The sequence below is a fragment of the Streptococcus sp. A25 genome (genome assembly GCF_043674095.1).
In the GTDB taxonomy this organism is placed as follows: Bacteria; Bacillota; Bacilli; order Lactobacillales; family Streptococcaceae; genus Streptococcus; species Streptococcus suis_V.
The window spans coordinates 1-53,767 of sequence record NZ_JBIMJO010000012.1; the positions used below are offsets into that span (position 1 = coordinate 1).

At 45.8% G+C, this 53,767-nt stretch carries 66 protein-coding genes (1 of these 66 cut by a window edge); 51 read left to right on the plus strand and 15 right to left on the minus strand.

The genetic code is table 11. From position 1 onward, the window contains the following. Positions 1–100: 100 nt before the first annotated feature. On the minus strand, positions 101–409 hold the full coding sequence (locus ACHBID_RS06455; RefSeq protein WP_105110199.1) for a DUF1827 family protein: 309 nt from the start codon (positions 407–409) through the stop codon (positions 101–103). 62 nt (positions 410–471) lie between these two features. After that, complete coding sequence (locus ACHBID_RS06460) at positions 472–927, minus strand: NUDIX hydrolase (protein ID WP_105123497.1); 456 nt, start codon at positions 925–927, stop codon at positions 472–474. Between the two features lie 156 nt (positions 928–1,083). Between ACHBID_RS06460 and ACHBID_RS06465 the strand changes: the two genes are divergently transcribed. Beyond that, positions 1,084–2,082: an MBL fold metallo-hydrolase gene (locus ACHBID_RS06465; protein WP_105110197.1), complete on the plus strand. Its 999-nt coding sequence runs from the start codon at positions 1,084–1,086 to the stop codon at positions 2,080–2,082. 169 nt (positions 2,083–2,251) lie between these two features. Here the strand turns inward: ACHBID_RS06465 and ACHBID_RS06470 are convergent, their stop codons facing one another. Next, positions 2,252–4,504 (minus strand): ATP-dependent Clp protease ATP-binding subunit, encoded by a 2,253-nt coding sequence (locus tag ACHBID_RS06470; protein ID WP_105160867.1) that lies wholly within the window; start codon positions 4,502–4,504, stop codon positions 2,252–2,254. A 223-nt stretch (positions 4,505–4,727) separates the two neighbouring features. Between ACHBID_RS06470 and ACHBID_RS06475 the strand changes: the two genes are divergently transcribed. The 4 genes from ACHBID_RS06475 to ACHBID_RS06490 all read left to right on the plus strand — a co-directional run bounded on the left by ACHBID_RS06475 (position 4,728) and on the right by ACHBID_RS06490 (position 7,462). Beyond that, entirely contained in the window at positions 4,728–4,958 is a 231-nt protein-coding gene (locus tag ACHBID_RS06475) for a DUF1797 family protein (protein ID WP_105123499.1), read from the plus strand. Between the two features lie 127 nt (positions 4,959–5,085). Then, entirely contained in the window at positions 5,086–5,766 is a 681-nt protein-coding gene (locus ACHBID_RS06480; RefSeq protein ID WP_105110194.1) for an amino acid ABC transporter permease, read from the plus strand. Position 5,767: 1 nt separating this feature from the next. Further along, complete coding sequence (locus tag ACHBID_RS06485) at positions 5,768–6,502, plus strand: amino acid ABC transporter ATP-binding protein (RefSeq protein WP_105110193.1); 735 nt, start codon at positions 5,768–5,770, stop codon at positions 6,500–6,502. 114 nt (positions 6,503–6,616) lie between these two features. Then, the gene (locus tag ACHBID_RS06490; RefSeq protein WP_394731908.1) at positions 6,617–7,462 is read left to right on the plus strand and encodes a bifunctional methylenetetrahydrofolate dehydrogenase/methenyltetrahydrofolate cyclohydrolase; all 846 of its coding nucleotides are present in this window, start codon (positions 6,617–6,619) and stop codon (positions 7,460–7,462) included. A 408-nt stretch (positions 7,463–7,870) separates the two neighbouring features. Here the strand turns inward: ACHBID_RS06490 and ACHBID_RS06495 are convergent, their stop codons facing one another. Next, on the minus strand, positions 7,871–8,794 hold the full coding sequence (locus tag ACHBID_RS06495; protein WP_394731907.1) for a neutral zinc metallopeptidase: 924 nt from the start codon (positions 8,792–8,794) through the stop codon (positions 7,871–7,873). 144 nt (positions 8,795–8,938) lie between these two features. On the opposite strand from ACHBID_RS06495, the gene xseA reads away from it, so the two are divergent. The 11 genes from xseA to ACHBID_RS06550 all read left to right on the plus strand — a co-directional run bounded on the left by xseA (position 8,939) and on the right by ACHBID_RS06550 (position 17,530). Then, the gene (xseA, locus tag ACHBID_RS06500) at positions 8,939–10,282 is read left to right on the plus strand and encodes an exodeoxyribonuclease VII large subunit (RefSeq protein ID WP_394731906.1); all 1,344 of its coding nucleotides are present in this window, start codon (positions 8,939–8,941) and stop codon (positions 10,280–10,282) included. Then, positions 10,257–10,472 (plus strand): exodeoxyribonuclease VII small subunit, encoded by a 216-nt coding sequence (locus ACHBID_RS06505; protein WP_105123503.1) that lies wholly within the window; start codon positions 10,257–10,259, stop codon positions 10,470–10,472. Before xseA ends, ACHBID_RS06505 begins: the two co-directional genes overlap by 26 nt. A gap of 2 nt (positions 10,473–10,474) precedes the next feature. Beyond that, positions 10,475–11,347: a polyprenyl synthetase family protein gene (locus ACHBID_RS06510; RefSeq protein WP_105123504.1), complete on the plus strand. Its 873-nt coding sequence runs from the start codon at positions 10,475–10,477 to the stop codon at positions 11,345–11,347. Next, positions 11,340–12,161 (plus strand): TlyA family rRNA (cytidine-2'-O)-methyltransferase, encoded by an 822-nt coding sequence (locus tag ACHBID_RS06515; protein WP_172009233.1) that lies wholly within the window; start codon positions 11,340–11,342, stop codon positions 12,159–12,161. Before ACHBID_RS06510 ends, ACHBID_RS06515 begins: the two co-directional genes overlap by 8 nt. Next, positions 12,154–12,579 carry an arginine repressor gene (locus ACHBID_RS06520; protein WP_105111911.1) on the plus strand — a complete coding sequence of 142 codons (426 nt, stop codon included), beginning with the start codon at positions 12,154–12,156 and terminating at the stop codon, positions 12,577–12,579. The genes ACHBID_RS06515 and ACHBID_RS06520 overlap by 8 nt, the downstream gene beginning before the upstream one ends. Before the next feature lie 3 nt (positions 12,580–12,582). Next, positions 12,583–14,244 carry a DNA repair protein RecN gene (gene recN / locus ACHBID_RS06525; protein ID WP_105111912.1) on the plus strand — a complete coding sequence of 554 codons (1,662 nt, stop codon included), beginning with the start codon at positions 12,583–12,585 and terminating at the stop codon, positions 14,242–14,244. 155 nt (positions 14,245–14,399) lie between these two features. After that, positions 14,400–14,783, plus strand: coding sequence for a hypothetical protein (locus tag ACHBID_RS06530; RefSeq protein WP_105160873.1), 384 nt, complete (start codon positions 14,400–14,402; stop codon positions 14,781–14,783). 152 nt (positions 14,784–14,935) lie between these two features. Beyond that, positions 14,936–15,769: a DegV family protein gene (locus ACHBID_RS06535; protein WP_394719189.1), complete on the plus strand. Its 834-nt coding sequence runs from the start codon at positions 14,936–14,938 to the stop codon at positions 15,767–15,769. After that, entirely contained in the window at positions 15,762–16,592 is an 831-nt protein-coding gene (locus ACHBID_RS06540) for an SGNH/GDSL hydrolase family protein (RefSeq protein WP_394731905.1), read from the plus strand. The genes ACHBID_RS06535 and ACHBID_RS06540 overlap by 8 nt, the downstream gene beginning before the upstream one ends. Beyond that, on the plus strand, positions 16,570–17,169 hold the full coding sequence (locus ACHBID_RS06545; RefSeq protein ID WP_394731904.1) for a YpmS family protein: 600 nt from the start codon (positions 16,570–16,572) through the stop codon (positions 17,167–17,169). The genes ACHBID_RS06540 and ACHBID_RS06545 overlap by 23 nt, the downstream gene beginning before the upstream one ends. Positions 17,170–17,254: 85 nt before the next feature. Continuing rightward, positions 17,255–17,530 carry an HU family DNA-binding protein gene (locus tag ACHBID_RS06550; RefSeq protein WP_105106668.1) on the plus strand — a complete coding sequence of 92 codons (276 nt, stop codon included), beginning with the start codon at positions 17,255–17,257 and terminating at the stop codon, positions 17,528–17,530. Between the two features lie 481 nt (positions 17,531–18,011). Here ACHBID_RS06550 and yidC read toward each other — a convergent pair whose 3' ends face one another. Continuing rightward, positions 18,012–18,923: a membrane protein insertase YidC gene (gene yidC, locus ACHBID_RS06555; RefSeq protein ID WP_105160875.1), complete on the minus strand. Its 912-nt coding sequence runs from the start codon at positions 18,921–18,923 to the stop codon at positions 18,012–18,014. A gap of 99 nt (positions 18,924–19,022) precedes the next feature. Continuing rightward, on the minus strand, positions 19,023–19,304 hold the full coding sequence (locus ACHBID_RS06560; protein ID WP_105136845.1) for an acylphosphatase: 282 nt from the start codon (positions 19,302–19,304) through the stop codon (positions 19,023–19,025). A gap of 70 nt (positions 19,305–19,374) precedes the next feature. Here ACHBID_RS06560 and ACHBID_RS06565 point away from each other — a divergent pair, with 70 nt between their 5' ends. From ACHBID_RS06565 to ACHBID_RS06645, 17 genes are all read left to right on the plus strand, one after another. Continuing rightward, entirely contained in the window at positions 19,375–20,115 is a 741-nt protein-coding gene (locus ACHBID_RS06565; protein WP_394719196.1) for a TrmH family RNA methyltransferase, read from the plus strand. A 46-nt stretch (positions 20,116–20,161) separates the two neighbouring features. Further along, positions 20,162–20,644, plus strand: coding sequence for an HD domain-containing protein (locus ACHBID_RS06570; RefSeq protein WP_394731903.1), 483 nt, complete (start codon positions 20,162–20,164; stop codon positions 20,642–20,644). A gap of 15 nt (positions 20,645–20,659) precedes the next feature. Next, positions 20,660–21,361, plus strand: coding sequence for a Bax inhibitor-1/YccA family protein (locus ACHBID_RS06575; RefSeq protein WP_394731902.1), 702 nt, complete (start codon positions 20,660–20,662; stop codon positions 21,359–21,361). Positions 21,362–21,446: 85 nt separating this feature from the next. Further along, a complete protein-coding gene (locus tag ACHBID_RS06580) occupies positions 21,447–22,694 on the plus strand; it encodes a diaminopimelate decarboxylase (protein WP_172022141.1) in 1,248 nt (415 codons plus the stop codon). A gap of 71 nt (positions 22,695–22,765) precedes the next feature. After that, positions 22,766–23,011 (plus strand): YneF family protein, encoded by a 246-nt coding sequence (locus ACHBID_RS06585; protein ID WP_394719201.1) that lies wholly within the window; start codon positions 22,766–22,768, stop codon positions 23,009–23,011. A gap of 65 nt (positions 23,012–23,076) precedes the next feature. Then, the gene (gene racE, locus ACHBID_RS06590; protein ID WP_105111923.1) at positions 23,077–23,871 is read left to right on the plus strand and encodes a glutamate racemase; all 795 of its coding nucleotides are present in this window, start codon (positions 23,077–23,079) and stop codon (positions 23,869–23,871) included. Beyond that, positions 23,868–24,875 carry a nucleoside-triphosphate diphosphatase gene (locus ACHBID_RS06595; protein ID WP_394719204.1) on the plus strand — a complete coding sequence of 336 codons (1,008 nt, stop codon included), beginning with the start codon at positions 23,868–23,870 and terminating at the stop codon, positions 24,873–24,875. The genes racE and ACHBID_RS06595 overlap by 4 nt, the downstream gene beginning before the upstream one ends. Next, positions 24,848–25,375: a metallophosphoesterase gene (locus ACHBID_RS06600; protein WP_394731901.1), complete on the plus strand. Its 528-nt coding sequence runs from the start codon at positions 24,848–24,850 to the stop codon at positions 25,373–25,375. The genes ACHBID_RS06595 and ACHBID_RS06600 overlap by 28 nt, the downstream gene beginning before the upstream one ends. Then, positions 25,372–25,830 (plus strand): cyclic-di-AMP-binding protein CbpB, encoded by a 459-nt coding sequence (cbpB, locus tag ACHBID_RS06605; protein WP_105111926.1) that lies wholly within the window; start codon positions 25,372–25,374, stop codon positions 25,828–25,830. The genes ACHBID_RS06600 and cbpB overlap by 4 nt, the downstream gene beginning before the upstream one ends. After that, complete coding sequence (gene xerD / locus ACHBID_RS06610) at positions 25,827–26,558, plus strand: site-specific tyrosine recombinase XerD (RefSeq protein WP_394731900.1); 732 nt, start codon at positions 25,827–25,829, stop codon at positions 26,556–26,558. The genes cbpB and xerD overlap by 4 nt, the downstream gene beginning before the upstream one ends. After that, positions 26,558–27,277, plus strand: a complete 720-nt coding sequence (locus tag ACHBID_RS06615; protein WP_394731899.1) for a segregation/condensation protein A — start codon at positions 26,558–26,560, stop codon at positions 27,275–27,277. The genes xerD and ACHBID_RS06615 overlap by 1 nt, the downstream gene beginning before the upstream one ends. Beyond that, positions 27,261–27,830: an SMC-Scp complex subunit ScpB gene (gene scpB / locus ACHBID_RS06620; RefSeq protein ID WP_105111929.1), complete on the plus strand. Its 570-nt coding sequence runs from the start codon at positions 27,261–27,263 to the stop codon at positions 27,828–27,830. The genes ACHBID_RS06615 and scpB overlap by 17 nt, the downstream gene beginning before the upstream one ends. Further along, positions 27,820–28,554 (plus strand): pseudouridine synthase, encoded by a 735-nt coding sequence (locus ACHBID_RS06625; RefSeq protein WP_125266087.1) that lies wholly within the window; start codon positions 27,820–27,822, stop codon positions 28,552–28,554. The genes scpB and ACHBID_RS06625 overlap by 11 nt, the downstream gene beginning before the upstream one ends. Then, positions 28,551–28,787 carry a membrane protein insertion efficiency factor YidD gene (gene yidD / locus ACHBID_RS06630; RefSeq protein ID WP_105111931.1) on the plus strand — a complete coding sequence of 79 codons (237 nt, stop codon included), beginning with the start codon at positions 28,551–28,553 and terminating at the stop codon, positions 28,785–28,787. Before ACHBID_RS06625 ends, yidD begins: the two co-directional genes overlap by 4 nt. Positions 28,788–28,997: 210 nt before the next feature. Then, positions 28,998–29,540 (plus strand): tRNA (cytidine(34)-2'-O)-methyltransferase, encoded by a 543-nt coding sequence (locus ACHBID_RS06635; RefSeq protein ID WP_172062535.1) that lies wholly within the window; start codon positions 28,998–29,000, stop codon positions 29,538–29,540. Between the two features lie 455 nt (positions 29,541–29,995). Beyond that, a complete protein-coding gene (locus tag ACHBID_RS06640) occupies positions 29,996–30,553 on the plus strand; it encodes an ECF transporter S component (RefSeq protein ID WP_105160613.1) in 558 nt (185 codons plus the stop codon). 23 nt (positions 30,554–30,576) lie between these two features. Next, entirely contained in the window at positions 30,577–31,230 is a 654-nt protein-coding gene (locus ACHBID_RS06645; RefSeq protein WP_105160612.1) for a phosphatase PAP2 family protein, read from the plus strand. Between the two features lie 43 nt (positions 31,231–31,273). On the opposite strand, the gene ACHBID_RS06650 is transcribed toward ACHBID_RS06645, so the two are convergent. From ACHBID_RS06650 to ACHBID_RS06665, 4 genes are all read right to left on the minus strand, one after another. Next, on the minus strand, positions 31,274–33,094 hold the full coding sequence (locus ACHBID_RS06650; RefSeq protein ID WP_105160611.1) for an acyltransferase family protein: 1,821 nt from the start codon (positions 33,092–33,094) through the stop codon (positions 31,274–31,276). After that, positions 33,084–33,500 (minus strand): hypothetical protein, encoded by a 417-nt coding sequence (locus ACHBID_RS06655; protein ID WP_105136862.1) that lies wholly within the window; start codon positions 33,498–33,500, stop codon positions 33,084–33,086. Before ACHBID_RS06655 ends, ACHBID_RS06650 begins: the two co-directional genes overlap by 11 nt. Before the next feature lie 84 nt (positions 33,501–33,584). Beyond that, entirely contained in the window at positions 33,585–34,004 is a 420-nt protein-coding gene (locus tag ACHBID_RS06660) for a low molecular weight protein-tyrosine-phosphatase (RefSeq protein ID WP_105160610.1), read from the minus strand. A gap of 51 nt (positions 34,005–34,055) precedes the next feature. Then, complete coding sequence (locus tag ACHBID_RS06665; RefSeq protein ID WP_105160609.1) at positions 34,056–34,289, minus strand: CsbD family protein; 234 nt, start codon at positions 34,287–34,289, stop codon at positions 34,056–34,058. Positions 34,290–34,492: 203 nt separating this feature from the next. Here ACHBID_RS06665 and ACHBID_RS06670 point away from each other — a divergent pair, with 203 nt between their 5' ends. The 15 genes from ACHBID_RS06670 (at position 34,493) to ACHBID_RS06740 (ending at position 45,896) form a co-directional block, all read left to right on the plus strand. After that, positions 34,493–35,014 carry a Dps family protein gene (locus tag ACHBID_RS06670; protein WP_105160608.1) on the plus strand — a complete coding sequence of 174 codons (522 nt, stop codon included), beginning with the start codon at positions 34,493–34,495 and terminating at the stop codon, positions 35,012–35,014. 288 nt (positions 35,015–35,302) lie between these two features. Beyond that, positions 35,303–36,181, plus strand: a complete 879-nt coding sequence (locus tag ACHBID_RS06675) for an ABC transporter ATP-binding protein (protein ID WP_394731898.1) — start codon at positions 35,303–35,305, stop codon at positions 36,179–36,181. Beyond that, the gene (locus ACHBID_RS06680; RefSeq protein ID WP_394731897.1) at positions 36,178–36,909 is read left to right on the plus strand and encodes an ABC transporter permease; all 732 of its coding nucleotides are present in this window, start codon (positions 36,178–36,180) and stop codon (positions 36,907–36,909) included. Before ACHBID_RS06675 ends, ACHBID_RS06680 begins: the two co-directional genes overlap by 4 nt. A gap of 8 nt (positions 36,910–36,917) precedes the next feature. After that, positions 36,918–38,012: a sensor histidine kinase gene (locus ACHBID_RS06685; protein ID WP_394731896.1), complete on the plus strand. Its 1,095-nt coding sequence runs from the start codon at positions 36,918–36,920 to the stop codon at positions 38,010–38,012. After that, positions 38,009–38,608, plus strand: a complete 600-nt coding sequence (locus ACHBID_RS06690; RefSeq protein WP_105160604.1) for a response regulator transcription factor — start codon at positions 38,009–38,011, stop codon at positions 38,606–38,608. The genes ACHBID_RS06685 and ACHBID_RS06690 overlap by 4 nt, the downstream gene beginning before the upstream one ends. A 117-nt stretch (positions 38,609–38,725) precedes the next feature. Beyond that, on the plus strand, positions 38,726–38,941 hold the full coding sequence (locus ACHBID_RS06695) for a YqgQ family protein (protein WP_105110460.1): 216 nt from the start codon (positions 38,726–38,728) through the stop codon (positions 38,939–38,941). Then, entirely contained in the window at positions 38,942–39,328 is a 387-nt protein-coding gene (locus ACHBID_RS06700) for a rhodanese-like domain-containing protein (protein ID WP_105123528.1), read from the plus strand. It abuts the gene before it with no gap. A gap of 47 nt (positions 39,329–39,375) precedes the next feature. Beyond that, positions 39,376–40,008 (plus strand): hypothetical protein, encoded by a 633-nt coding sequence (locus ACHBID_RS06705; RefSeq protein ID WP_105160603.1) that lies wholly within the window; start codon positions 39,376–39,378, stop codon positions 40,006–40,008. Between the two features lie 670 nt (positions 40,009–40,678). Then, positions 40,679–41,017 (plus strand): MFS transporter, encoded by a 339-nt coding sequence (locus ACHBID_RS06710; protein WP_105110457.1) that lies wholly within the window; start codon positions 40,679–40,681, stop codon positions 41,015–41,017. 386 nt (positions 41,018–41,403) lie between these two features. Continuing rightward, positions 41,404–41,943: a 16S rRNA (guanine(966)-N(2))-methyltransferase RsmD gene (gene rsmD / locus ACHBID_RS06715; protein WP_105123531.1), complete on the plus strand. Its 540-nt coding sequence runs from the start codon at positions 41,404–41,406 to the stop codon at positions 41,941–41,943. Then, entirely contained in the window at positions 41,933–42,421 is a 489-nt protein-coding gene (gene coaD / locus ACHBID_RS06720; RefSeq protein WP_105160600.1) for a pantetheine-phosphate adenylyltransferase, read from the plus strand. The genes rsmD and coaD overlap by 11 nt, the downstream gene beginning before the upstream one ends. Continuing rightward, positions 42,408–43,445, plus strand: coding sequence for a SepM family pheromone-processing serine protease (locus ACHBID_RS06725; protein ID WP_105160599.1), 1,038 nt, complete (start codon positions 42,408–42,410; stop codon positions 43,443–43,445). Before coaD ends, ACHBID_RS06725 begins: the two co-directional genes overlap by 14 nt. A 143-nt stretch (positions 43,446–43,588) precedes the next feature. Then, positions 43,589–44,260: a YutD family protein gene (locus ACHBID_RS06730; RefSeq protein ID WP_105123533.1), complete on the plus strand. Its 672-nt coding sequence runs from the start codon at positions 43,589–43,591 to the stop codon at positions 44,258–44,260. Between the two features lie 8 nt (positions 44,261–44,268). Further along, a complete protein-coding gene (gene rlmN / locus ACHBID_RS06735) occupies positions 44,269–45,381 on the plus strand; it encodes a 23S rRNA (adenine(2503)-C(2))-methyltransferase RlmN (protein WP_105123534.1) in 1,113 nt (370 codons plus the stop codon). Next, positions 45,378–45,896 carry a VanZ family protein gene (locus ACHBID_RS06740; protein WP_105160598.1) on the plus strand — a complete coding sequence of 173 codons (519 nt, stop codon included), beginning with the start codon at positions 45,378–45,380 and terminating at the stop codon, positions 45,894–45,896. Before rlmN ends, ACHBID_RS06740 begins: the two co-directional genes overlap by 4 nt. A gap of 228 nt (positions 45,897–46,124) precedes the next feature. On the opposite strand, the gene nadE is transcribed toward ACHBID_RS06740, so the two are convergent. From nadE to ACHBID_RS06760, 4 genes are read right to left on the minus strand one after another with little or no spacing between them, the layout of a single operon-like run. Then, the gene (nadE, locus tag ACHBID_RS06745) at positions 46,125–46,949 is read right to left on the minus strand and encodes an ammonia-dependent NAD(+) synthetase (RefSeq protein ID WP_105160597.1); all 825 of its coding nucleotides are present in this window, start codon (positions 46,947–46,949) and stop codon (positions 46,125–46,127) included. Positions 46,950–46,960: 11 nt separating this feature from the next. After that, the gene (locus ACHBID_RS06750) at positions 46,961–48,421 is read right to left on the minus strand and encodes a nicotinate phosphoribosyltransferase (RefSeq protein ID WP_105160596.1); all 1,461 of its coding nucleotides are present in this window, start codon (positions 48,419–48,421) and stop codon (positions 46,961–46,963) included. Positions 48,422–48,480: 59 nt separating this feature from the next. Then, positions 48,481–49,125 (minus strand): A24 family peptidase, encoded by a 645-nt coding sequence (locus tag ACHBID_RS06755; protein ID WP_105160595.1) that lies wholly within the window; start codon positions 49,123–49,125, stop codon positions 48,481–48,483. 52 nt (positions 49,126–49,177) lie between these two features. After that, a complete protein-coding gene (locus ACHBID_RS06760; protein WP_105160594.1) occupies positions 49,178–49,996 on the minus strand; it encodes a cation diffusion facilitator family transporter in 819 nt (272 codons plus the stop codon). Between the two features lie 121 nt (positions 49,997–50,117). Here ACHBID_RS06760 and ACHBID_RS06765 point away from each other — a divergent pair, with 121 nt between their 5' ends. The 3 genes from ACHBID_RS06765 to ACHBID_RS06775 are packed head-to-tail and all read left to right on the plus strand — an operon-like array spanning position 50,118 to position 53,226. Beyond that, positions 50,118–50,636: a TetR/AcrR family transcriptional regulator gene (locus ACHBID_RS06765; protein WP_024378110.1), complete on the plus strand. Its 519-nt coding sequence runs from the start codon at positions 50,118–50,120 to the stop codon at positions 50,634–50,636. A gap of 9 nt (positions 50,637–50,645) precedes the next feature. Beyond that, positions 50,646–51,188 (plus strand): class I SAM-dependent methyltransferase, encoded by a 543-nt coding sequence (locus ACHBID_RS06770; RefSeq protein ID WP_105160593.1) that lies wholly within the window; start codon positions 50,646–50,648, stop codon positions 51,186–51,188. 37 nt (positions 51,189–51,225) lie between these two features. Further along, positions 51,226–53,226 (plus strand): sodium:proton antiporter, encoded by a 2,001-nt coding sequence (locus ACHBID_RS06775; RefSeq protein WP_105160592.1) that lies wholly within the window; start codon positions 51,226–51,228, stop codon positions 53,224–53,226. A gap of 57 nt (positions 53,227–53,283) precedes the next feature. Here ACHBID_RS06775 and ACHBID_RS06780 read toward each other — a convergent pair whose 3' ends face one another. Beyond that, on the minus strand, positions 53,284–53,767 hold the 3' portion of the coding sequence (locus ACHBID_RS06780; RefSeq protein WP_105110443.1) for an ABC transporter ATP-binding protein. The gene runs 299 nt beyond the window's last position; the window shows 484 of its 783 coding nt (coding positions 300–783); its start codon lies beyond the right edge, outside the window; it ends in the stop codon at positions 53,284–53,286.

Sequence of the window (53,767 nt, forward strand, 5' to 3'; positions counted from 1 at the left end):
GGGCTAGCCCAGACAGCTTAACCTCTGGATCTCTAGTTATCAATGAACTTGTTGCACTTGACTTGACAATGTGCGAAAAAAAAGAAACCGTTCTGGTTTCTTAGATTTCGCTGACGATTGGGAAGGACATCTCAATCAATTTATCTGTGTGGATTGTGCGGATGGCTGCTTTGTTTATCTTCCGTTCATCAATCTTGCGATGAAGGAAAAAATCACGGATTTTTTCAATTTCTGACTGTTGGACAGAGCGGTATTTATTGCTGATGAGGAGTTCGTAGTGGCGGGGAGCCTGAGTGAAGATAACATCAGTATTTCCCGCAGAATAAGTCTCTACCAAAAATGCATCCGTATTGGCAAGTTGATTTTGAACCAACTGGCTATGGCTATTGGTTGTATTTATAATTTTCATGCAAAACCTCCTCTAACTCTATGGCTTCATTATAGCACTATCAGCAAGATTTGACTAGTCTTTTATAGTGTTTTTTGATCTAAAATCCATTGTTGCACGCCCCATTTATGGCTACCTCGTTTTAATTTTTCAAGGGCTTCTTGGATGGGAAACCAGGCAAGATGATTAAAATCTTCTAGTGGTTGTCCGATTTGATGATAGCTTTTAACCTGGTAGATGTAGGCAGGGTTGTGGAAGTGAGTATCTCGATGGCTGGAATAAAAATATTCATCCGCCTGACCATAATAATGCCCAATTTCAGCTGTAAATCCCAGTTCTTCCATCAATTCTCTTTCCAGGGCAATGAGCTGGTTTTCGCCTTTTTCAATTTCTCCACCCGGTAAAAACCAGGCGCCATTTGGTGCTTGAACCAGGATAATCTTATCATTTTCTTCATTTGGAATAACAGCATAGACTCCCTGGCGTAATTGATAGTCGACTCCTGCTTGTTTTTCTCCAAATACTGCAATCTGTTCCATATTTTCCTCGCTTAATGTTTAAGAGCTTGAATTGTTAACATTATACCATTTTTTCATTATTTTTCCTTATGGAAGATGTTATCAAGTGTAATAATTTCAAGGCTCTATAATGTGCTATACTTAGATTATGGAAAACGATTACAAAAGGAGGGGCTCATGAAGGAAATCTATCCAAATATTTATACTTTTCCCATTGTATTGCCCAATAGTCCATTGAGAGAAATCCATGTTTACGTGATAAAAAGTCCGGAAAGGTCGGTCTTGATTGACACGGGCTACAATCATCCAGAATCTTTTGAAGCTATGTTAGCAGGATTGGCTGAATTAGGATTGGAAATGAAGGATGTTGACCTGGTTTTGACCCATCTCCATGCAGATCACACAGGGCTAGCGACAAGGTTTTATCAGGCTGGCGCTAAAATTTATGCTGGTCGTGTGGATGGGATTTTGATGAATGAGATGGCAACGGGTCCTTATTGGGACAGGATGAATGATTATCGTCAGCTATATGGTATCTCCAGGGATGAGATGGCTGTGGAGGACAACCCTGGTTTCAAGTTTCATCTACCTAGTCAGGTCCCTTTTGATATCCTTGAGATTGGCAAGTATTTCAAGGTTGGAGGCTTTAAATTTGAAATTATAAATCTCCAAGGCCATACACCAGGGCACATCGGTTTATTGGACCGTCAGAAACAGCTCTTAATTGGCGGAGATACGGTTCTGGATCCGATTACTCCTAATATTACCTTTTGGGGATGGGATTATCCCAATATCCTAGGAACCTATCTAGCAACCCTGGATAAATTAAGACGAACACCGCTGCGTTTAATCTTGCCTGGCCATCGTAAGCCTATTGAAAATCATTTGGAGCGGATTGGAGTTTTAGAAACCCATCATTTTGAACGTTTACAGGAAATTTTAGATAGCATTTCGGAGGGTGAAAAGGTCACTGTCAGGGATGTATCGGCACGGATTAGTTGGCGCATTAAGGCTGATAGTTGGGAGGCCTTTCCAAAGGCTCAGAAATGGTTTGCTAGCGGTGAGACCATGGCCCACCTAGATTATTTGGTGCATACGGAACATCTAACTATGACTATAGAAGATGGCGTTGCACAGTTTGTCAAATTGCGTTCCAACATCACTCCTGTTGATTGATTTCTTCATCAGTTATAGGGCGGGCAAGGATGATTGGTTGCAAATAGGCGCTCTTGCGATCATCTCGATGTTCGCGATGATTTAGTTTTTTCTCTTTCAAAAACAGAACCTGTTCGTTTGAAACAGGCTCTGTTTTCTTTTTATAGATGAAACTAGACTGAGTATCCCTTTAGACTTCTTTGACTTTGGCGACGGTTTGCGCCTTAATCTGAATGTCTCCCTTGCTGGACATGACAGCGCGGAGATTTTTCTCCGTTGGATTTTCCAGATAGAAGTCCGTGATAGCATCTTCAATCTGGTCTTGAATGGTTCGTCGGAGCGGACGGGCACCCATTTTTGGATCATAGCCCAGGTCGACCAATTTTTCCTTGACCTTGTCTGTCACATGGAGGCTGATGCCGTTGGCAAACAAGCGCTTGTTGACATCTTCCAGCATGAGGCTGACAATTTCAAGCAGATTATCCTTACTAAGCGGCTGGAATTCGATGATACCGTCGAAACGGTTCATAAATTCTGGGCTGAAGAAGTTACCAAGCTGACCGAGGACTGATTGAGCCCGCCCTTCCATAGCAGCACCGAAACCGACAGAGGCCTCAACCTTACCAGTACCGGCATTGGAGGTCATGATAATGATAGTATCTTTGAAGGAAACAGTCCGACCTTGCCCGTCTGTCAAGCGACCGTCATCCAGGACCTGCAAGAACATGTGCATGACATCTGGATGGGCCTTTTCTACCTCATCCAGGAGAATGAGCGAGTAGGGATTGCGGCGCACTTTCTCAGTTAATTGCCCGGCCTCTTCATAGCCGACATAGCCTGGAGGTGCACCGACCAATTTGGCAACGGCGTGTTTTTCCATGTACTCAGACATATCAAAGCGAATCATACTGTCAGCTGAGCCGAAGAGCTCGATGGCCAGCTGTTTAGAAAGCTCGGTCTTACCGACACCTGTTGGACCAACGAAAAGGAAGGAACCGATTGGACGGTTGGGCGCACCCAATCCGACGCGATTGCGACGAATGGCCTTGGCAATCTTATCCACGGCATCGTCTTGGCCAATCACATGAGCCTTGAGGTCGCTAGCTAGGTTGATGAGTTGAGATTGTTCTTTCTCCTTCAAATCGCCGACAGGAATATTGGTTTTCTGCTCGATAATGGCCTCGATTTCCTTCTCAGTAATGAGTGGAATGTCCTCTTCACTGATAGTCGCCTGCTGCATTTCCTTGTATTTGGCAATCTGGTCGCGGAAGTAAGCAGCTTTTTCGTAGTCTTCATCACGAGTAGCCTGGGCTTTGCGATTTTCAGCATCGATCAGGCGTTGGTCAATCTCTTTCGGATCAATGAAATTGAGAGTCAGGTTCATCTTGGAACCCGCCTCATCCAAGAGGTCAATGGCCTTGTCAGGCAGGAATCGGTCCTGGATGTAGCGGTTGGAAAGGACAGCTGCAGCTTCAATAGCCTGATCTGAATACTTAACGTGGTGGTAGTCCTGGTACTTAGCCTGGATGCCCTTGAGAATGGTAATGGTCTCTTCGACGCTTGGCTCCTCAACCTTGACAGGTTGCATGCGGCGTTCCAAGGCGGCGTCCTTCTCGATAATACGATATTCATTGAGGGTGGTTGCTCCGACCAGTTGCATTTCGCCACGGGCAAGAGCTGGTTTGAGAATGTTGCCGGCATCCATGTTGCCGTCGCCAGCAGAACCTGCTCCGACAATTTCATGGATTTCGTCGATAAAGAGGATGACTTCCTTACGGTTGCGAATTTCCTCCATTAGTTTTTGCATGCGTTCTTCAAATTGTCCACGGATACCTGTTCCTTGCACTAAGCTAACAACGTCTAGGCGGATAACTTCCTTATTTTGGAGTTTATGTGGGACATCTCCGTCTACGATTTTCTGGGCCAGACCTTCGACAACGGCCGTTTTACCAACACCGGGCTCACCGATGAGGACGGGGTTGTTCTTGGTCCGGCGGTTGAGAATCTCAATTACGCGAGTGATTTCTTGGTCGCGTCCGATAACCGGGTCAATATCTCCACGGCGAGCAATCTCGGTCACGTTAATACCAAATTCTTCCAAGAGGCCGTTTGGCTGTTGCGGTGCTTGCGGGATACCTCCGCCAGGCTGATTGGAGCGGCCGCCGCCTCGGTTCCCTCCTCCAGACTGGGTCGGAGGTGTCTGGTTGCGGTCACGTCCAGCTGGTGTGTTGTCAGGGTATCCTCCCAAATGATTGAAAAATTCACTGAAGGGATCCATGTTGTTAGGGTTGAAGTCGCCTAGGCCACGGAGAATGGCGTTGTTGGGGTCAGTCTTCATGATTTGGTAGCAGTTGTGGCAGAGGTCGACCTGCTGTTGTTTGCCGTTGAGGTTGGTGTAGAGATGGATGGTTGCGTCATTGATGTTACAGTTTTTGCAGAGCATAATTCTACCTCTTTCTTTGAAAAAATGTGACCTTTGTTCAAATGGTCAATAAAGGTCAAATGTAATTTAATTATAACAAGTTTTAGGAAAAAATCAAGAAATTGCTATGTGCTAGTCTATTTGCAGAAAAATGTGAGAGTATATGCAACAAAAACGTGTAAAAAAGAGACTTTTCAGTTACTTTGTGGTAAAATATACCTATACTAAGAAGAGGAGAAAGATTATGGAATCACACTTAGTGAGAATCATCAATCGTCTGGAAGCGATGGCGGGTGATGGTGGTACCCTCAAGCGTAATTTTGAGCGTGAAGGTGTTGTCGTTGCTGAAGTTGCCTACAGCTACGATGAAGAAAATGGTTCAGTATATACCTTGCGTGATGTTGCTGCTCGTGAAACCTATACGTTTGACAGCATCGACTTGATTGCAATGGAAATCTACGAATTGTTGTACTAATAAGTAGTAGAATGCACCTTCGGGTGCTTTTTAGTTTAAATGATGAATATTTTAGACAGGGATGTTGCATATTTATTCACGACGTGGTATAGTAGTGAGTATATGAAAAAATGGAGTAGTGGATGAAATGAATTTTTCTTTTTTGAATGATTATATTGCTTATTTTAATTATGGAGCCTTGGTAACTCTCATCATTGCCAGTTTTGTCGTGCTTTTCGGGAGCATCATCGGTGTCTTGTTAGCCTTTGCCCAGCGGAGCAAGTATAAAATCTTGGCTTGGTTTGCCAATATCTATGTATGGATTTTCCGTGGTACGCCAATGGTGGTGCAGATTATGATTGGTTTTACCATGACACACATTGCGGCACCGACCTTCCAGTTGGGGATTTTGTCTGTTGACTTGACCCGTCTTTTGCCAGGTATTATTATCCTATCTATGAACTCAGGTGCCTATGTGTCAGAGGTGGTCCGGGCAGGGATCAACGCGGTTCCTAAAGGGCAGCTGGAGGCGGCCTATTCTCTAGGGATTAGACCAAAGCAGGCTATGCGTTATGTCATCATGCCACAGGCCATTAAGAATATCCTTCCAGCCTTGGGAAATGAATTTGTGACCATTGTCAAAGATAGCTCACTCCTGTCTACGATTGGGGTTATGGAGCTTTGGAATGGGGCGACGACGGTTTCGTCTACGACCTATATTCCTTTGGAGCCACTGATTTTTGCAGCATTTTATTACTTGATTTTGACCAGCTTGCTGACGCTTGTCATCCAGCATTTTGAGAAGAAAATGAACAAGGGAGGCCATTAAGATGGCGGAAACAATTATTTCAATTAGAGATTTACACAAGTATTTCGGGGAAAATGAAGTTCTGAAAGGAATTGACTTGGATGTGGAGCAGGGAGAGGTAGTGGTTATTATCGGACCGTCAGGATCTGGGAAATCGACTTTCTTGCGGACCATGAACCTACTTGAGGTACCAACCAAGGGGACGGTGACCTTTGAGGGCGTGGATATTACGGATAAGTCCAACGATATTTTCAAGATGCGAGAGAAGATGGGCATGGTCTTCCAGCAGTTTAATCTATTTCCCAATATGACTGTTCTGGAAAATATCACCCTTTCGCCCATTAAGACCAAGGGGATTGCCAAGGCAGAGGCTGAGAAAAAAGCCTTGGAATTGTTAGAAAAGGTTGGTTTGCCAGACAAGGCCCAGGCCTATCCACAAAGTCTCTCAGGTGGTCAGCAACAGCGGATTGCCATTGCGCGTGGTCTGGCTATGGACCCAGATGTGCTCCTCTTTGATGAGCCGACATCTGCCCTTGACCCTGAAATGGTTGGAGAGGTATTGGCGGTTATGAAGGATTTAGCCAAAGCTGGGATGACCATGGTTATCGTGACCCATGAAATGGGCTTTGCCAAGGAGGTCGCAGACCGAGTTATCTTCATGGATGGGGGCTATATCGTTGAGATGGGCAGTCCTGAAGCAGTCTTTGACCAGACCAAGGAAGAGCGAACCAAGGACTTTTTATCTAAGGTACTATAGACCAGTAACTCCGGCATTGTTCGGGGTTTTTCTTATTTTTTTGAAAAATAGCAGAGCAGGTTGGGAAATTGTCCCTGTTTTTTGTATAATGAAAGAAAACAATAAGGAGTTGGCATGACAATTATTGATGGTAAAGCCCTGGCGGCGAAATTGCAGACGGCCCTGGCAGACAAGGTTGCAGAAATGAAAGAAAAGACAGGCTTGGTTCCAGGTCTTGTGGTCATTTTGGTTGGTGAAGATCCTGCCAGCCAGGTCTATGTACGAAACAAGGAACGTTCGGCTTTGGCTGCTGGTTTTAAGAGTGACGTTGTTCGCCTTCCAGAGTCTATCTCAGAGAATGAATTATTGGACCTGATTGACAAGTACAATCAAGATGAGAATTGGCACGGTATCCTGGTCCAACTGCCTCTACCTGTTCATATTGATGAAGAAAAGGTGCTCTTGGCTATTGATCCTGACAAGGATGTGGATGGGTTCCATCCGACCAATATGGGGAAACTCTGGTCTGGTCATGCAGTCATGATTCCTTCAACTCCTGCTGGAATTATGGAGATGTTTAAGGAATACCAGATTGACTTGGAAGGTAAATCAGCTCTAGTCATTGGCCGTTCAAATATTGTTGGTAAGCCCATGGCCCAGCTCCTCTTGGATGCCAATGCGACTGTGACCATTGCCCATTCTCGGACCAAAAACTTGCCAGACTTGGCTCGTCAGGCGGATATTTTGGTGGTAGCTATCGGCCGTGGAGATTTTGTCACCAAGGAATTTGTCAAACCAGGTGCAGTTGTCATTGATGTGGGGATGAACCGTGATGAAAATGGCAAGCTGATTGGCGATGTCAAGTATGATGAAGTTGCCAAACTTGCTAGTCATATCACCCCTGTTCCAGGTGGTGTCGGTCCGATGACCATTACCATGCTGATGGAGCAGACTTTCGAGGCTTTTAAGCGGTCATTATAGAAGATGGAAGGGCAGGTTATTCTGCTCTTTTATTACTGGTTAATATACATTTTTATAAATTCAGTCTCTAGACTGATTATAATTTATATGTAAAAGTTTACAATGAAGGTGTTCCTAGTAATGGGAACACCCTTTTACCCCAGGATTCAAGAATGCTTACAGTGGTTTTCTTGATTTTTCCTAATCTCCTTTAGGTGTCGACTGAGGTCGGCGCCTTTTCTGTCACAAAAAAGGGAGCGGGAAAGAACTCGACTAATGAAAAGAGAGTTCGTCTTCCCGCCCCCGCACAATTGGTTAGGACTGATTCGGAGCGTTAAACGCGAACGAAACTGCCAATCAACCCCTGCGTCAATATGTTTTTGCTAATCAAATAGCCATAGGTTGGACTTTATGCCCAACCTTAACATCTTATGGATTTGGAACAGAGAAACTGTCAGCATGTGCCAGGTCTCCGTAGGTATAACCACGGTCAAACCAGCGTTTGCGCTGTTCGGATGTACCGTGAGTGAAACTGTCTGGGACAGTCCGGCCGTAGGCTTCTTTTTGCAGGGTATCGTCACCTACTGCATGGGCTGCCTGCATGGCCTCGTCGATGTCACCAGCATCTAGCATGCCTTGGCCATCGACAAATTTGGCCCAAGCACCAGCATAGTAGTCTGCCTGCAGTTCCAGACGAACATTGAGGGCGTTTCCTTCCTTGTCAGACAGACGGGCGCGCTCCTTATGGTAGGCACCGAGGACCTCTAGCTCGTTTTGAACATGGTGACCAACTTCGTGGGCAATGACGTAGGCCATGGCAAAGTCACCTTTAGCCTTGTAGCGGTTACCTAATTCTTGATAGAAAGAGGTATCGATATAAATTTTTCGGTCAGCAGAACAGTAGAAGGGACCGGCTTGGGCTGATCCCATTCCACATCCTGTGCTGGTTTGGTCAGTGTAGAAGACCAGAGTTGGAGCCTTGTAGGTCATGCCGTTTTTGTCAAATTCCTGGGTCCAGAAATCTTCTGTAGAGGCTAGGACCTTACTCATAAAGACAGCATCCTCATCGGAGACCTCAGTTCCTGCAGTTGATACCTGAGCGGATTGATAGGGATTTACTCCAGATGAACCGCCCAATAGACCTCCCAGTCCTGAACTACCACCAAAGAGTATGAGGACTAGGAAGAGGATGATTTTTCCCTTCCATCCTAGTCGTGAAAAGAGTAGCCCTAAGAGCATGCCACCACCGGAAGTTCCACTTCGACTGGTTCCTCCAGGAAAGAAGGAGCCACCGTTGGACTGACCACGTCTGTCCTCTATATTTTTACTTTGTTGTTGATTGTCTAACTTCATATAAAACTCCTAAGTTTGTTCAAGTATATTATATAGTAAAATTCCTAAAAAGGCACAAGAAAGCAATTACAAATTTATTCTCTAATTCTGAATAATCTTGCGATTTTTGGTATAATGAAAGAGATATAGACAGAAGGAGCTGACATGGTTGACTATTTGTCGGTTAGTCATTTAACCAAGTATTTAAAATTAAAATTTGACCGTGATCCCTATCTAGAAAAGGTTTATTTGACAGGACAGGTATCCAATTTCCGCAAGCGTCCGACCCACCAGTATTTTTCCCTCAAGGATGACAAGGCAGTTATCCAGGCGACCATGTGGGCAGGTATTTACAAAAATCTGGGCTTTGAGCTGGAAGAAGGTATGAAAATCAATGCGATTGGTCGGGTCCAGCTCTATGAGCCAAGTGGATCCTATTCGATCGTCATTGAAAAAGCTGAGCCAGACGGCATCGGAGCCTTGGCGATCAAGTTTGAGCAACTCAAGCAGTCCTTGACTGCAGAAGGCTTGTTCAAGCAGGAATTTAAGCAGCAAGTGCCTCGCTTTACCCAGAAAATTGGTGTCATTACCAGTCCAAGCGGCGCGGTCATTCAGGACATTATCACGACAGTCAGTCGGCGTTTTCCTGGTGTGGAAATTGTTCTCTACCCGACCAAAGTGCAGGGTGAGGGCGCGGCTCAGGAAGTAGCTGCCAATATCCAGAAAGCAAATAGCAGGGAGGATTTGGATGTCTTAATTGTCGGTCGTGGTGGTGGGTCTATTGAGGACCTTTGGGCATTCAACGAGGAAATGGTGGTTCGAGCCATTTTTGAATCGCGAATTCCGATTATTTCTAGTGTGGGCCATGAGACGGACACGACCTTGGCGGATTTTGTGGCAGACAGACGGGCAGCGACCCCGACGGCAGCAGCAGAATTGGCGACACCGGTGACCAAGGCGGACCTCTTAGGCTATTTGAACCAGCAGGAAAACCGTGCCTACCAGGCTATGACCAATCGGATTAAGTTTCGGCAAAGCCAGCTGGACAAAATCAGTCAGTCGGTTATTTTCAGGCAGCCAGAACGGCTGTATGATGGCTATGTGCAAAAATTAGACCGGTTGACCAGCCAGCTACAGACTAGGATGAAAGAGATTTTCGGGGATAACAAGCAGGCCAGTGTCCTGCTCCAGCAACGCCTACAGGGCTTGCAATTGCTCCAGAAAGTCAGCCGTTATCAGGAGCAGGTCAGCCAGTTGCAACGCTTGCTCAAGAGCAATATGGCCAACATTTATGACAATAAAATGGCCAAGGCTGACAAGCTGATAGAGGCCATGACCATGCTGGATACCAGCCGCATCGTGGCGCGCGGTTATGCCATTCTGGAGCAGGCTGGTCGGGTCATTGATAGCGTAGAAAAGATTGAAAAAGATGAGCAGTTGACCATTGTCATGAAGGATGGTCGTGTGGATGTGGAGGTAAAGGATGTCCAAAAAAATGAAAACATTTGAAGAAAATTTAGCAGAACTTGAGGGAATTGTGACCCGCTTGGAGCAGGGAGATGTAGCCTTAGAAGAGGCTCTGGCTGAGTTCCAAAAGGGTATGGTCCTGTCCAAGGACTTGCAGAAAACCTTGGCTGATGCAGAAAAGACTCTGGTTAAGGTCATGCAGGCAGATGGTAGTGAAAGTGAGATGGTTTAGGTATGGATAAATTTAATCTCATAGGCTCAACCATTGAAAACTACTACAGAAATACCCACACCTGTGTTTCGGAAGAGTTGATTGAGTCAATTCTCTACTCAATAGAAGCAGGAGGGAAACGCCTTCGTCCCCTCATCCTGCTGGAGGTTTTGGAGGGATTTGGCAAGACAGTGACAGAAGCCCACTATCAAATTGCTGCTGCTTTGGAAATGATTCACACGGGAAGTCTTATCCATGATGATTTACCTGCCATGGACAACGATGATTACCGTCGAGGTCGGTTGACAAACCACAAACAGTTTGACGAAGCTACAGCTATTTTGGCGGGGGATAGCCTTTTTCTGGATGCCTTTGATTTGGTAGCCCGTGCCGACTTACCATCACCCATTATTGTTCAGTTAGTTCAGTTCCTAGCCACTTCCTCAGGCACATTTGGTATGGTTGGGGGACAGATGTTGGATATGAAAGGGGAGGGGCAGATGCCGGAGGCTACGGAACTCTTCAAGATTCATGAGAATAAAACTGGTCGTCTCCTGACTTATCCTTTCTATGCAGCTGGTATTATCGCAGAGCAGTCAGAATATGTCCAAGGGAGATTGTGGCAATTGGGCTCGCTGATTGGGTATGCATTTCAGATTCGGGATGATATTTTGGATGTGACAGCAAGTTTTGAAGAATTAGGGAAAACGCCTAATAAGGATCTTGTGGCTGAGAAAGCAACTTTTCCAGCTTTGTTGGGCTTAGATGAATCTAAGAGTCTTCTTGAGGAAGCCTTGGATAAGTCTATAAAAATTCTTGAGGAATTGACTCAGGATTATGATTTCAAGTCTGACAATATCATTAAGATTTTAGAAAGTTTACGAATCAATGAGTAAAGAACGAGTAGATGTGCTAGCCTACAAGCAGGGGCTTTTTGAGACTAGGGAGCAGGCCAAGCGAGGCGTCATGGCGGGCCTGGTGGTCAATGTCATCAATGGCGAGCGCTATGACAAGCCGGGCGAGAAAATCGATGAAGGGACCGAGCTTAAGCTCAAGGGTGAGAAATTAAAATATGTCAGCCGTGGTGGCCTCAAATTAGAGAAGGCCTTGCAGGTCTTTGGAATTTCTGTTGAAGGGCAGACGACCATTGATATTGGTGCTTCCACAGGCGGCTTTACGGATGTCATGCTCCAGTCTGGCGCCAAGCTGGTTTACGCCGTGGACGTTGGGACCAATCAATTGGCTTGGAAACTTCGGCAAGATGAGCGTGTAATTTCCATGGAGCAGTACAATTTCCGCTATGCTGAACTGGTTGATTTTGACCAGGGACAGCCAAGTTTTGCCTCTATTGATGTCAGCTTTATTTCGCTCAGTCTGATCTTGCCAGCCCTGCATAATATTTTGGCAGACGGCGGTCAGGTCGTAGCCCTGGTCAAGCCTCAGTTTGAAGCGGGACGGGAGCAGATTGGTAAAAATGGTATCGTTAAAGACAAGCAGGTTCATGTCAAAGTTTTGCAGGACGTGACCAAGATGGCAGTGGAGACTGGCTTTACCGTTAAGGCGCTCAGCTTTTCTCCGGTTCAGGGCGGTCAGGGCAATATTGAATTTTTGGCTCATTTGGAAAAATCTGACCAGCCAGAAAATATGGTTGTGGGTCAGATTGGTAACTTGGTTGAGCAAGCACACGAGGAATTTAAGAAAGATGAATAAACGAGAACGCTTAGAAGTAATAAAAGATTTGGTGGTCCGCTATCCGATCGATACCCAGGAAGAGATTGTGGAACGCTTGGAGGCTATGGGGGTCCATGCAACCCAGGCGACGGTTTCCCGGGATATCAAGGAGTTGGGTATCATCAAGGTGCCAGCAGCTGACAAGGGCTATATTTACGGTCTGCCTAAGGTGGGCCTGGCAAAGGTCCGCTCGAAAAATATCCTTGATTTTTCACATTCGGGTAACATGGTCAATATCAAACTGGTGCCTGGAAGTGCCATTGTTGTCAAACGTCAGATTGTGGAACAATTTGAGGACCAGCTGTTCACCATCATTGCGGACGACGATAGTATCTTTTTAATCTTGAAGGACCAGGAAAAACTGCTTCAGTTGGAGCGCATGGTTAAAGGGTGGTAAGGGATGTTACTAGAAGTTTCAATTAAGAATTTTGCCATTATCGAGCAGGTCTCTCTTAACTTTGAAAAGGGTATGACCATTCTCTCTGGTGAGACGGGAGCTGGGAAGTCTATCATTATCGACGCCATGAACCTTATGTTGGGGGCGCGGGCGACTACTGATGTCATCCGCCACGGGGCTGCCAAGGCGGAGATTGAGGGGCTTTTCTCTTTTGAACATAGCAGAGCCTTGGAGCAGATTTTGGAGGAGCAGGGGATTGAAGTGGCTGACGAGCTGATTATCCGTCGGGAAATCCTGCAAAATGGTCGGTCGGTCAGCCGGGTCAACGGTCAAATGGTCAACCTGTCTGTCCTCAAGCAAATTGGTCAGCACTTGGTCGACATTCACGGTCAACATGACCAGGAAGAATTGATGAAGTCCCAGCACCATATTCGTCTGTTGGATAGCTTTGGAGAAGAGGATTTTTGGACCCTCAAGGACAGCTACCAAGCGACTTTTGATGCCTACCGTAGCCTCCGCAAGCGCGTGCTTGAAAAGCAGAAAAACGAGCAGGAACACAAGTCTCGTATCGAGATGTTGGAGTATCAGATTGCGGAGATTGAATCCGCTGACCTCCAGCTTGGTGAGGATGTCCAGCTCAATCAGGAGAGGGATAAGCTACTCAATCATAAGCAGATTGCAGATACGCTGACCAATGCCTACGCCCTCCTGGACAATGAGGATTTCTCCAGCGTCAACAATATCCGCTCAGCCATGGGGGATCTGCAGAGTTTGGAAGAATTCGACCCAGAATACAAGGCCCTATCGATCAGCCTGACCGAGGCCTACTATGTGGTGGAGGATGTGGCCAAGCGTTTGGGTGATGTGGTGGACAATTTGGAGTTTGACGGCAATCGTCTCATGCAGCTGGAAAGTCGCTTAGACCTGCTCAACACCATGACCAAGAAATATGGCGGTTCGGTCGACGATGTCCTCGATTATTTGGCAAAAATCACTGAAGAGTACAATCTTTTGACCGGTAACGACCTGTCTGGTGATGACCTGGAAGTCCAGCTCAAGACCTTGGAGAAAGACTTGGTTAACTTGGCTGGTCAATTGAGTCAGGCCCGCCATGAGTTGGCCCAGATTTTAGAAGAGGTTATTCGCCAGGAATTGCAGGACTTGTATATGGAGAAGGCCAAGTTCCAGGTTCGATTTACTAAGGGTAAATTCAGCAAGGATGGCCATGAAACGGTTGAATTTTATATTTCTGCCAATCCTGGTGAGGATTTCAAACCCCTGGTCAAGGTGGCCTCAGGAGGGGAATTGTCTCGCCTCATGTTGGCCATTAAATCAGCCTTTGCCCGCAAGGAAGGCAAGACATCCATTGTATTTGACGAGGTGGACACGGGTGTATCTGGTCGCGTAGCCCAGGCCATTGCCCAGAAAATTTACAAAATCGGTCAATACGGTCAGGTCTTGGCGATTTCGCACCTGCCACAGGTGATTGCGATTGCGGATTACCAGTTTTTTATTGAGAAAGTATCGGACGAGCATTCGACCGTTTCTCGTGTGCGTCTCTTAACAACGGATGAGCGGGTGGAAGAGATTGCCAAGATGTTGGCTGGTGACACAGTGACGGAGGCAGCCAGAACGCAGGCCAGAGAATTAGTGATGAAAGGCTGATGAGGGAGTGGTCAAACCTTACTGATTTGACAGGCTGGGACCAGTTTGAGGCCGTTATGAAATGTAGAATACAGCATATAAATCCTTCACAGAAAAACGGAAAACTGCCAAAATATATGTAAAGAATCACTCTATATATAAAGTAGGTGGTTAGCATGAAACAGTATCTAGGTCGGTTTGTAGGTGTTTTATCGGTCTTGAGTTTATTCCTTCCCTTTGCCTTTACTCCCAATCTGAAGACTTTTGAGATTGTCACGATTTCTGGATGGGTCTATTTCAGCGGTAGTCTCTTTGCTATCCTTTGTCTGGCTCTTGTACTTGCCTTCTGTTTTAAATTGGTGCTGTTTTCCAAGACCGTCAATCTGTTACTCTTTGCTGGTGCTGGGCTCATGACGCTATATTTTTATAGTTTTCCGCTACAGGCAGTTGGCAGCTCATTTCTGACTCGATTGGATGAATTTCCTGTTGGCTACTTTCTCTGTGGTGTCTTCTTGGTACTTGGGCTTGGATTCACCTTGAAAGAATTGCTTTCTCAGTAAGTGTGACATATCTTACTTTTTATCAATAATGCTTGAAAGCAGTATAGGGCTAGGTTTTAGTGGTCTAGCCTTTTTTCATTTCTAGCGTTTTATTTTTGAGGTGATTTTTGCTATAATAGTAGACATATTTGTAGAGAATTGTAGGATGAAATATGTCAAGGATTAAAATTGTAACAGATTCAAGCACCACTATCGAGCCACACTTGCTGGAAGAACTGGGAATTACGGTTGTTCCTCTTTCGGTGATGATTGATGGAGTGGTCTATTCGGATAGCGACCTGACAGAGGGGCAATTTTTACAACTGATGCGCGATGCTAAGAGCTTGCCGAAGACCAGTCAACCACCAGTGGGGGTCTTTGCAGAAACCTTTGCTGATTTGGCCAAGGACGGTAGTCAAGTGATTGCCATCGTCTTATCTCACGCTCTTTCGGGCACCGTTGAGGCTGCTCGTCAAGGGGCAACCTTGTCCGGCGTTGATGTGACGGTTATTGATTCAAGTTTCACAGACCAGGCTGCAAAATTCCAGGTGGTTGAGGCTGCTCGTCTGGCTCAAGCTGGGGCTAGCAAGGAGGAAATCTTGGCGGCCATCGAGCAGGTGCGAGAAAAAACAGAATTGTATATTGGCGTATCGACGCTTGAAAATCTGGTTAAGGGAGGCCGTATTGGTCGCGTTCAAGGGCTCTTAAGCAGCTTGCTCAATATCCGTGTCATTATGACCATGAAAAATCATCAGCTAGAGCCAATTGTGAAGGGCCGGGGCAACAAGACTTTCAAGAAATGGTTGGATGAGTTTATTGGTCAATTAGCCGATAAAAAGGTGGCTGAAATCGGCATTTCCTATGCAGGCGCAGCAGATTTTGCCCAGCAGATGAAAGAACAGTTACAGCCCTACCTAGCCAAGGATATCGCTGTTCTAGAAACCGGCTCTATCATCCAAACCCACACTGGTGAAGATGCCTGGGCTGTCTTAGTACGTTATGAATAATCGAAAAGTTTTTCATGGGCTCTTTTATTTCTTTCTGTGCTTGATATTGGCTGTCTTTCTGTTTGACCGGCTGATTCCAAAGGCTGCATCAAGGGTGACTCCTTCAGAAATCAGTCAGTCAGACGAGCGCCCCATTCTACACTATATTGCGATTGGTGATTCATTGACGGAAGGTGTGGGGGATACCACGGGCCAAGGTGGCTTTGTTCCGCTACTGGCTCAAGATTTGGCCAACCAGCTCTCAGTGGATGTTGTCGATGCCAATTATGGCATTGCAGGCAATACCAGCAACCAAATTTTAAAAAGGATGAAGTCTGATAAGAAATTGCAGGCAGATTTGAAGCGGGCGGATTTGATGACTTTGACGGTTGGTGGAAATGATTTGCGAAAGGTGATTATGAACAATATCACCGATTTAAAAGTATCTTCCTTCAATAAGCCATCCAAGGATTATGCCAAAAGACTGAAAGAGATTATTGACTACGCCCACAAGCAAAATAAGGATTTACCTATTTATGTTGTTGGTATTTACAATCCTTTCTTTTTAAGTTTTCCAGAGATGACCGAAATGCAGACAATCGTGGATAATTGGAATAACGTGACTGCCAAGACGCTTGAAGGGCAGGATAAGGTTTACTTTGTTCCCATCAATGATTTGCTTTACAAGGGATTGGAAGAAGAGGTGGGTGTCAGTTCCACTGATGCAGGGACTAGAAATAATCTACTCTACAACGAAGATAGTTTTCATCCCAATAATACGGGCTATGAAATTATGAAGAAAGCAATCGTGGAGAAAACACATGAAACCCAAAAAGAATGGTAAGATAAAGATTTGGAAATGGTTGTTTTTGGCACTTCTAGCTTGTAATGTCGGTGTATATATTGTTATTATCAATCGTGTGCAGGATAAGCGTGAAGACTTGACGGTTTTCGTTCAAAATAATCCTGACGATGTCAAAATAGGGACATTTACGACCACCAGAGAACAGCTGAATCAGACACTTGAAAACTATCTCAAAGAATATCAAACCAAAGATTTTGAATATTCCATTGCCCTGACTAGCCAACAGATTGTCTTTGAGGGCAGTTACAAGTTGTTTGGTGTGGAAATTCCCCTCTATCTCTATTTCCAGCCAAGTAAGATGAAGGATGGAAGTATCATGTTGCAAATAATGGAAGTTTCAGCAGGCAGTCTATCTTTACCCAAAGCAGAGGTTCTAAATTATTTGAAGAAAAATTATAAATTTCCAGACTATGTCCATGTGGATACGGAGGCATCTAGAGTGCAGGTCCAGCTCCAGGAAATGGAGAATAAGCTAGGGATTTATGCCAAAATGAATACGCTTGATTTATATAATGACCAATTTATTATTGATATTTACAAAACAGAAATAAAATAACACTTTAAGCTTGACCAAAAGCTTAAAATTGGATAAGATATTAGAGTGAGTAGTCACTCAGAAAATAATTGGAGGATTTAGCAAAATGGCTAATAAACAAGATTTGATCGCAAAAGTTGCAGAAGCAACTTCATTGACTAAAAAAGATTCTGCAGCAGCAGTTGATGCGGTATTCGCAGCAGTAGCTGACTACCTTGCAGCTGGTGAGAAAGTTCAATTGATTGGCTTCGGTAACTTCGAAGTTCGTGAGCGTTCAGCACGTACAGGTCGCAACCCTCAAACAGGTGCAGAAATCAAAATCGCAGCTTCTAAGGTTCCTGCTTTCAAAGCTGGTAAAGCACTCAAAGACGCTGTTAAATAATTCAGCTCTAAAAAGCCCATTGTATCAACGTTTCGGCGTTGTGCAGTAGGCTTTTTTCTTGTTTAAGGGGCAAATAAGGGGCATAAAATCAGTATTTCAGAACGTCGACAAACTGTATTCTGGATAAATAAACTAAGTAGCTCTGCTAAGAAAAAACGAAAATTTAGTTTATTTTGCGAGCGGAGCGAGCCCTAAGCCAGGACTTTCCGCTGTGATGAAAATGAGAAACGTTGTCGTTTCGGACATTCGGAGTATTTGAGACCTTAGGCTCAAATACTAGGTATGGAATTCCGTAGGTAGCTCAAACAGTCTGGGGGACTGTTTGAGGAGTAAAACTAGAAACAAGAAAGTTTACTACCGTCCGACATCACCTCAGGAAAGTCTGAAAAGAGATTTTGTCTACAAACTCAGGATTTTTCCTTAACTTTTGACTTCTAATTACAAATAAAACAACCACCTGCTTCAGATGGTTGTCTTATTTCTATCTCGAACGTTGTTTACCAGCGTTGCGGTTTTTCTTTTTAGATGCTTTTTCTTCGATGATAGCTGATGCAGCTGGGGTCACATCTTTGACTTTGCCTGGTGCAGCTTTCAAGGGTTTGTTCTTAAATTCTTCCTCTACCTGCTTGCGAATGCGTGGCTTGAGGATGAAGTTGGTGATGGCTTGTTGGATAAGACTAATCAGACCACCGACTACCCAGTAAAGGGTTACACCAGCTGGAGAGCCAAATGAGATCATCACAATCATGAGCGGATTCATCAGTGCCATGGTTTTCATTTGCTTTTTCTGTTCTTCATCCATACCGACCTGCATGAGGAGGGATTGTCCATAGTAGAGTACACCTGCAATAGCTGTTAAAATCAGGCTGGATTTGCCCAGGTCGATACCGAGGAAACTAGCCTCAGCAATACCTGGAGTGTGGCGAGCCGCAAAGTAGATAGCCGAGAAGAAAGGCATCTGAATCAGGAGTGGTAAACAACCCATGCCTCCCAACATACTCACACCGTACTGTTTTTGCGTAGCGAAGTATTCTTGTTGGGCAGCCAGCTGTTCTTCCTGAGAACTTGCATTCTTCATACGTTCCTGGATTGGACCAAGAATTGGCTTGAGGTAGTTCATCTTTTCAGACTGGATAGCCGCCTTATAAGATTGGTAAATACCTAGTGGAAGGATAATCAAGCGGACAATCAGGGTCACGATGATAATGGCCAAACCATAGCCCAGGGCCTGATTCTCAGCAAAGTATTCGATGAGATAAGACATTGGTTGCCCCAGATAGTTCCAGATGAAACCGGTCGGATTACCACTTTTATCTGTCTGCACACAGCCCGACAAGAAGAGCAGAGTTGCCAGTGACAAGCCTGACAATTTGATGAATCGTTTATTTTTCAATTTCAAACTTCCTTTTTTACAATATAGTCTCTATTGTACTTGTTTTGGTCAAAATTCTCAAGTCTTTCACTTACCAGCCTTAAAAATTCTTCTCAAGTCCTAGCCATGACTGACTTTAAAATCTGTCATATCCGGGAAATTGGCCAAATTCACATCCAGATAGTTGACCCTGGCCATACGAGAAGGTCCTTTTCGTATTTCATGGATAAAATGGCTGAGCTTGTCAGCTTGATCCGACTGGGCCAGGATGGTGACTGTTCCATCGTCATTGTTCCAGACACGGCCGTAGACATCACCGATTTCCAGAGCCAGAGCCTGGACTGACCAACGAAAACCAACTCCCTGGACACGACCAGAGGCAATCATTTTGACCTTTCTCATGGGGTTCTCCTTTTTGACAAGTAACTTACTTTATTATATCATGGACAATAAGAAATAAAAAGGAGCAGCTATGGACATTATCCGCTCAAAGGCCAATAATCTGGTCAAGCAAATCAAGAAATTGCAGCAGAAAAAATACCGAACCTCCTCCTATCTGATAGAGGGCTGGCACCTGCTAGAAGAGGCTGGTGCTGCTGGTGCGACTTTCGAGCATATCTTGGTCTTGGAAGAATACGCAGAGCGGGTTGCTGGTTTGCCCAATGTTAGTCTAGTGACACCTGACATCATGCGGGACCTGGCCGATTCCAAGTCTCCCCAGGGTGTCCTTGCCCAGCTGGCCCTTCCTAGACAAGACTTGCCAACAAGCCTTACCGGCAAATTCCTGGTCTTGGAAGATGTCCAGGACCCAGGCAATGTGGGCACCATGATTCGGACAGCAGACGCGGCTGGTTTTGACGGTATTTTTTTGACGGATAAGTCGGCTGATATTTACAATATTAAAGTTCTACGGTCCATGCAGGGAAGTCATTTTCATCTGCCGATTTATCGTCTGCCTGTGGAGGAGCTTGTCAGATACCTGCAGGCTCAAGGGTTGCCAATCTTAGCAACGACCCTGTCAAGCCAGTCGGTGGACTATAAGGACTTCCAACCTGGTCCTAGCTTTGCTATGGTTATGGGCAATGAAGGTCAAGGAATTTCAGCCTACATGGAGGAAGTGGCGGACCAGCTGGTCCACATCAGCATGCAGGGTCAGGCGGAAAGTCTTAATGTGGCCATAGCTGCCGGTATTCTTATGTTTAGTTTTATTTAAGGCTATCTTGGTAGACTATGCTATAATAGTCCGAGGAGGTCAAGATTTGACAGCTTACAAAAAAGATAAAGAGTATATGTGCTATGTGGGCCATCTGATTGAGACGCCCAAGGTGCAAAAATTGGGCACTATTCCCCACCACTACCATTCGACACGGCTGGAACATTCCATCAATGTGTCCTACACCAGCTATAAAATTGCCAAAAAATTTGGCTGGGATGCCAAAGCGACAGCTAGAGGCGGTCTCTTGCACGATTTGTTTTTCTATGACTGGCGGGATACCAAATTTCAGAAGAGCCATGCCTGGGTCCACCCAAGGATTGCCAAGCGCAATGCCCAGAAATTGACCAAGCTCAATAAGGTCGAAGAGGATATTATCGTCAAACACATGTTCGGTGCCACCATTGCCCCTCCCCGCTACAAGGAATCTTGGATTGTCACCTGCGTAGACAAGTATTGGGCGGTTCGTGAATGGAGTCTACCCCTGCAGCACAAGTGGAAGCATCGCAAAATTCTACGTTTTCAATAAATAAAGGAGTTTTTTATGAATAATGATTCAGTAATTATCAACCAGGTGGACAATACCGCCCTCAACCGTTTCTTTGGTAAGGTTTACGGCGTTGTCGCTATGGGAATTGGCTTGTCGGCCTTGGTGTCGTTTTTGACAGTGACGGTTTTCCGAGACGCTTTATTCGCTCTCATGCGTGGCGGTTCCATGCTCATGATGATTATCATGATTGCCCAGATTGCCCTGGTCTTTGCGGCCTCAGCTATGGCGGCTAAAAATAGTCCGCTGGCTCTGCCTATGTTTTTGGGCTATTCAGTGACAAATGGTTTCACTCTGAGTGTCGTGCTGTTGGCCTATACAGGTGAAACAGTGGCCCTGGCCTTTGTATCAACTGCCCTCATGTTTGCAGTCATGGCTATTATCGGGATGACCACCAAGAAAAATCTGTCCGGCATGGCCCAGGCTCTTCGAGCAGCTCTCTGGGGAGTGATTATTGCCAGTGTTGTCAATATCTTTCTACGTAGCTCAGGTATCAGCTTCGCTATGTCTATCATCTCTGTCTTGATTTTCTCAGGTTTGATTGCCTATGATAATCAGCGCATCCGCACTGTTTTCGAGCAAACAGGCGGAAATGTCGGTCAAGGCTGGGTCGTTTCTATGGGCCTGCAGCTCTATCTTGACTTTATTAACTTGTTCCTGAACTTGCTCCGCATTTTCGGTAACTTAAATCGAGATTAAAACTTCCCACTCTCCGAGTGGTTTTTTCATTTTCTGAAAATGCCTTTCTATGCTATAATGGTTAGAAAATTGAGGAGAATGAGTTATGACCAAAATACCATTTATTGATAAGGAAACCCTTGCGACGATTACAGACCAATTTCCAACGCCTTTTCACTTGTACGATGAGAAGGGGATTCGTGAAAAAGCGCGTGCGCTCAATGCTGCCTTTGCTTGGAACCCAGGCTTTAAGGAATATTTTGCGGTTAAGGCGACACCGACACCAGCTATCTTGAAAATTTTGCAAGAAGAGGGCTGCGGTGTGGATTGTGCGACGGATGTGGAAGTGCTGATGAGTGCCAAAATGGGCTTTACGGACATTATGTTTACTTCCAATGATACCCAGGCGCAAGAATTTGTCTATGCACGCGAAGTTGGAGCGACCATTAACTTGGACGCCTATGAGCATATCGAGTTTTTGAAAAATGTAGCCGGTATTCCTGAGACAGTTTGCCTACGTTATAATCCAGGTGGCATCTTCTCGCTTGGTACAGACATCATGGACCATCCAGAAGAGTCCAAATTTGGCATGACCAAGGCCCAGCTCATGCAGGGCTACAAGGACTTGAAAGAATTGGGCGTTAAGGAATTTGGTATCCATGCCTTCTTGGCCTCCAACACTGTGACCAATGACTACTATCCAGAATTGGCGCGCCAACTCTTCGAATTGGCCCTGGAAATCCGTGAGGAGACAGGTGTCACACTTGATTTTATCAACCTGTCAGGTGGTATTGGGGTCAACTACCGTCCAGACCAGGAGCCAAATGATATTGCCGTGATTGGCGAGGGTGTCCGCAAGGTTTACGAAGAAATTCTTACGCCTGCTGGCATGGGACATGTGAAAATCTTTACGGAGCTAGGACGCTTTATGCTGGCACCACATGGGCATCTGATTACCAAGGTTCTCCACCGCAAGGAAACCTATCGGACTTATGTTGGTGTGGATGCCTCAGCAGCCAACCTAATGCGTCCAGCCTTCTATGGTGCCTACCACCATATCACCAATATCAGTCGACCAGACGCTCCGATTGAAGTAGTGGATGTGGCGGGCTCTCTCTGCGAAAACAACGATAAATTCGCAGTCAATCGTGAATTGCCACGCGCAGAAGTGGGGGATACCCTGGTCATCCATGATACGGGTGCTCACGGTTTCTCCATGGGCTATAACTACAACGGACGCCTGCGTTCAGCGGAGATTCTCTTGGAGGAAAATGGCGGAGCGCGTATGATTCGACGGGCTGAAACGCCAGAAGACTACTTTGCGACCTTGTACGGTTTTGAATTTGACAAGTAAGTCTTGGAAAAGACGGGAAAATTTGGTATAATAGGTCTAGAAAATTAGAATACAGTCTATAGGAGATTGAAATGCAAATCGGAATCGGAATTGTTATATTATTGGTTGTCTTAGCACTTGCTGGTGGTGTTGCTCTCGGTATTTACCTATCACGCAAACAGGTTGAAAAAATGATTGCGGACAAGCCTATTTTGGATGAAAACGCTCTTCGTTTGATGATGAGCCAAATGGGTCAAAAACCAAGCGAGGCTAAGGTTCAGCAGGTATTGCGCCAAATCAAGAGCCAACAAAAAGTAGCAACTAACAAGAAAAAATAAGCAAGCACTGGGGCTGGGGATTCATTCCCAAGTCCTTTTGTTTGGAGAAAGTCCTAGGAAACTATATGGATAATCGACCAATCGGATTTTTAGATTCAGGTGTGGGTGGTCTGACGGTGGTTCGTGAACTCATGCGTCAACTTCCCCACGAAGAAGTCGTCTATATCGGCGATTCGGCCAGGGCCCCTTACGGCCCAAGGCCAGCTCAACAAATCAGAGAGTATACCTGGCAGCTGGTCAATTTTCTCTTGACCAAGAATGTTAAAATGATTGTTTTCGCCTGCAATACAGCGACGGCTGTTGCCTGGGAAGAGGTTAAGGAAAAGTTGGATATTCCAGTTTTAGGTGTGATTTTGCCAGGGGCATCGGCTGCTATCAAGGCGACCCAGTCTGGCAAGGTAGGGGTGTTGGGCACAGCTATGACTATCCAGTCAGATATTTACCGGGAAAAAATTCAGGCCTTGTCGCCGGAAACTCAGGTTGAAAGCTTGGCATGCCCACGATTTGTCCCTCTGGTGGAGTCCAATAGCCACCAGTCTAGCCTGGCCAAGAAGGTGGTCTACGAAACCCTCAAGCCCCTTATGGGGAGGGTGGATACCCTGGTGCTGGGCTGCACCCACTATCCCCTCCTGCGGGCTATCATTCAAAATGCCATGGGGCAGGATGTAAAACTGATTGACTCTGGGGCAGAAACAGCGCGGGATATCTCCGTTTTGCTCAATTATTTCCAGCTCAATCGCAGTCGGACGGAGGCCAATCTTCAACATCGATTTTATACAACAGCCAGCCCAGAGGCTTTTAAGGATATCGCAGAAAGCTGGTTGGGCATTGATATTCAAGTGGAGCATGTAGAATTATGACAGAAAAGATTTACGAATACAGGGACGAGCAGAATTGGTTTATTGGCAAGGCGAACTTTGCCAATCTATTTGGAAGCTTTGGTGAGACTGGAAGAGAGCAGGAAATATATCAATTGGGGCATGCTTTCGATCAACTTATTGCCTCAAAATATGAAGATGACTACAACCAGTGCGTCCAGATTGAGATTATTCGATTGCATTCGGATTTCAAACTCATCCAGTTTGCTCTCGATGTCTTAAATGACCTCAACAACCGCCAATTCAAGGCTATCCAGCACCAGGGAGCTGTGCTGGTGACTGAAGGCGAAAAACTGCACCTGGTTTACTTGCCCAAGGAAGGGGTGTCCACAGAGGCTTTCTTTGGTCAGGAGCAAGGCTTGGCCGGTCTTGGAGACAGCATTCTGATTGCCACTAAAAATGAAGGCAAGACCAAGGAATTTCGCAAGTTCTTTGAGAAATTGGGCTATCAGGTTGAGAATCTCAACAACTATCCTGACCTGCCAGATTTGGCTGAGACAGGGACCACTTTTGAGGAGAATGCCCGTCTCAAGGCGGAAACCATTGCAGAGCTGACAGGCAAGATGGTCCTGGCAGATGATTCGGGTCTCAAGGTAGATGTCCTCGGCGGTTTACCAGGAGTTTGGTCAGCTCGTTTTTCAGGTCCAGAGGCGACAGACAGCCGTAACAATGCCAAGTTGCTCCACGAATTAGCCATGGTGTTTGAGACCAAGGACCGCTCGGCCCAGTTCCATTGCACCTTGGTCATGGCAGCACCGGGTCGGGAAAGCCTGGTGGTTGAGGCAGATTGGGCAGGCTATATTGGCACAGAACCCAAGGGAGAAAATGGTTTTGGCTACGATCCGCTCTTTTTGGTCGGTGAGACTGGCAAGACGTCGGCTGAACTTAGTCTAGAAGAGAAGAATAAGATTTCCCACCGGGCGCAAGCCTTAGAAAAATTGTTGGAGGCATTTCCAGTATGGCAGGAGCAAGCAAGACAATCATAGTCATGAGTGATTCTCATGGAGACCGTAAGATTGTAGAGGAAATTAAGAACCGTTACCTTGGCAAGGTTGATGCAATCTTTCACAATGGAGATTCGGAGCTAGACAGCCAAGACCAGCTTTGGGAGGGAATGTACGTTGTCAATGGCAACTGTGACTACTTTGGTTGCTATCCAGATAGGCTGATTACCCAGTTGGAGGATGTGACCATTGCCCAGACCCACGGCCATCTCTATGGCATCAATTATGGCTGGCAGCGATTGGATTATTGGGCCCAAGAAGTGGAGGCGGATATCTGTCTCTACGGGCATCTCCATGTGCCCGATGCAGAGCTGCGGGGCAAGACCCTCTTTCTCAATCCTGGATCAGTCAGTCAGCCACGGGGCTTGGTCAGAGAGTGCCTCTATGCCCTGGTGACTATTACAGATAGTCACTTCCATGTTGAACACTACAATCGTCAGCACCAGATTTATCAGCCACTAACAAAGGACATTCCACGATGATTGCACGCGAATTTGAAGCATTTTTGCTGGCTCAAGAAGAGACTTTTTTGACTCCGGCCAATAAGCTGGCGGTCATTATTGATAGCCATAATATCGACCATGCCAAGCTCTTACTCAGCCACATGTCCTATTCACGGGTACCTGTTGTGACCGAAGAAGGGCAGTTTTTCGGCACCATTGGCCTGACGGAAATCAATCGTTACCAGGCTGAAAACGGCTTGAGCGATGATGAGCTTAATAGCGATATTTCCCTGATTGCAAAGACGGATGAGGAGACAGTTGGTCAAGATTACGACCTGACAGAAGTCATGCGAAAATTGGTCGACCAGTCCTTCCTTCCTGTTCTGGGTGAAAATGGGGAGTTCAAGGGGATTATTACTCGGAAATCCATTCTCAAGGCCATCAATGCCCTGCTCCACAACTTTCCCCTGCCGTCTAAAGAGGCAAAAAAATGAAAGATTGGATTGCAGCATTTATCAGGAGCAAGTCCATAAGCAGCAACAGTCAGAAGTCCTACACCTATGACCTACAGCAATTCATGGAGGTGACCCAGGGCCAGGTCAACCAGCAGACACTCTTGACCTACCAGCAGACGCTCTTGACTCGGAAGCCTGCTGCCCAGAAGCGTAAGTTGTCAGCAGTCAATCAGTTCCTCTATTTTCTCTACGAGGAGGGGCAGCTGGAGCGATTTTATAAGCTCAAGGCCCTGACCAGCCCTGCCTCTATCAAGCAGCGACCACAGGTGGAAGAATTGTCCCCCTTATGGACGGAGACAGCCTTTCTTGATGGGCAGACCATTGCTCTTTTGATTGGCTTTTTAGGGCTGACGCCTAGTGAAATAGCAGAGCTGACTGTGGATGACCTTAACCTAGATTTTCAGGTGTTGACTGTCCAGAAGGGTCAGACCAAGCGGGTCCTGGATATTCCTAAAGAAATCCTGCCCTACCTAGAAAATCGCTTGACCGGTGTCTATCTTTTTGACAAAAAAGGGCAAACCTATTCCCGCCAGTGGTTCTTTAATCGCTTGACTGAATTTGTTAGCTCCATAGGTCGGTCAGATTGGACCGCCCAGAAATTGAGAGAACAGTATATTCTGGGGCAAATCAAGCAAGGCAAGTCTCTGGACCAGTTGGTCAAACAATTGGGCTTGAAATCAAGCATGAGTTTGGAAAAATACAAGTAATGGATATTAAACTGAAAGATTTTGAAGGACCTCTGGACCTCTTGCTCCACCTGGTGTCCAAGTACCAGATGGACATCTACCAGGTGCCGATTACAGAGGTCATTGAGCAGTATCTAACCTATATTGCCACCTTGCAGGCCATGCGGCTGGAAGTGGCAGGGGAATACATGCTCATGGCCAGTCAGTTGGTGGTCATCAAGAGTCGGAGGCTCCTGCCCAAGGTAGTGGAGCAGACAGACCCAGAAGATGACCCAGAGCTGGAGCTCTTGGACCAATTGGAAGAGTACCGCAAATTCAAACTTCTCAGCGAGAAGCTGGGGGAGCAGCATGATGAGCGGGCCAAGAGTTTCTCCAAGCCCAAGGAAGAGCTGGTCTACGAAGATGTGCAACTGGTCCAGGACAAGACCGTTGTAGATTTGTTCCTGGCTTTTTCCAAAGTCATGGCTGAAAAGCAGGCCAGCCTGCGCCAATCGCATACGACCATTGCCAGAGATGAGTACAAGATTGAGGACATGATGGACCTGGTCCGTAGTCACTTTAAGGCTGGTTCGCGTCTGGAGTTGCGCCAGCTCTTTAAGGACAGTCATGATATCAATGAGGTTATCACCATTTTCCTGGCCACTTTGGAGTTGGTCAAGGTCCATGAGATTAGCTTTGAACAAACGGAGGCTTTTGGGGATATTTACCTAGTAAGGAGGGAGCATGAGCCGATTAGCTGAAATAGAAGTCCTGCTATTTGTGGCAGGTGAGGAAGGCCTGACCTTGCGTAATCTAGCGGAGATGCTGGACATGCAGCCGACTGCCCTCATCCAGCAGTTGGAGAAATTATCTGAAAAGTACATGGCGGATAAGGATTCTGGTCTGGCACTCTTGGAATCATCCAACCGCTACAAGCTGGTAACCAAGAAGGAATTTGCCGAGCTCTTGCGGATTTATGCCAAGACACCGATAAACCAGACCATGTCCCGGGCGCTATTGGAAACCCTGTCTATTGTTGCCTACAAGCAGCCCATTACACGGATAGAGGTGGATGACATCCGTGGGGTCAATTCCAGCGGTGCCATTAGTAAGCTCCAGGCTTTTGATTTGATTCGGGAAAATGGCAAGAAGGAGGTGTTGGGCCGGCCAAATCTCTATGTGACCACTGATTATTTTTTGGACTACATGGGGATTAACAGCCTGGACCAATTGCCGGATGTGTCAGATTTGGACCTGAAAGATGAGGAAACAGAGCTTTTCCTAGAAAGAAATGAGTTAGAAGATGAGAATTAACAAATATATTGCCCACGCAGGCATTGCCAGCCGACGCAAGGCTGAGGAATTGATCAAGCAGGGGCTGGTGACTGTCAATGGTCAGGTGGTGCGTGAATTGGGAACTGTCATCAAGTCTGGTGACAGGGTTGAGGTAGAAGGCCAGCCTATTTACAATGAAGAGAAGGTCTATTACCTGCTCAACAAGCCTCATGGAGTGATTTCCAGCGTATCGGACGACAAGGGTAGAAAGACGGTCGTAGACCTTTTGCCTACGGTCAAGGAACGGATTTATCCTGTGGGTCGTCTGGACTGGGATACATCAGGTGTCTTGATTTTGACCAACGATGGAGATTTCACAGACGAGATGATTCACCCGCGCAATGAGATTGATAAGGTCTATCTGGCGCGTGTCAAGGGGGTTGCCAATAAGGACGTTCTTCGTCCCTTGACCCGTGGAGTGGTCATTGATGGTAAGAAAACCAAGCCAGCTGTCTATGAGATTATCAAGGTGGACCCTGTCAAGAACCGTTCGGTGGTCGAATTGACTATCCATGAGGGGCGCAATCACCAGGTTAAGAAGATGTTTGAAGCGGTTGGTCTACAGGTGGACAAGCTGTCTCGGACTCGTTTTGGTAATCTAGACTTGACAGGTCTGCGTCCAGGTGAGTACCGCAAGCTCAATAAGAAGGACATCAGCAAGCTCCATACCATGGCTGTTACCAAGCCAGCTAAGAAGAAATGACCAGGCTCATCATCGGCCTGGTCCGGCTGTACCAACGATTTATCTCACCCCTCTTTCCACCGTCTTGCCGTTATCGACCTACCTGCTCGGCCTATATGATTGTGGCCTTGCAGAAGCACGGCTCAAAGGGATTCTTGATGGGCCTGGCCCGTATTGGGCGCTGTCATCCCTTTGTGGAAGGTGGTGAGGATCCAGTACCGGACCATTTTAGCCTGAGAAGAAATAAAGTATGAAAAGGTGTAAAAAATAGCGAAAAATGGTGATTTTTGGGAATAAATCCTTGACAGAGGCATCAACTGAGCGGTATAATAGTAACACGATTTCATTGATTTAACTCAAACCTGTTGTGAGTTAAGTGAATGAATCATCATTCACCATGCTGTTTGCTGAGCTTGACTCCGGGCAGTGTGGCATTTTTTTTACTTGAAATGAGATGAAAGATAATGAATATCGAAGAATTGCACTACAAAGAAGAAACAGCTAAAAACCACGTCGTTCTGTTTGAGCCACAAATTCCCCAGAATACGGGCAATATCGCCCGGACCTGTGCTGCGACCAACAGTCCTCTGCACATTATCAAGCCCATGGGCTTCCCTATTGATGATAGCAAGATGAAACGAGCTGGTCTTGATTACTGGGACAGGCTGGACGTCCGTTTTTATGAAAATTTAGATGAATTTATGACCTACGTCAGCCAGCATGGCCAGGTACATCTGGTGTCAAAATTCGCTGATAAGACCTATTCCAACCAGTCCTATCAGGAGGGAATCCATTATTTTCTTTTTGGGCGTGAGGACAAGGGCCTGCCAGAAGAATTCATGCGCCAGCATCCAGAAAAGGCTATCCGCATTCCCATGAACGATGAGCATGTCCGTAGCCTCAATGTATCCAATACAGTCTGCATGATTGTCTATGAAGCCCTGCGTCAGCAGGAATTTGCAGGCCTTGACCTGGTCCATACCTATGAAGGGGACAAACTCAAATAATGTGATATCATTACCAAAGTCTTGCAGAGGCAAGGCTTTTTTGGTATCATTAAATAGTCTTCAGGGCAGGGTGAAATTCCCGACCGGCAGTGATTTTATTAAGATAGTTTCTCTATTTTGAAAATTTTTCTTTGAGGGCGGCAGCAGGAGCGACCGAAGGTCGCAAGTCCGACGCTTGTCGCCGTGGTGAAAGTCATCCTATTTTTGAATAGGATGACAGGGGGTTTTCGAGACCTTAGGCTCGAAAATAAGTCATGAAACCGAAGGTTTGCTACGGCCCTACCACCTTAGACAAGTGTCAAAAAAGAAATTATCTAGTAAATAAGTCTGCGAGCGCAAGCTGATGTGGTGCAATTCCACAACCGACAGTACAGTCTGGATGGGAGAAGACGAAGTAGTTGGCCTCGGCCTGCTCTCTTGGCCTTCTTCAATTTTCAAAAATTGGAGGAACCTTTATGACAAACACACGCAAAATGACGATTATCGCCATTCTCTCAGCAGTATCTTTTCTGCTCATGTACTTGAAATTTCCGCTGATTCCAACAGCTAATTTCCTGGAAGTGGACTTTTCAATCGTACCCATACTCTTTGGTCTCTTGATGCTGGATTTGAAATCAAGCTTTGCGATTCTTTTCATCCGGACCTTGCTCAAGTTGATTTTGAACAACCAAGGTGCATCGACCATTATTGGTCTGCCAATGAATATTGCAGCTATGTCAGTCTTCATTCTAGCTGTGGCCTACATTTGGAAAAAAGACCAGACAGTGAAAAATTATGTGAAAACAGCAGCTGTGGCAACAATTACATCGACCTTGGTCATGCTGGTCATGAACTATGTTTATGCTGTGCCAGTCTATGCGACCTTTGCAGGCTTCGATATCAAACAAATTCTAGGACTTGGCAACTATCTCTTTGCCATGGTCCTTCCCTTCAACCTCTTGCAGGGAATCGTGCTGTCGCTGGCTTTCTATGTATGTTACAAGGCAGCCCAGCCAATTTTAAAGAAAGTTTAACCATTCTATGGTAAACTAAATACATGAAAAACAAACAAACACATTTACGAAACGCATCTTTTTTGGCCCTGGCCTTTGTTATTCTAGGCTATACGGTCAAATTCTATCCAGAGGCAGTCGCAGGCTTTGACACGGCAATTCAGACACTTGTCCGTGGCAATCTACCTAGCATTGCCAGCCAGTTTTGGACCTCGATTACGGTTCTTGGAAATACAGTGATTATTCTGACTATTTCCTTGCTCCTTGCAGCTTTCTTCTATTTTTATAAAAAGTGGAAGATGGAGGCTTCCTTGATTCTTGCTAGTTTTGCGGTTATGGGGGTGGCATCAACAGCCCTGAAATATGTCTACCAACGGCCGCGCCCTAGTATTGAATGGTTAATCGATACGATTGGTTATTCCTATCCTAGCTGGCACACTGCCTCGACCATGATGATTACAGGAGCGGTGGTTATCATTATTCAGCAACGAATGAAGAAGGGAGCACTAAAGCTCTTGCTTCAAGCTGGTCTGCTCATTTTAGCGGCTCTAGTTGCGATTTCAAGGATTTACATCGGCGTTCATTTTCCAACAGACATTATCGGTGGTTGGCTGTTGGCAGGCTTCCTGCTGTCAGTCCTCTATCCTTTCTATGATCAAAAACGCTTCGAATGGCGTTTTCAGAGTAAACAAAAATAATAAGCGAGGCTCCTACCTCGCTTATTTGCTTTCAACAATGGTCTTATTTATTCTTAATCGGGCCGTTTTCTGCTTCTTTCAGAGCTTCTTGAACCGTTTGTGCAAAGAGTTGTCCACCTTCATTGATGGTGCTTGGTTCGCTACCAAAATGAATATTGTCTGTGCCGGCCCAAATCTGAGGATTTTGCTTGGCAACGGCATTCCAATCAGCCACGGTGATAAAGTCATAATCCTTGGCTAATTGACGAATGTAACGCGCATGTTTTTCAGCTATTGGGTCATCGTACGTAGCAGAGTTACCATCGTAGGGGGTCACTAGAATCAAGCGGTAACCATTCGGCAGGATATCAACCATTTTCTTCAGCTCTTCCTGGTAATTGCTGACCACATTGGCACCGGTTGCTACCACAACATTTTTCAAGAGTGTTCCATTGTCAATATTGGTCTGTAGAATCTCGTTAGCCTGGATGGTATTCCGGCTCTTCTCCGCATCAATCATAGCATCAGGCAGGGCTGCTTGTAGGTGCTCGCTTGCTCGAAGTGTCACAGAATCACCGATAATGGTCACTCCGTCTGTGATATCAAAATGGCTGGCTTTTCCCTTTTCGGCAAAGTTTTTGGTCTGTGTCATGCGGGTATCTGCCTGCTTGAGGCTTTCCACCATAAGCGAATGGTCTAAATCACCGAGTTTTGGAACAAACAAACTAATGCCCAAGGTAAGCAAGCTGAGAACACCAAACGTTATAGCCAACCATTTGGTATAGGGAACTAAATCAATTTCCAGACCAAAGAGTTTTCCCGTCCTGCCTGCAATATAAGGCTCTAGAACATAGTAGGATAGGCTAGCCATCAGCAGTGTCACAAGCAAGGTCAGTCCAACGGCCAGAAGGTGGTTGGAAATCAGTTGATTGAAGATAATGTAAAGGGGCCAGTGGAAAAGGTAGATACCGTAGGAAATATCCGCCAGAAACTGGATAGCTGCCGGCTCCTTCACGCTTGCTGTCTTTTCGTGTAAGATTCTAGCCGCAAGAATCATGGCACAGGTTGCCAGACTTGAGAGGAAGAAACCGAAAAGATAGGTGAAAATCGAATCAAACCGTAGGAAGAAGAGGAGGAGGGCTTCTAAGCCCAGACCACCTGAGAAAACCAATAGGGTCTTCCGTAAATCCCATTGTTGCACCATTTTCTGGAAACCGGTTGTAGTATGCTTGATGCCTACAATGGTCGCAAGCAGGCTCCCCAGAAAGAAGGGGAAGGAGTGAGCTAGTGTAGAGAAGTAAATCCTAGAATAGCTTGTGACAAAGAAGCTAGAAATAAACATTCCAAAGAAGCTAAGGACAAATAGGAGGCCTGAACTGAGGAAAATAGTTCCTCTAAGTTGTCCTACAGACCTGGCTTGCCGCGTTATCCACCAGAGAGCTAGCCCCCAGATGATGTAGAATTGGACTTCAATCGCAAGGGTCCAGGTGTGAACAAAGAGATGGGGGGTAAATTGATTTTCGTATCCACCACCGGCCAAAATTTCATAGATGTTGGTCATAAAGCCCAGAGCAGCTGTGATTTGCCGTCCGATATTGGCTGTAAAATCATTACGAATCAGGAGAGCCAGAGGTGTGACGGTCAGAATCAGCAGGACCAAAGGTGGGAAAATACGGTACAAGCGCCGTTTTAGAAATGCCTTGAAATCGAACTCCTTGTCGGCATGAAATTGGTCAATAATCAGGGCAGTCGTCAGATAGCCGGATAGGGTGAAGAAGAGGTCAACTCCGACAAAGCCTCCAGAGAAGTATTTGATGTAAAAATGATAGAGCAGGACCATTACCAGTCCTAGCACTCGAATTGTTGAAAACCATTTAATCCTCATGTTGATAAATCCCCTGCTTAAACGTTCCTTCGTAGACTGATTTTGCCTTGGTTGTTAGCTTACCTTTACCATCAGCCAGGCCATTGACAAATCGACCTGAATAGCTCCAACCATCCTTTGAAGTGAAGGTTCCCTGACCATTGAAACTGCCATTTTTAAACTGTCCTTCATAGGTATCTCCATTTTCAAAGGTCAGCTTGCCCTTACCGTCCATTTTATTGGCCAAGACGGTGCCGCTATACTTGATTTTACCGTCATCTAGGGTCAAGGTTCGTTGGCTGGGAATGCGTCCGATAAAGACGGAAATCAGGCAGATTAGGATAAATAGGAGTGTCAACCGTTCGATATTTTGCCTTGTGAGGAAGGCCTTCCAATCTTCTGGAAGCGAATAATGCATGCTTTTCATGTCTTGTCCCTTACTAGAATAGATTCGCCTACTATTTTACCATTTTTTCTCATATATTACAAAAATGTTACGTAATTCCTCTGCTTATTTTAGCCGTTCCAACCAGTCCTTGCAGCCCTGGCTGACCATTTGATAAGTTTCCTCGAAATCCCCTGTGTACCAAGGGTCGGGAACGGATCTGTCGGCAAATTGGTAGATTTTATCTTGGGCAGAAGGAGGAGCCATCTTTTTTAGGTCACGGACATTGTTGCTGTCCATGCCGATGATATAGTCAAATTCCTTAAAATCCGCTGCTGAAATCTGCTGAGATGTCTTGCTACTACTGTAGGGAATCTGGTATTTTTTGAAAATCTTCTGGGTTCCCGGATAGATAGGATTGCCGTGTTCCCAGCCTGATGTGGCACGGCTTTCGATGTGGTAGTCGTCGGTCAAGTCTTTCATGACAAATTCAGCCATTGGACTGCGACAGATATTTCCAAGACAGACAAATGCAATTTTTTTCATGATTTTCCTTTCACTTCACAAGAAAAGGCAACCGAAGTTACCTTAGCATGTTTATTTTTCGTCCTTGTCAAAGGCGTTTTTGATACCGTTGACAGCACCTTCGAGGCCGTCTTTAGCATCTTCTACAAAGCCCTTGGCATCTTCGACCAACTCTTTAGCTTTGCCGAGCCCTTTTTCAACAAGACCTTCCACTTCAAGCTCTTTATCACCTGTCAATTTGCCCAAGCCCTCTTTGACAGAACCAGTCAATTGATCTAATTTAGCACCGAATTTTTCTTCTGACATATGAACCTCCAATAGATGTTATAGGGAGTGATGGGAGAAATTCCCATATGTTGACTATCTATAGAATACCTTAATTATCCTCATTTTGCAAGCGCTTTGCTTGTCTAAAAATGGACTTCTCACTAGATGGTAATTAGTTGCACATTTATTGAAATAACATTATAATAAATATAAATAAAAATAAAAGAAAGAAGGTTCCTTTTATGAAAAAAGAAATATTGAAGCCGTCAGCTGAAGTTGCTAGTCTGTCTCTGGGGAAATCTCTGAACTATCAGGATACCAAGGCTGTTCTCAATCAGGCTGTCGCAGACCTGTCAGTGGCTCATTCTATCTTGCATCAGGTTCATTGGTACATGCGTGGTGCTGGATTTATGATTTGGCATCCAAAAATGGATGAATACATGGATGAGTTGGATGGTTACCTAGATGAGATGAGTGAGCGTTTGATTACCTTGGGCGGTGCTCCATTTTCAACCCTTAAAGAGTTTAGTGAAAATAGTCAGCTCAAGGAAGTTCCTGGTGATTATACTGTAACGATTGAAGAGCAATTGGCGCGTGTGGTAGCGGTGTTCCGCTATCTAGCTACTCTTTTCCAAAAGGGATTTGATGTCAGTGATGAAGAAGGTGACAGCGTAACCAACGATATTTTCAATGTGGCTAAGGCAAGTATTGAAAAACATATTTGGATGTTGCAGGCAGAACTAGGACAAGCTCCGAAATTGTAAATAGATGAAGGGTCCAGAAGGACTCTTTTTTGCTGCATAGATGATAGTCGAATGAATTTGCAATTAGACAGGGTGGAAAACCCATGTAAAGCAAGTCACTTATGAAGAGTGCAGCAAGTCGAAAGTGTCGATGTATCAAAGCAAAATTAGATGAAAATATTCAAAGATAAACTCAATGACAATAATATGACATTTGTCACATGAGTCAATGACAAAGGCTTCTAGTGCGGGCTTCATTTTCGAGATATACTGTCTATGTAAGATGTTCAAGTAGTAGGAGGTAGAAAAATGATAGAAGTACGAGCATTAGAAAAAATCATCAAGGGGCGGACAATCTTGTCTGACATTTCCTTTGAGGTAGCAAGCGGTGATTGTGTGGCCTTAATTGGTCAAAATGGGGCTGGGAAAACGACCCTTATGTCTTGTTTGTTGGGGGATAAGAAGGTGACGAGAGGCCAGGTTTTGTTGGACGGTCTGCCTCCACAGGCTCAGTCCAATAAGGAAAAGGTAGCAGTCTTACCTCAAGAAAATGCTATTCCAACGGACTTGAAGGTCAAGGAATTGCTCCGCTTTTTCCAAGCCATCTACAAGGATAGTCTGACAGATGTGGAAATCGACAGCCTGCTCTGCTTTTCCCCAGAGCAAAAAAATCAACTGGCCGGCAAGCTATCGGGTGGTCAGAAGCGGCTCTTGGCTTTCGTCATCTGCCTGATTGGCAAGCCCAAGTTGCTCTTTTTGGACGAGCCGACGGCGGGTATGGATACTTCGACCCGTCAGCGTTTCTGGGAGATTGTCCATGAACTCAAGGCTCAGGGTGTGACTATTTTTTATACCAGCCACTATATCGAGGAAGTGGAGCATACGGCGGAGCGGATTTTGGTCTTGCACCAGGGGCGGTTACTAAGAGATACCACGCCATTTGCCATGCGGAGTGAGGAGCAGGAGAAGGAAGTAACCCTGCCGATTGCCTTTGCGGCGGCGGTGGAGAGCTTGGCTGAAATCAATGAAATCAGCTACAAACAAGATACGGTTAGCTTCAAGACCCGAGCTATTGAGCAGGTTTGGGCGAATTTGCAGGAGGCAGGTTGTCGGATTTCAGATCTAGAGGTTCAGAACAAAACCCTGCTCAACAGCTTATTTGACAAGACAAGGGAGGAAGAATCATGAAAGCATTAGTTCAAGTAGAGGCGTTAAAATTATCTAGGAGTTTGGGAGTTTTTCTCCTGTCTATCGGGATGCCAGTTATCTTTTTCCTGATTTTTTCTTCGACGGTTGACTTAGGTGATGAGAACTTGCAAAAGGCCTTTATTCAGTCTTATATGTTAACCATGACAGGATTTTCCATGTCAGGCTTTGCTCTCTTTACTTTTCCCATGATGCTGGCAGAGGACAGGAAAAATAGCTGGTTGACCTTTATCCAGCATTCGCCCCTGCCAATCTGGCAATACTATCTTTCCAAACTGGTTCGGGTCTTGCTCTGCTTTGTGTCTTCTATTGCCATTGTTTTTGCGGTGGGTGGCTTGGTCAAGGGGGTAGAGATGACAGCTCAGGAATGGGTCGTGTCCGCACTCATGCTCCTTGTAACCTCTATCGTATTTCTAGCCATTGGCTTGCTCTTGGTGCAAATTCAGTCGGAACAAATCATGTCGGTGGTGGCCAATCTACTCTATTTTGTCCTTGCTATCATGGGTGGCTCTTGGATGCCTGTTTCCCTCTTTCCAGACTGGGTGCAGCGGATTTGTAAACTCATGCCCAGCTACCATGTCAACCAGCTGGTGACCACCTATGCCCAAGAGGGAGATTTTCTCTGGAAATCCTTGCTAATTGTCCTAGGCTATGCGATAATTTTCTTAGGAATTGCTCTGATACTGAATAGAAAATCGGAGCAGCAGTGAGGTGACAGATGATATTTGAAAAAAGAAAGGTACCGCTCATGTTCTTCGTGGGCATGATCTTTCTCTATTTTCCCTTTTACTATGCCCAGTATAGTCCCAATCCGACGGCAGTTGTCCTAGCGACCATTCTCTTTGCCCTGGTCTATTGCTCCCTCTTTTATACCGACCACAAGCTATATTCCCTGCTGGCTTGGTTTTACCTGATTGGCTATATCGCCGTCATGAGCTTTTGGGGCAATCTGCAATTTTCCCTCTTCATCTTTAACCTGTCCAATATGCTGGGCTGGTATTATAAAGAGAATCGACCGACCTATCGGACGGTGTCCTACGGGCTTTTGTTGCTGGCTATTATCCTATGGGCTCTCTTTGGCCCTGTTCCTTTTGAGATGAGAGCTTTTGCACTTGTTATCCACTTTTTCGGCTTGACCTTGCTGATTTTCAGCTGGATTGAGACCAAGCGGGAAGCCCTTCAGCAACGCCTACAGGAGCAAAATGCTTCCATTAACCTCTTGCTAGCTGAGAACGAACGCAACCGTATCGGTCAGGACTTACACGACACCCTGGGCCATGTCTTTGCCATGCTATCTGTCAAGGCCGAGTTGGTCCAGACACTTTTAGACCACGATCAGATTGACCAGGCCAAGAAGGAGGTGGCAGCCCTTCAGACCTTGGCCAAGGACTCTATGCAGGAGGTCCGCCAGATTGTCCAGTCCCTCAAGCAGCACACCGTGACAGAGGAACTCCAGATTTTACAGCAGATGTTGGATCTTGCAGGAGTGGATTTAGTCGTCTTGGGCGGGGAAATAGCAGAGCAGCTCAGCTTGCCTGTCCAGAACAAGCTGGCTATGGTGCTGAGAGAATTGGCTAACAACCTGCTCAAGCACAGCCAGGCTAGCAAATGTCGTTTGATGTTTGAAAAAGACCAGCAAGAATTGGTTTTGCACTACGAAGACAACGGTGTGGGCTTTGCCCAGTTGACTGGTCAGGAATTGCATACCATAAAAGACAGGTTGGTAACGGTCAAAGGCAGTTTGGAATTTATCTCTCTAGCCAAGCCCACCTGTCTGTCCATACGAATTCCGTTTGAGGAGGTGGTAGAATGAGAATCTTAGTCGCAGAAGACCAAGCGATGCTGCGGGACGCCCTCTGTCAACTCTTGGGCTTTCAAAATGCGGTTGAGGCTGTTTTACAGGCTGAAAACGGCAGTCAGGCCATTGCTCTTTTGAAAAAAGAGCCCGTAGATGTGGTGCTATTAGATATAGAAATGCCTGAAAAGACGGGCCTAGATGTCTTGGAATGGGTGCGGGGGCAAGTCTTGCCTGTCAAGGTTGTCATCATGACCACCTTCAAGCGACCGGGCTATTTTGAGCGGGCGGTCAAGGCAGATGTGGATGCCTATGTGCTCAAGGAACGCTCCATCGCAGACCTCATGCGGACCATTGAAACTGTCTTGGCGGGGCGGAAGGAATATTCACCAGAGTTGATGGATATTCTCCTAACCCAACGCAGTCCCTTGACCAACTTGGAAAGTCAACTACTCAAGCTGGTGGCAGAAGGTCTGTCCAATAAGGAAATTGCCAGCCAGCTCCACCTTTCTGATGGGACAGTCCGCAACTACATGACCTCTATCCTGTCCAAGCTGGGTGCTGAAAACCGCACAGCTGCTGTAAAGATTGCACAGGAAAAGGGCTATATATAGCTAGAACCTCTATTCACAGGAAAAGGCTTGCACTCGGCAGGTCTTTTTCTAGTCGAATTTTGCTTTAACCTTCATTTCTCTATTGAAAATATCCCTATATTTTGCTAGAATTTTCTTATGGAACGACTTTACGATGTGCAGCAGTTGCTCAAACGTTTTGGTATCATTGTGTATATGGGAAATCGTTTGTATGATATTGAAATGATGCAGATTGAGCTCAATCGGGTCTACCAGGCTGGAGTTCTGGATAGGCTGGAATACATGGAGGCTGAGTTGGTTTTACGTCGGGAACATCGTTTGGAATTAGAGTACCAGAGATTGAAGGAGAAGTAGATGGAAACCTTGTGGACACTTTTATTATTTGTAGCCCTATTGGGTGCCTGGATGGGCTTTAATTATTGGAGATTGCGCCGTGCAGCCCAGGTCATTGACAATGCGGAATTTGCGCAGAAAATCCATGGTGGTCAGCTGATTGACCTGCGCGAGCCGGGCGAGTATAACCGCAAGCACATTTTGGGTGCGCGGAATATTCCCTACCAGCAGCTCAAGCAAAGTACTAATGCCCTTCGCAAGGACAAGCCTGTTTTGATCTATGAAAATGACCGTGGTCAATTGGTTACCCCAGCAGCTCTTTATTTGAAAAAGCAAGGGTTTAATGACATCTATATCTTGAGCTATGGTTTGAATGGCTGGGATGGCAAGGTGAAGACCGCAAAATAAGTAGATTTTTCATTACGAGTGTAGAATGTTAGTATGAGGAAACGAAAATGAATCGAAAAGATGAAAAATTATCCTTGGATGAAATTGGCATAATTGCAGGTATCGTGTTGATTTTATCCATTAGTTTATTGGCAATTTGGTTCAATGGCTCAACTGCAACAAAAGAGACTAGGGCTGAGCAGTCTGAAACGGTTGATACCAGTCTTTCTTCGGCTGAAAAAGCTGTGAAAAAATTGGAAAATTCTTCCAGTGAGGCTGACTTGAAAGCTGCCCAGGCTGCTGTAGATAAGTTACAGGCTACGACTGCAAAAGAGAGCCTGCAGAAGCGAATCGATACGGTCAAGCAAGCGATTGCTAAGCAGAAAGAAGTAGAAACACAGGCAAAATTAAAGGCTGAAAAGATTCGGGCAGAAGAAACCCGCAAATATGTTGAGGAACACCAGAAAGACCAGGCGGCAGACAATCAAACCGAACCAAGCCAGGCTGAACCGGCTCCTGCACCAGAAGTAGTGATAGAACAACCAGTTGTAGAGGAATATTATGAAGTACCAGCGGTTGTAGAGGTTCCTGTGGAGCCTTCTGTAGCACCGCCGGCTGAACTAGCTCCAGAGGAAGTTGCACCTACAGCTCCTACAGCAGAGGTTCCAGCATCAGAAACACTGGTCACAGAAGGTCAGTAATTGAACTTATTTTGAAAGAGGAGGTTGGGCATAAAGTCCAACCTCTAGTTCTTTGATTAACAAAATTACATTAGCGCAGGGGTTGATTGTTCAAATGGTTCGGGGAACTGTGAAAGACGGGAAACAGGGATTGTGAAACAATCCTCGATAGTTCGAGTTTTACGCTCCAAACTAGACCTAATGAATGGTGCGAACTTCGTTCGCTCTATTTTCAATCTTTAACTGTCTTCTACAGCTTTTTGGATGCGTCTGGGCAGAAAGTCCAGCCTCGCTTCTCAGAGTTCGTGTCAACATCTCAGCGCAGTGGTTGATTGGCAGATTTATTCGTGTTTCACACTCCAAATCTGACCTATACGACTGATGCGAACAGAGTTCGCTTCATCTCCAACCTCAAACTGTCTCCCAGACAGTTTGAGCTATGCGGGGTGGGAGTGAAACAGTCTGGGGATAGACTGTTTCAGCTCAACAACTAGAAATAAAGACTTGTTGACGAACTCTTTTTAGACTGGTCGAATTCTTTCCCACTCCCATTATCTCCAACTTCCAAAGGATTTGGAAACCTTTGGAGGTATGCGAAAGTAAATTCTAGATAAATTCTGAAGAGGGGAAACCCTCTTTTTTAGTTGTTTCTTCTGCTAAAATTTGCTATACTGAGAAAAAGGAGTAGGCTATGGAAGAGTTGAATATGTGGTATCTTGTCTGGCTTGGATTGGTCTTGGTGATTGCAAGTTCTGTCTTCTATGATGATAAGCGGTATAAGCCTTTCGGCTTTCGCTATTGGCTAAGTGTTGTTGGAGCCTTCTGTCTGGTTTTGGTTGCCCTAATTTCCTGCTTAATCTTTGTAACTAGCATTTCCTTGATGCTCTATCATCGATTTGGTAATGGCACCGTTTTGCTTGGAATTCTATTTTTTCTGATGACGTTTGCTTTAGTGAGCTATGCCTATTTTGCCTGTAAAAGGGTTGTTGCTCGTACACGGTTTTATCGGTCAATGACGAGGAGGGACTAGTGCGAATATAATTGGTGAATTAATCGTTGAATTTTTGACGGAATTGCCAGATTTTGATCCCAAAAAGCACAAGCCTTTCGGAGGTCGCTATTGGTTGGGCTGGCTAGGGATTTTGGTGAATCTGATTATGGGAGCTTTCTTGGCCTTCTTAGTAGGTTATACACTTTTTTCCATAGGCAAAGGCAATCTAGTGTTCATTCTCATTTTCAATCTCTTTCTTATTCCAACTACCTTATTTTGGTTTTGGCGGACCAGTCGCCTGTTCAAAAAAATGTGGCAGACCACCCTTTATTATCTTGATAACAAATCTTAGCATCAGCCTTGCTGATGTTTTTTCAACTGTGTTTTAAGGAAAAGATTGGTTGTTTTGTGCTATAATAGACCCTATGAGAATTGTATCAGGAAACTACGGCGGACGGCTCCTCAGGACCTTAGATGGCAAGACGACACGACCGACTTCGGACAAGGTTCGTGGAGCCATGTTCAATATGATTGGTCCCTATTTTGAAGGTGGGCGAGTGCTGGATTTGTATGCTGGTAGCGGTGGCTTGTCCATTGAGGCAGTATCTCGGGGCATGGATGAGGCGGTCTTGGTCGAACGTGATCGCAAGGCCCAGGCCATTATCCGAGAAAATATAGTCATGACCAAGGAGGAAGGTAAGTTCCGTCTCTTGCCCACGGAGGCCCGTCAGGCCTTGACTCAACTGGAAGGAGTCTTTGACCTGGTCTTTCTGGATCCGCCCTATGCGGAGCAGGAGATTGAGGCAATGGTCATTGAACTCTGCCAGCGAAAACTTCTGTCTGAGGATGTCATGGTGGTCTGCGAGACGGATAAATCTGTCACACTTCCTGAAGAAATCGCAGAGCTGGGCATCTGGAAGGAAAAAGTCTACGGAATAAGTAAGGTAACAGTCTATGTCAGATAAAATTGGAATGTTTACAGGCTCCTTTGATCCCATTACCAAGGGACATTTGGACATTATCGAACGGGCCAGTAGCCTTTTTGACAGGCTTTATGTGGGGATTTTTTACAATCCCAATAAAAATGGTCTCTTTACTGGTCAAGAGCGACTGGACTTATTGGAGAAGGTCTTTGCCAAAGATGAGAAGATCCAGGTCTTTCTAGCGGGTCAAGAGCTGGTGGTCGATGCAGCTCATGAACGGGGAGTGACCCATATTGTCCGCGGTTTGCGCAATGGAATTGATATGGAATATGAGGCCAATTTTGATTATTTCAATCGCCAGTTGGCCCCAGACTTGGAGACGGTATATTTGATTTCCAAGCCGGAATACCGCAATATTTCGTCCAGCCAAATCCGTGAACTGATAGCCTACAAGCAGGATATTAGTCCTTATGTGCCCGAGCTTGTTAGTAAGGAAATAGAAAAACATGAAAAAAAATAAAGGTCTCATTTTAATTTTATCTATCATTTTAGGAGTACTCTTGCTCTGGTTTACGGTCTTTGTTCCCCTGCCCTATTATATCGAGAGTCCTGGCGGAGCTATGGATGTGCAACAGGTCCTGACGGTTAATGAGGAAGAGGACAAGAAGGACGGTTCTTATGAGTTTACCTATGTCTCTGTTCAGCAGGCAACGGCTCTGCAGCTGCTCTTTGCCCAATTTGATCCCTATGCGGATATTACTTCGGCTGAGGAGATGACGGGAGGAGCAGACAGCGAGGAATATTTCCGGATTGCGCAATTTTACATGGAAACTTCGCAGAATATGGCCAAATACCAGGGATTAACCCTGGCCAAAAAAGATGTTGAAATGGATTTCTTTGGGGTCTATGTGCTTGATTTGGCGGAGAATTCGACCTTTAAGGACGTTCTCAAGATTGCGGATACGGTTGTCAGTATCAATGGCAAGACCTTTGAGTCGTCGCCTGATTTGATTAAGTATGTCAGCGGTTTGGAACTGGGCAGTCCTGTGACGGTGGGCTATGTGACAAACGGTCAGGAAAAATCAGCTGACGGTAAGATTATCAAGCTGGTCAATGGAAAAAATGGTATCGGAATTACCCTGGTGGACCACACAGAGGTCAAGTCCTCAGTACCTATTGACTTCCAGACGGGCAATATCGGCGGTCCTAGTGCAGGTCTCATGTTCACTTTGGCTATCTATACCCAGCTGGCTGAGCCAGATTTAAGGGATGGCCGGACCATTGCAGGAACGGGAACCATTGAGCAGGACGGCAAGGTCGGCGACATTGGCGGGGCGGACAAGAAGGTCCTTTCTGCTGCCAAGGCCGGTGCCAGCATCTTTTTTGTTCCTAATAATCCTGTGGATAAGGAAATCCTAAAAGAAGATCCAGATGCCAAGACCAACTATGAGGAGGCCAAGGAGGCTGTAGAGAAAGCGGGAGTAGACATCGAGGTCGTACCTGTCAAAACAGTCCAAGATGCCATTGATTATTTGAAAAAATAGAGTTTGTGGAGTAACCTAGTTGCTCCTTTTTTCTTAAAATTGTCAGAAATTTCTTTGAAAACTGATAGGAGGAGCATTCCTGTTAAAATCATGGTATAATGGTAAGGTTAGAATGTATGAGAAACCAATAGAATGGAGGCCCAATGAAAAAAGAAATTACACCAGAAATGTATAACTACAACAAGTATCCTGGTCCTAGTTTTGCTCGGGTTGGGGACAAGGTTGTCTCTGAAAATATCGAGTTGGACTTGCTAGAAAATCACAAGGATGCCTTTGACCAGACCATTTTTGGTCAACGCTTTTCCCAGCTTATGCTCAAGTTTGACTATATTGTGGGCGACTGGGGCAATGAACAATTGCGTCTCAAGGGATTCTACAAGGATGATAAGACGGTCAAGTCTGACTTGAAAATCGGTCGCTTGGATGACTATCTGACCGAGTTTTGTAATTTTGGTTGTGCTTATTTTGTCTTGGAAAATCCAAATCCACAGGAGCTGCCTGAAGAGGTGGAGGACAGACCACGTCGTAAGCGGAGCCGGTCTCGTAACCGCAATCGCAACCAGCAGCGGACGGAGCCTATTTCCCATAAGGAACAGCAAAAGGCTCAACCGGAGAAGAAGGGGCGGGACAATCGTGCCAAGTCCAACAGGAATGACCGCAAGAAGGGGGCACGCCAGGATAAGGTGGCTGACCAGTCTCGGCACTTTACGGTCCACCATGATAAGAAAGCTGGCAAGCAGGCGCCCAAGCAGGAGCGTAGACAAGCATCGGATGCCAAAGAGACCAAGCGTAGTTTTGTCATCCGTCAGAAGTAGGGAGAAACATGAAACCATCAATTTATTCATTTAGCCAGGCCAATTTGGTGGACTGGATTTTAGAAAATGGCGAGAAGAAATTCCGCGCAACTCAGATTTGGGAGTGGCTCTACCGTTCGCGGGTCCAGTCCTTTGAAGAGATGACCAATTTGCCCAAATCTTTGATTGAAAAACTGGAGGAGAACTTTGTTGTCAATCCTTTGAAACAGCGGATTGTGCAGGAGTCAAAAGACGGTACGATTAAATACCTATTCGAGTTGCCAGACGGCATGCTGATTGAGACGGTGCTCATGCGTCAGCACTACGGTTTGTCTGTCTGTGTGACGACCCAGGTCGGCTGTAATATCGGATGTACCTTCTGTGCCTCTGGTCTCATACCCAAGCAACGGGACTTGACCAGTGGTGAAATTGTGGCTCAAATCATGCTGGTGCAGAAATATTTGGACGAACGTGGACAGAGTGAACGTGTCAGCCATATCGTGGTCATGGGGATTGGTGAGCCACTGGACAACTATGACAATGTCATGACTTTTTTACGTGTAGTCAATGATGACAAGGGGCTGGCTATCGGTGCCCGTCACATTACTGTGTCGACGTCTGGCTTGGCACCAAAAATCAAGGATTTTGCCCGCGAAGGCGTTCAGGTCAATCTGGCCGTGTCCCTTCACGCGCCAAATAATGACCTACGTTCCAGCATCATGCGCATCAACCGTAAGTACCCTATTGAGGTTTTGTTTGAGGCGATTGAGGATTATATCCAAACGACCAACCGTCGCGTGACCTTCGAGTACATCATGCTCAATGAAGTGAATGACGGTTTGGAACAGGCTCAGGAATTGGCAGACTTGACCAAGAATATCCGCAAATTGTCCTATATCAACCTGATTCCTTACAATCCGGTATCTGAGCATGACCAGTACAGCCGGTCGACCCGTGAGCGGACCCTTGCCTTCTTTGACCTGCTTAAGAAAAATGGGGTCAACTGTGTCGTTCGTCAAGAGCATGGTACGGATATTGATGCCGCTTGTGGTCAGCTGCGTTCCAATACGCTCAAGAAAGACCGTGAAAAGGCGCGTGCCCGCATCGCTGCAGCCAAGGCCAAGGCAGGTATTCAGGCATGAGAAGATTATTCCTCAGTGACGGCAATTTGACTGGTCTTGGAAGAAAGATATACAAAATCTTAGCTGGAGCCTATGCTCTGGCTATTGTTTTCATGTGTTTCCTCCCGCAGTCCTGGTACCCCCAGTACAAGGATTTTTCCACTCCGGGCATCATCCAGGTCGGGCGCCTCTATTTTCTGCCGGTTCCCTTTAATAGCATCGTCAACGGTGACAAGGTCGACAGTCTGGCGGATTTGGGCTGGATTTTCCTGCAAAATGCCACCAATATTTTCCTGCTCTTTCCTCTCGTTTTGGCTCTTGTTTTTCTTTTTGAAAAATGGCGGAGCCTTCGAGCAGCTGCCCTCTATAGTTTTTGTATCAGCTTCTTCATTGAGTGCACCCAACTTTTGTTGGATCTTCTGATTGATGCCGGCCGTGTCTTTGAAATTGATGACCTCTGGACCAATACGCTGGGTGGGGTGTTGGCTTACCTGTTCTATCGGTTCTGGTACCGTATCTATAAGCAGAAGAAATAAAATGAATGATTATTCGGATTTTTCAGAAAATTCCGCAAAAACCATTGACTGCTTTCATATAATCTTGTAAAATATGTATAATTAATCAAATGACTTACGGGATTTGGTTAGTGGATGAAATAATGATGGGATTCCTTGAATATTCGTGCATGTTTATTCGTCTTGTTTCATAGAAAAACCTCACTGTTTAGCTGTTACAGTGAGGTTTTTTTCTGTGTTTCAAGTGATTTATTTCCAAAAATCGTCAAATACCGTAATCGGTAGGTGGCGTTTGTGTTCTGTTTTTTTCCACCAGCCTTCGATGATTTCTTGGGCTTGGATGTCGATGGTTTTTCCCTCTAGATAATCATCAATCTGATCATAGGTCACGCCGAGGGCTACTTCATCTGCCAGACCGGGCTTGTTTTCCTCCAAATCAGCCGTAGGAACTTTATCATAGAGTTTGCGGTCGGCACCGAGAGCCGCTAAGAGCTGCTTGCCTTGACGCTTGTTGAGGCGGAAGAGCGGCAGAATGTCTGCACCGCCGTCGCCATGCTTGGTGAAAAAGCCTGTAATATTTTCTGCGGCATGGTCGGTTCCGACCACGGCACCCTTGCGTTCGCCAGCGACAGCATATTGGGCAATCATCCGCATGCGGGCCTTGGCATTTCCCTTGTTAAAATCAGATATTGGCAGGCCAGTCGCTTTGACGGCCTCCGCCATAGCATCTGTCGCATCCTTGATATTGATGGTCAGGCTGACATCTGGCTGAATGAAAGCAAGAGCGGCTTGGGCGTCGGATTCATCAGCCTGAACGCCATAAGGGAGACGAATCGCTATGAATTGGTAGTCCTCATCTCCTGTCTCAGCCCGCATTTCTTCCATGGTTAATTGGGCCAGACGACCAGCAAGGGTGGAATCTTGACCGCCAGAAATGCCCAGAACATAGGTTTTTAGAAAGGGATTTTTTTTTAGGTAATCCTTGAGAAATTGGATAGATGTGCGGCTTTCTTCTTGTGGATCAATTTTGGGCTTGACGCCCAGCTGTTGGATAATCGTTTTTTGTAAGGTCATAGGAGCCTCTCTTAGATAGATTTTGCTTGACTTTGCTTGCGAATGCGGTGGATGAGGTCCATCTTGTTATCCCAGACATCTTGGGCAAGGTCGACAGGGTAGAGCTGTGGATTGAGTACGCGCTTGTATTCGTCCCAGAGTTGGTCAATTTCTTGGTTGGCATAGGATTGAATATCCGCCAAACTTGGTAATTCATAGACCTGCTTGCCTTCTTCAAAAATAGGAACCAAGAGCGGACGAGCCTCAAAATTCTCAATCGTCTTTTTGATATAGGTGTAGGTCGGGTGGAACATGTAGATGCTGTCCATCTTGGTCACATCTGTGTCGGCAAAAGTAATATAATCGCCTTCTGACTTGCCTTTTTCCTTAGAAGTAATACGCCAAACCTGTTTTTTACCCGGGGTAGACACTTTTTCTGCGTTGGACGATAGTTTGATTGTGTCACGCATGACTCCATTTTCCTCTTCGATGGCAACAATCTTGTAGACAGCACCGAGAGCTGGTTGGTCGTAGGCTGTAATCAATTTTGTTCCGACACCCCAGACATCAATTTTAGCCTTCTGCATCTTGAGGTTGAGGATGGTATTTTCATCCAAGTCGTTAGAAGCGTAAATCTTGGCTTCAGTAAAACCAGCGTCGTCCAGCTGTTGACGGACTTTTTTAGAAATGTAGGCCATGTCACCAGAGTCAATACGAACACCTTTGAAATTGATTTTGTCGCCCATTTCCTTGGCGACACGGATAGCGGCTGGCACACCAATACGGAGGGTATCGTAGGTATCGACCAAGAAAACGCAATCCTTATGAGTCTCTGCATAGGCCTTGAAGGCTTGATAATCGTCGCCATAGGTTTGAACCAAGGCATGAGCATGGGTACCAGCTACAGGAATGCCAAATATTTTGCCGGCTCGGACGTTGGAAGTGGCTGAAGCACCACCGATAAAGGCTGCGCGTGTTCCCCAGATGGCTGCATCCATTTCTTGGGCCCGGCGTGTCCCGAATTCCATCAAGGGTTCGTCCTCGATAACGGCTTTAATGCGACGGGCCTTGGTAGCAATCAAGGTCTGGTAGTTGACGATATTCAAAATAGCCGTTTCAATCAATTGGCACTGAGCCAGCGGTCCCTCAACCTGCATAATCGGTTCATTGGCGTATACCAAATCCCCTTCCTTGGCTGAACGAAGGCTCAACTTCATCTCTAAATTGGCTAAATAATCCAGAAAATCCTCTGGATAGCCCAATTCGGTCAAGTAGTCAATATCTGTCTGGCTAAAGGTCAGGTTGTTAAGATAGTGGACAACCCGCTCTAGCCCTGCAAAGACTGCGTAGCCATTTTCAAAGGGTTGCTTACGGAAATACACTTCAAAAACCGCCCTTTTATTGTGAATGTTTTGCTTGAAGTAGACCTGCATCATATTGATTTGATAGAGGTCGGTGTGCATGGTCAGGCTGTCGTCTGTATATAGAGTCATGGTATTCTCCTTTGCTAACAATAATATCATTATAACAAAAAAAATCGGGAAAACCCGATTTAAAGAACAATAGTCACCAAAATACTGGCCAAAAAGAGGAAGGGGACATAGGGCAGGGACCGAGATTTAAAGATGTAGAAGATAGCCAGACCCAGGAGGGAGCTGATTTGGACAATCCAGAGAATTTCGGTAAAGCCAAAAAGCAGGGATAGGCTGGCTAGATAGAGGAAGTCGCCTGAGCCGATAGACTTGGACATTTTTTCTGTCACAAAGGCTAGGACCAAAAAGCCACAGAAGAGCCAATTGAGTTGGGACAAGATTAGGGCTACAAGGGTAAAGACCAACCAGACCATGAAGGGATATTCCTGGTGTTTGATGTCATAAATAGTCAAGACCAGGCCGCCAAGGACCAGCACCATTTCCATAAGGGAAAGGACTTGAAAATGGCAGAGCAGGACCAAGAGACCAGACAAGACTTCCAGTCCCAGATACCAATAAGGGATTTTGGCTCTGCAGTAGCGGCATTTGGATTTGGTCAGGACTTGGGAAACAATGGGAATCAAATCCCAGGCCTTGAGCCTACGCTTGCAGGCATTGCAGTGACTAGAGGGTGCGATAATGGACTGTTCAGGGAAACGGTCTATGACCAATCCCAAGAAGGAGCCGATAGAAGCTCCAAGGAAAAATAGGATAATTGTCTTCATACCTATTTATTCGCAAATGGGAGAGGAAAATGTGATATTTTTTTATTTTTTTTTACAAAATTTCGATGGTACTCTGGACAATACCAAAGGTAATGAGAGAATTTCGTATTTTTGCTTTGGTCTTGTCTGCTACAGCAGGATTTGTTAGTGTCACCGTCACCGTCGCACAATGGTCATATCCATCCATGGTCCAGACATTTAGCTGAGTGATTTCGTGAACATTTTCAAGAGCCAGGAGGACTCCTTTAACTTCTTCAAGATTTACTCCTTGCGGACTGGTTTCAAGTAAAATCTTAACATTGTTCCAAGCTTTTGGCAGGGCTTTGGAGAGGATGAAGATAGCAATACCGAGTGAGAGTAATGGGTCTAGAAAGTACCAATCAGTAAATTGAAGAATGATGGAAACAAGGATGACCGCCAGCCATCCCAAAATATCCTCTAAAAAGTGCAAGCTGAGAATGGATTCATTATGGCTATGGCCATTTTTTACAATACGGGAAGCGAGTAAATTGATGATGATAGCGATAATGCCGAGGACCAACATCCCATCCTGATTGACAGGGTTGGGATGGAAAAGATTGGGAATGTTTTCTACAAGGATCAAGCTGGAGCCGATAATCAGAATACTAGAAGTCAAGAGAGCGGCCAAAATATTCCATCTCTTGTAGCCAAAGGGATAAACCCTATCAGCAGGCTTGTTGGCATAGGTTTGCATGATGGCAGAGCTTCCGATGGCGAGGGCGTCACCCAAATCATGAACAGCATCTGCTAAGATGGCGCTAGAACCAAAGAGCCAGCCAAAGATAAACTCGATGATAGAAAAGCTAAGATTGAGGAGAAAAGCGATAAATGTATTTTTAGAAGATGACATGAGATTCCCTTTCTGTGTTATACTGTTTATAGGTTTATTATGTACTGTAATGAGCCAAAAAACTAGAAACAAGAGAAACGGTTTGTCTTTTTCTGAACAAATTGTTTGAAATGTACGAAAAATGGATAGACGAATTGCAAAAACAAAAAGAGCTATTTTTCAGGCTTTTTTGACCTTATTAAATGATAAAGGTTATGATGACATGCGCGTGCAGGATGTTATTGACCTGGCAGATGTGGGGCGTTCCACTTTCTATGCCCACTATGCCAGTAAAGAGGCTCTTTTGGAAGAACTTTGTCATGACCTCTTTCACCACTTATTTACAGGTCGTGAAGATGCGGATGTGAAGACTTTGTTGGCTCATATTTTCAAACACTTTCGGACCAATCAAGATCGTGTTGCCAGCCTTTTGTTGTCCCGCAATGCCTATTTTCTAAGAGAACTGGAAGCGGAGCTGAAACACGACATTTTTCCAAAAGTGGTTGAAGACTACATGCAGGACAAGGGGAATCTTCCAGAGGATTTGCTGGTGCATTTTGTTGTGACCACTTTTGTGGAGACGGTCAGCTGGTGGTTGCAGCAACGCAAAAAGGTGGACGAAGCCACCTTGACCGAATATTATGTAAGATTATTAGCTTAAGGAGTGAAAATGCTTAGACCTTTACACATGGCCCATGCCTTTTTAGATGAGATTTTAACAGACCAGGACCTAGCGGTCGATGCGACGATGGGAAATGGTCATGACACGCTATTTTTAGCCCAACGAGCAGGAAAAGTTGTGGCCTTTGATATTCAGGAACAAGCCCTGGCCACAACGGCTGAAAAACTAGAAAAAGCTGGCTTGACCAATGCCCAATTGGTTTTGACAGGGCACGAAAACCTAGACAAGTATGTGGAGGAATGCAAGGCAGCAATTTTCAATCTGGGCTATCTTCCTTCGGCGGATAAGTCAGTTATTACCCTGCCTGCAACCACCCTTCAAGCTATTGAAAAAGTTCTTGACAGACTGGTGGTTGGTGGTCGCCTAGCCATCATGATTTATTATGGACATGAGGGTGGGGCGGTTGAGAAGGATGCTGTCTTAGACTTTGTCAGCCAGCTAGACCAGACCGTCTTTACAGCCATGCTCTACAAACCGCTCAACCAAGTCAACACTCCACCGTTTTTGGTCATGGTGGAACGGATGAAGTAGTTTAGTGCTATCCTACTGAGAAAGCGGAGGTGATTTTATCAGTCATACATTTATCTTGATACTCTTATTGATTCTATTGATTGTGTCCAATACCCTTTATAGGCTCAATCCAAAACTGCCCCTGCCCTTTGTCCAGCTGCTCTTGGGGGTCCTGGTCGGTGCCTTGTTTGGTGACGAGACTGTGGGGATTGACGCCGGGCTTTTCCTGGCCCTGGTCATTGCTCCCCTCAACTTCCGTGAGGGACAGGAGAGTGATATTGAGAGTTTGAAGCGACATAAGTCCACTATTGCTTACTTGATTTTTCCTCTGGTCTTTTTGACCACTCTGGCTATTGGTGGTTTGGCAGGATATCTTCTCCCAGTGGAAATTCCCCTGCCACTTAGCTTTGCCCTGGGAGCTGCCTTAGCTCCGACGGATGCGGTGGCCTTTCTGGCCTTGTCCAAACGCTTTAAGTTTCCCAAGAAGTTAGAAGAAATCCTGACCCTGGAAGGCTTGCTCAACGACGCGAGTGGCCTGGTTGCCTTCCAATTTGCCATCCTGGCCTTGACGACCGGGACCTTTTCCCTCCTGCAGGCCAGTGGGCAATTGGTCTGGGTTTTGCTTGCTGGTGCCCTTGTTGGCTTGCTCTTTGTATTCTTGCACCGAGCGGCCGTTTCTATTCTGGAAAAATTAGATGCGGCTGATGTTGCTGGGGTCCTATTGCTGGAAATTTCCTTGCCTCTCTTGGCCTATATAGTAGCTAGTTATCTAGGGGGGTCAGGCATTATCGCCGTCGTGATTGCTGGTCTTTTCCAGTCCAAGCAATTGAAGAAAATGTCCCTCTTTGATGCGCGTGTTGATCGAGTGACGTTTATTATCTGGGAGACTCTGAGCTTTATTCTCAATGGCTTTGTCTTTATCATTTTTGGTTATGAATTTACCCGGATTGTCCAGCCGGCCTTGAAGAATCCCTTCATCAGTAATGCTTGGCTGATGACAACGGTCTTGGTCTTGACTGCCAGTCTCTTTCTAGTTCGCTTTGTGGGTATTTTCCTGTTGAAATTAGTCAAGAAATCTGGCGATTACCAACTTAAGAACCTGCTTATCTTGACCTTTTCTGGAATGAAGGGTTCGGTTTCCATAGCAACCATTCTCCTGCTGCCAGAAGTAGATCAGACAACCTACAGTCTCATCCTCTTTACGGTCGGCATGGTTACCCTCTTTAGTTTCCTGACCGGTCTCCTTGTCCTGCCCCTTTTAGCAGAACCTCGAACAGAGGCGACCATCCCAGAAGGTCCCGCACGCTTGGCGATTTTGAAGGAAGTGATTGATCTCTTGGAAATGGATGTGGAGCATGCCAACAATCCTAGTACTATCTATGCAGTTATCGGTCAATACTATAAGCGGATGGAAAATCTGCAACGCCAGCTCATTCCTGTGGAGCGACGACGTGAAGTTGCCAAATTACGCTTGAAAATCCTAGAAATTGAACGAGCTGGTCTTGAAAAACGGTTTGAAGAGGGCCTGTTGGATATGTCTTCCTACCGGATTTACCAATCCTATCTCAGCGAAATGGAGCAGGACATCAACCGAGACTTGGTAGCTACCTGGACCTATCTCTTTATGATTGGTCGCCGGGTCCTGGCCAAGTGGTACCATGAATGGGTGGAATTGGTGAAAAACAAGGGACGACGGATGAAAGCTGACAATCAACATGGTCATCCAGACCTGTCAGATTTGTTTATTGCAAATACGGTTGATATCATTGCCTTCCTTAATAGTTGCCAGTCAAACTATCCCAAGGACTATCTGACTATTCTCAAGCGCTACCGGGTCTACCAGTCCCAGCTTGTCTTGGCAGGGGTTCGAGTAGAAGACCTGATTGGTCGTCTCAAGCCGGATAATTTGGAGGATTTGCTGCGAGGATTTTACTTGGAAAGGAAGATTGTGGCGGAATACGAGGCAGATCAGCTCATTTCCAATCAGGTTGCCAAGGATCTTCGCCGCAATATCAACCAGCTGGAAAGCTACAGTTTACGGGAATTTGATTCATTTTAATAGTGGGCTCGTAAGCTAATTCAAATAAACAGCAAAAAACCAGGTTTTCCTGGTTTTTTAGTCTAATATTGGCTTGATAAAAATCCGTTCCTCCCCGAGTTCAATCAGTTCGACCTGATTGCCATAGAAGTCACCCAAAAGTTCAGGCGTCAGGATTTTCTCCTTTGGTCCTTGGGTCAAAACCTTGCCTTCCTTGAGCAGGAGGACATGGCTGAAGTTGCTGGTGATTTCCTCCGCATGGTGGGTCACAAAGATGATAGCAGGCGCCGTCGGTAGCTGACAGATATGGTCGATATGCTGGAGTAGGCGCTCACGAGCCAAGAGGTCCAGACCAACCGTTGCCTCGTCCAAAATCAAAATTGCTGGATTTTCCATAAGACTGCGGGCAATCAGCAGCAGCTGACGCTCCCCCTGCGACAGACTAGCATAGGTCCGCCCAATCAAATGCCCCGCACGAATTTCCCGCAACATGGCTGTGGCCTCATCGATTTCTGCCTGACCGTATTCCTTGTAAAGAATGGAGGACTTATACTTTCCTGTC

What these genes read in the sequence shown, in the direction of transcription:
- ACHBID_RS06455 (WP_105110199.1), bottom strand. Translation starts at nt 409, where the DNA reads ATGAAAATTATAAATACAACCAATAGCCATAGCCAGTTGGTTCAAAAT.
- ACHBID_RS06460 (WP_105123497.1), bottom strand. Translation starts at nt 927, where the DNA reads ATGGAACAGATTGCAGTATTTGGAGAAAAACAAGCAGGAGTCGACTAT.
- ACHBID_RS06465 (WP_105110197.1), top strand. Translation starts at nt 1,084, where the DNA reads ATGAAGGAAATCTATCCAAATATTTATACTTTTCCCATTGTATTGCCC.
- ACHBID_RS06470 (WP_105160867.1), bottom strand. Translation starts at nt 4,504, where the DNA reads ATGCTCTGCAAAAACTGTAACATCAATGACGCAACCATCCATCTCTAC.
- ACHBID_RS06475 (WP_105123499.1), top strand. Translation starts at nt 4,728, where the DNA reads ATGGAATCACACTTAGTGAGAATCATCAATCGTCTGGAAGCGATGGCG.
- ACHBID_RS06480 (WP_105110194.1), top strand. Translation starts at nt 5,086, where the DNA reads ATGAATTTTTCTTTTTTGAATGATTATATTGCTTATTTTAATTATGGA.
- ACHBID_RS06485 (WP_105110193.1), top strand. Translation starts at nt 5,768, where the DNA reads ATGGCGGAAACAATTATTTCAATTAGAGATTTACACAAGTATTTCGGG.
- ACHBID_RS06490 (WP_394731908.1), top strand. Translation starts at nt 6,617, where the DNA reads ATGACAATTATTGATGGTAAAGCCCTGGCGGCGAAATTGCAGACGGCC.
- ACHBID_RS06495 (WP_394731907.1), bottom strand. Translation starts at nt 8,794, where the DNA reads ATGAAGTTAGACAATCAACAACAAAGTAAAAATATAGAGGACAGACGT.
- xseA (WP_394731906.1), top strand. Translation starts at nt 8,939, where the DNA reads ATGGTTGACTATTTGTCGGTTAGTCATTTAACCAAGTATTTAAAATTA.
- ACHBID_RS06505 (WP_105123503.1), top strand. Translation starts at nt 10,257, where the DNA reads ATGTCCAAAAAAATGAAAACATTTGAAGAAAATTTAGCAGAACTTGAG.
- ACHBID_RS06510 (WP_105123504.1), top strand. Translation starts at nt 10,475, where the DNA reads ATGGATAAATTTAATCTCATAGGCTCAACCATTGAAAACTACTACAGA.
- ACHBID_RS06515 (WP_172009233.1), top strand. Translation starts at nt 11,340, where the DNA reads ATGAGTAAAGAACGAGTAGATGTGCTAGCCTACAAGCAGGGGCTTTTT.
- ACHBID_RS06520 (WP_105111911.1), top strand. Translation starts at nt 12,154, where the DNA reads ATGAATAAACGAGAACGCTTAGAAGTAATAAAAGATTTGGTGGTCCGC.
- recN (WP_105111912.1), top strand. Translation starts at nt 12,583, where the DNA reads ATGTTACTAGAAGTTTCAATTAAGAATTTTGCCATTATCGAGCAGGTC.
- ACHBID_RS06530 (WP_105160873.1), top strand. Translation starts at nt 14,400, where the DNA reads ATGAAACAGTATCTAGGTCGGTTTGTAGGTGTTTTATCGGTCTTGAGT.
- ACHBID_RS06535 (WP_394719189.1), top strand. Translation starts at nt 14,936, where the DNA reads ATGTCAAGGATTAAAATTGTAACAGATTCAAGCACCACTATCGAGCCA.
- ACHBID_RS06540 (WP_394731905.1), top strand. Translation starts at nt 15,762, where the DNA reads ATGAATAATCGAAAAGTTTTTCATGGGCTCTTTTATTTCTTTCTGTGC.
- ACHBID_RS06545 (WP_394731904.1), top strand. Translation starts at nt 16,570, where the DNA reads ATGAAACCCAAAAAGAATGGTAAGATAAAGATTTGGAAATGGTTGTTT.
- ACHBID_RS06550 (WP_105106668.1), top strand. Translation starts at nt 17,255, where the DNA reads ATGGCTAATAAACAAGATTTGATCGCAAAAGTTGCAGAAGCAACTTCA.
- ACHBID_RS06560 (WP_105136845.1), bottom strand. Translation starts at nt 19,304, where the DNA reads ATGAGAAAGGTCAAAATGATTGCCTCTGGTCGTGTCCAGGGAGTTGGT.
- ACHBID_RS06565 (WP_394719196.1), top strand. Translation starts at nt 19,375, where the DNA reads ATGGACATTATCCGCTCAAAGGCCAATAATCTGGTCAAGCAAATCAAG.
- ACHBID_RS06575 (WP_394731902.1), top strand. Translation starts at nt 20,660, where the DNA reads ATGAATAATGATTCAGTAATTATCAACCAGGTGGACAATACCGCCCTC.
- ACHBID_RS06580 (WP_172022141.1), top strand. Translation starts at nt 21,447, where the DNA reads ATGACCAAAATACCATTTATTGATAAGGAAACCCTTGCGACGATTACA.
- ACHBID_RS06585 (WP_394719201.1), top strand. Translation starts at nt 22,766, where the DNA reads ATGCAAATCGGAATCGGAATTGTTATATTATTGGTTGTCTTAGCACTT.
- racE (WP_105111923.1), top strand. Translation starts at nt 23,077, where the DNA reads ATGGATAATCGACCAATCGGATTTTTAGATTCAGGTGTGGGTGGTCTG.
- ACHBID_RS06595 (WP_394719204.1), top strand. Translation starts at nt 23,868, where the DNA reads ATGACAGAAAAGATTTACGAATACAGGGACGAGCAGAATTGGTTTATT.
- ACHBID_RS06600 (WP_394731901.1), top strand. Translation starts at nt 24,848, where the DNA reads ATGGCAGGAGCAAGCAAGACAATCATAGTCATGAGTGATTCTCATGGA.
- cbpB (WP_105111926.1), top strand. Translation starts at nt 25,372, where the DNA reads ATGATTGCACGCGAATTTGAAGCATTTTTGCTGGCTCAAGAAGAGACT.
- xerD (WP_394731900.1), top strand. Translation starts at nt 25,827, where the DNA reads ATGAAAGATTGGATTGCAGCATTTATCAGGAGCAAGTCCATAAGCAGC.
- ACHBID_RS06615 (WP_394731899.1), top strand. Translation starts at nt 26,558, where the DNA reads ATGGATATTAAACTGAAAGATTTTGAAGGACCTCTGGACCTCTTGCTC.
- scpB (WP_105111929.1), top strand. Translation starts at nt 27,261, where the DNA reads ATGAGCCGATTAGCTGAAATAGAAGTCCTGCTATTTGTGGCAGGTGAG.
- ACHBID_RS06625 (WP_125266087.1), top strand. Translation starts at nt 27,820, where the DNA reads ATGAGAATTAACAAATATATTGCCCACGCAGGCATTGCCAGCCGACGC.
- yidD (WP_105111931.1), top strand. Translation starts at nt 28,551, where the DNA reads ATGACCAGGCTCATCATCGGCCTGGTCCGGCTGTACCAACGATTTATC.
- ACHBID_RS06635 (WP_172062535.1), top strand. Translation starts at nt 28,998, where the DNA reads ATGAATATCGAAGAATTGCACTACAAAGAAGAAACAGCTAAAAACCAC.
- ACHBID_RS06640 (WP_105160613.1), top strand. Translation starts at nt 29,996, where the DNA reads ATGACAAACACACGCAAAATGACGATTATCGCCATTCTCTCAGCAGTA.
- ACHBID_RS06645 (WP_105160612.1), top strand. Translation starts at nt 30,577, where the DNA reads ATGAAAAACAAACAAACACATTTACGAAACGCATCTTTTTTGGCCCTG.
- ACHBID_RS06650 (WP_105160611.1), bottom strand. Translation starts at nt 33,094, where the DNA reads ATGAGGATTAAATGGTTTTCAACAATTCGAGTGCTAGGACTGGTAATG.
- ACHBID_RS06655 (WP_105136862.1), bottom strand. Translation starts at nt 33,500, where the DNA reads ATGAAAAGCATGCATTATTCGCTTCCAGAAGATTGGAAGGCCTTCCTC.
- ACHBID_RS06660 (WP_105160610.1), bottom strand. Translation starts at nt 34,004, where the DNA reads ATGAAAAAAATTGCATTTGTCTGTCTTGGAAATATCTGTCGCAGTCCA.
- ACHBID_RS06665 (WP_105160609.1), bottom strand. Translation starts at nt 34,289, where the DNA reads ATGTCAGAAGAAAAATTCGGTGCTAAATTAGATCAATTGACTGGTTCT.
- ACHBID_RS06670 (WP_105160608.1), top strand. Translation starts at nt 34,493, where the DNA reads ATGAAAAAAGAAATATTGAAGCCGTCAGCTGAAGTTGCTAGTCTGTCT.
- ACHBID_RS06675 (WP_394731898.1), top strand. Translation starts at nt 35,303, where the DNA reads ATGATAGAAGTACGAGCATTAGAAAAAATCATCAAGGGGCGGACAATC.
- ACHBID_RS06680 (WP_394731897.1), top strand. Translation starts at nt 36,178, where the DNA reads ATGAAAGCATTAGTTCAAGTAGAGGCGTTAAAATTATCTAGGAGTTTG.
- ACHBID_RS06685 (WP_394731896.1), top strand. Translation starts at nt 36,918, where the DNA reads ATGATATTTGAAAAAAGAAAGGTACCGCTCATGTTCTTCGTGGGCATG.
- ACHBID_RS06690 (WP_105160604.1), top strand. Translation starts at nt 38,009, where the DNA reads ATGAGAATCTTAGTCGCAGAAGACCAAGCGATGCTGCGGGACGCCCTC.
- ACHBID_RS06695 (WP_105110460.1), top strand. Translation starts at nt 38,726, where the DNA reads ATGGAACGACTTTACGATGTGCAGCAGTTGCTCAAACGTTTTGGTATC.
- ACHBID_RS06700 (WP_105123528.1), top strand. Translation starts at nt 38,942, where the DNA reads ATGGAAACCTTGTGGACACTTTTATTATTTGTAGCCCTATTGGGTGCC.
- ACHBID_RS06705 (WP_105160603.1), top strand. Translation starts at nt 39,376, where the DNA reads ATGAATCGAAAAGATGAAAAATTATCCTTGGATGAAATTGGCATAATT.
- ACHBID_RS06710 (WP_105110457.1), top strand. Translation starts at nt 40,679, where the DNA reads ATGGAAGAGTTGAATATGTGGTATCTTGTCTGGCTTGGATTGGTCTTG.
- rsmD (WP_105123531.1), top strand. Translation starts at nt 41,404, where the DNA reads ATGAGAATTGTATCAGGAAACTACGGCGGACGGCTCCTCAGGACCTTA.
- coaD (WP_105160600.1), top strand. Translation starts at nt 41,933, where the DNA reads ATGTCAGATAAAATTGGAATGTTTACAGGCTCCTTTGATCCCATTACC.
- ACHBID_RS06725 (WP_105160599.1), top strand. Translation starts at nt 42,408, where the DNA reads ATGAAAAAAAATAAAGGTCTCATTTTAATTTTATCTATCATTTTAGGA.
- ACHBID_RS06730 (WP_105123533.1), top strand. Translation starts at nt 43,589, where the DNA reads ATGAAAAAAGAAATTACACCAGAAATGTATAACTACAACAAGTATCCT.
- rlmN (WP_105123534.1), top strand. Translation starts at nt 44,269, where the DNA reads ATGAAACCATCAATTTATTCATTTAGCCAGGCCAATTTGGTGGACTGG.
- ACHBID_RS06740 (WP_105160598.1), top strand. Translation starts at nt 45,378, where the DNA reads ATGAGAAGATTATTCCTCAGTGACGGCAATTTGACTGGTCTTGGAAGA.
- nadE (WP_105160597.1), bottom strand. Translation starts at nt 46,949, where the DNA reads ATGACCTTACAAAAAACGATTATCCAACAGCTGGGCGTCAAGCCCAAA.
- ACHBID_RS06750 (WP_105160596.1), bottom strand. Translation starts at nt 48,421, where the DNA reads ATGACTCTATATACAGACGACAGCCTGACCATGCACACCGACCTCTAT.
- ACHBID_RS06755 (WP_105160595.1), bottom strand. Translation starts at nt 49,125, where the DNA reads ATGAAGACAATTATCCTATTTTTCCTTGGAGCTTCTATCGGCTCCTTC.
- ACHBID_RS06760 (WP_105160594.1), bottom strand. Translation starts at nt 49,996, where the DNA reads ATGTCATCTTCTAAAAATACATTTATCGCTTTTCTCCTCAATCTTAGC.
- ACHBID_RS06765 (WP_024378110.1), top strand. Translation starts at nt 50,118, where the DNA reads ATGGATAGACGAATTGCAAAAACAAAAAGAGCTATTTTTCAGGCTTTT.
- ACHBID_RS06770 (WP_105160593.1), top strand. Translation starts at nt 50,646, where the DNA reads ATGCTTAGACCTTTACACATGGCCCATGCCTTTTTAGATGAGATTTTA.